At 40.6% G+C, this 57,671-nt stretch carries 51 protein-coding genes, 1 pseudogene and 1 riboswitch; of the genes and pseudogenes, 36 read left to right on the top strand and 16 right to left on the bottom strand.

Annotated features, from left to right (window positions below):
• The first annotated feature begins 66 nt into the window (after positions 1-66).
• The 13 genes from WD019_RS14210 to gltP all read left to right on the top strand — a co-directional run bounded on the left by WD019_RS14210 (position 67) and on the right by gltP (position 15,065).
• Complete coding sequence (locus WD019_RS14210) at positions 67-957, top strand: amidase domain-containing protein (protein WP_425711922.1); 891 nt, start codon at positions 67-69, stop codon at positions 955-957.
• A 92-nt stretch (positions 958-1,049) separates the two neighbouring features.
• Positions 1,050-1,523, top strand: a complete 474-nt coding sequence (trmL, locus tag WD019_RS14205) for a tRNA (uridine(34)/cytosine(34)/5-carboxymethylaminomethyluridine(34)-2'-O)-methyltransferase TrmL (protein WP_425711921.1) — start codon at positions 1,050-1,052, stop codon at positions 1,521-1,523.
• 355 nt (positions 1,524-1,878) lie between these two features.
• On the top strand, positions 1,879-3,774 hold the full coding sequence (locus tag WD019_RS14200; protein WP_026677206.1) for a PrkA family serine protein kinase: 1,896 nt from the start codon (positions 1,879-1,881) through the stop codon (positions 3,772-3,774).
• Between the two features lie 228 nt (positions 3,775-4,002).
• Positions 4,003-4,560: a signal peptidase I gene (gene lepB / locus WD019_RS14195; protein WP_026677205.1), complete on the top strand. Its 558-nt coding sequence runs from the start codon at positions 4,003-4,005 to the stop codon at positions 4,558-4,560.
• Between the two features lie 54 nt (positions 4,561-4,614).
• Entirely contained in the window at positions 4,615-4,782 is a 168-nt protein-coding gene (locus WD019_RS14190; RefSeq protein WP_169729201.1) for a hypothetical protein, read from the top strand.
• A 207-nt stretch (positions 4,783-4,989) separates the two neighbouring features.
• On the top strand, positions 4,990-6,156 hold the full coding sequence (gene yhbH, locus WD019_RS14185; protein WP_026677204.1) for a sporulation protein YhbH: 1,167 nt from the start codon (positions 4,990-4,992) through the stop codon (positions 6,154-6,156).
• A 94-nt stretch (positions 6,157-6,250) separates the two neighbouring features.
• The gene (locus WD019_RS14180) at positions 6,251-7,099 is read left to right on the top strand and encodes a ComEC/Rec2 family competence protein (protein ID WP_425711920.1); all 849 of its coding nucleotides are present in this window, start codon (positions 6,251-6,253) and stop codon (positions 7,097-7,099) included.
• A gap of 83 nt (positions 7,100-7,182) precedes the next feature.
• Complete coding sequence (locus WD019_RS14175; protein WP_425711919.1) at positions 7,183-7,836, top strand: HAD family hydrolase; 654 nt, start codon at positions 7,183-7,185, stop codon at positions 7,834-7,836.
• A gap of 73 nt (positions 7,837-7,909) precedes the next feature.
• Positions 7,910-9,460, top strand: a complete 1,551-nt coding sequence (locus WD019_RS14170) for a bifunctional GNAT family N-acetyltransferase/carbon-nitrogen hydrolase family protein (RefSeq protein WP_026677202.1) — start codon at positions 7,910-7,912, stop codon at positions 9,458-9,460.
• A gap of 191 nt (positions 9,461-9,651) precedes the next feature.
• On the top strand, positions 9,652-11,400 hold the full coding sequence (locus WD019_RS14165; protein WP_425711918.1) for a phospho-sugar mutase: 1,749 nt from the start codon (positions 9,652-9,654) through the stop codon (positions 11,398-11,400).
• Positions 11,401-11,571: 171 nt separating this feature from the next.
• Positions 11,572-12,939 (top strand): hemolysin family protein, encoded by a 1,368-nt coding sequence (locus WD019_RS14160; RefSeq protein ID WP_425711917.1) that lies wholly within the window; start codon positions 11,572-11,574, stop codon positions 12,937-12,939.
• Between the two features lie 134 nt (positions 12,940-13,073).
• Positions 13,074-13,346: a DUF2642 domain-containing protein gene (locus WD019_RS14155; protein ID WP_154657927.1), complete on the top strand. Its 273-nt coding sequence runs from the start codon at positions 13,074-13,076 to the stop codon at positions 13,344-13,346.
• 453 nt (positions 13,347-13,799) lie between these two features.
• Positions 13,800-15,065, top strand: coding sequence for a glutamate/aspartate:proton symporter GltP (gene gltP / locus WD019_RS14150; protein WP_026677199.1), 1,266 nt, complete (start codon positions 13,800-13,802; stop codon positions 15,063-15,065).
• A gap of 40 nt (positions 15,066-15,105) precedes the next feature.
• Here the strand turns inward: gltP and WD019_RS14145 are convergent, their stop codons facing one another.
• The gene (locus WD019_RS14145; protein WP_026677198.1) at positions 15,106-15,597 is read right to left on the bottom strand and encodes a GNAT family N-acetyltransferase; all 492 of its coding nucleotides are present in this window, start codon (positions 15,595-15,597) and stop codon (positions 15,106-15,108) included.
• 124 nt (positions 15,598-15,721) lie between these two features.
• Between WD019_RS14145 and WD019_RS14140 the strand changes: the two genes are divergently transcribed.
• The 9 genes from WD019_RS14140 (at position 15,722) to WD019_RS14100 (ending at position 24,599) form a co-directional block, all read left to right on the top strand.
• Positions 15,722-17,134, top strand: coding sequence for a SpoVR family protein (locus WD019_RS14140; RefSeq protein ID WP_425711916.1), 1,413 nt, complete (start codon positions 15,722-15,724; stop codon positions 17,132-17,134).
• 114 nt (positions 17,135-17,248) lie between these two features.
• Positions 17,249-17,626, top strand: coding sequence for a GntR family transcriptional regulator (locus tag WD019_RS14135; protein ID WP_026677196.1), 378 nt, complete (start codon positions 17,249-17,251; stop codon positions 17,624-17,626).
• A 19-nt stretch (positions 17,627-17,645) separates the two neighbouring features.
• On the top strand, positions 17,646-18,737 hold the full coding sequence (locus tag WD019_RS14130) for a DUF1648 domain-containing protein (protein WP_425711915.1): 1,092 nt from the start codon (positions 17,646-17,648) through the stop codon (positions 18,735-18,737).
• A 16-nt stretch (positions 18,738-18,753) separates the two neighbouring features.
• Positions 18,754-19,539, top strand: a complete 786-nt coding sequence (locus WD019_RS14125; protein ID WP_425711914.1) for a YhfC family intramembrane metalloprotease — start codon at positions 18,754-18,756, stop codon at positions 19,537-19,539.
• Between the two features lie 142 nt (positions 19,540-19,681).
• Positions 19,682-20,614, top strand: a complete 933-nt coding sequence (locus WD019_RS14120) for an ATP-binding cassette domain-containing protein (protein ID WP_425711913.1) — start codon at positions 19,682-19,684, stop codon at positions 20,612-20,614.
• Positions 20,615-21,778, top strand: a complete 1,164-nt coding sequence (locus WD019_RS14115; protein WP_425711912.1) for an ABC transporter permease — start codon at positions 20,615-20,617, stop codon at positions 21,776-21,778. It abuts the gene before it with no gap.
• Entirely contained in the window at positions 21,759-22,856 is a 1,098-nt protein-coding gene (locus tag WD019_RS14110; RefSeq protein ID WP_425711911.1) for an ABC transporter permease, read from the top strand. Before WD019_RS14115 ends, WD019_RS14110 begins: the two co-directional genes overlap by 20 nt.
• 26 nt (positions 22,857-22,882) lie before the next feature.
• Complete coding sequence (locus tag WD019_RS14105; RefSeq protein WP_035350421.1) at positions 22,883-23,983, top strand: sensor histidine kinase; 1,101 nt, start codon at positions 22,883-22,885, stop codon at positions 23,981-23,983.
• On the top strand, positions 23,955-24,599 hold the full coding sequence (locus WD019_RS14100) for a response regulator transcription factor (protein WP_425711910.1): 645 nt from the start codon (positions 23,955-23,957) through the stop codon (positions 24,597-24,599). The genes WD019_RS14105 and WD019_RS14100 overlap by 29 nt, the downstream gene beginning before the upstream one ends.
• Positions 24,600-24,675: 76 nt before the next feature.
• On the opposite strand, the gene WD019_RS14095 is transcribed toward WD019_RS14100, so the two are convergent.
• Both WD019_RS14095 and WD019_RS14090 read right to left on the bottom strand, forming a co-directional pair.
• Positions 24,676-25,602 carry a manganese-dependent inorganic pyrophosphatase gene (locus WD019_RS14095; RefSeq protein WP_026677186.1) on the bottom strand — a complete coding sequence of 309 codons (927 nt, stop codon included), beginning with the start codon at positions 25,600-25,602 and terminating at the stop codon, positions 24,676-24,678.
• A 125-nt stretch (positions 25,603-25,727) separates the two neighbouring features.
• Positions 25,728-27,155, bottom strand: a complete 1,428-nt coding sequence (locus WD019_RS14090; protein WP_051291389.1) for a sigma-54 interaction domain-containing protein — start codon at positions 27,153-27,155, stop codon at positions 25,728-25,730.
• A gap of 221 nt (positions 27,156-27,376) precedes the next feature.
• On the opposite strand from WD019_RS14090, the gene WD019_RS14085 reads away from it, so the two are divergent.
• Positions 27,377-28,585, top strand: a complete 1,209-nt coding sequence (locus tag WD019_RS14085) for an ornithine--oxo-acid transaminase (RefSeq protein ID WP_407636381.1) — start codon at positions 27,377-27,379, stop codon at positions 28,583-28,585.
• Between the two features lie 42 nt (positions 28,586-28,627).
• On the opposite strand, the gene WD019_RS14080 is transcribed toward WD019_RS14085, so the two are convergent.
• The gene (locus WD019_RS14080; protein ID WP_425711909.1) at positions 28,628-28,984 is read right to left on the bottom strand and encodes a DMT family transporter; all 357 of its coding nucleotides are present in this window, start codon (positions 28,982-28,984) and stop codon (positions 28,628-28,630) included.
• Positions 28,985-29,128: 144 nt separating this feature from the next.
• Here WD019_RS14080 and WD019_RS14075 point away from each other — a divergent pair, with 144 nt between their 5' ends.
• A complete protein-coding gene (locus tag WD019_RS14075) occupies positions 29,129-30,475 on the top strand; it encodes a D-serine ammonia-lyase (RefSeq protein ID WP_425711908.1) in 1,347 nt (448 codons plus the stop codon).
• A gap of 348 nt (positions 30,476-30,823) precedes the next feature.
• Here WD019_RS14075 and WD019_RS14070 read toward each other — a convergent pair whose 3' ends face one another.
• On the bottom strand, positions 30,824-32,821 hold the full coding sequence (locus WD019_RS14070; protein ID WP_425711907.1) for a YhgE/Pip family protein: 1,998 nt from the start codon (positions 32,819-32,821) through the stop codon (positions 30,824-30,826).
• Positions 32,822-32,944: 123 nt separating this feature from the next.
• Positions 32,945-33,146, top strand: a riboswitch (FMN riboswitch).
• Positions 33,147-33,267: 121 nt separating this feature from the next.
• Between WD019_RS14070 and ribD the strand changes: the two are divergent.
• The 4 genes and pseudogenes from ribD (at position 33,268) to ribH (ending at position 36,735) form a co-directional block, all read left to right on the top strand.
• Positions 33,268-34,376 (top strand): annotated as a pseudogene (gene ribD, locus WD019_RS14065) (bifunctional diaminohydroxyphosphoribosylaminopyrimidine deaminase/5-amino-6-(5-phosphoribosylamino)uracil reductase RibD).
• A complete protein-coding gene (gene ribE, locus WD019_RS14060) occupies positions 34,361-35,011 on the top strand; it encodes a riboflavin synthase (protein ID WP_425711906.1) in 651 nt (216 codons plus the stop codon). Before ribD ends, ribE begins: the two are co-directional and overlap by 16 nt.
• A gap of 36 nt (positions 35,012-35,047) precedes the next feature.
• Complete coding sequence (locus tag WD019_RS14055) at positions 35,048-36,241, top strand: bifunctional 3,4-dihydroxy-2-butanone-4-phosphate synthase/GTP cyclohydrolase II (protein ID WP_425711905.1); 1,194 nt, start codon at positions 35,048-35,050, stop codon at positions 36,239-36,241.
• Between the two features lie 26 nt (positions 36,242-36,267).
• Positions 36,268-36,735 (top strand): 6,7-dimethyl-8-ribityllumazine synthase, encoded by a 468-nt coding sequence (ribH, locus tag WD019_RS14050; RefSeq protein ID WP_026677177.1) that lies wholly within the window; start codon positions 36,268-36,270, stop codon positions 36,733-36,735.
• A 159-nt stretch (positions 36,736-36,894) separates the two neighbouring features.
• Here ribH and WD019_RS14045 read toward each other — a convergent pair whose 3' ends face one another.
• Both WD019_RS14045 and WD019_RS14040 read right to left on the bottom strand, forming a co-directional pair.
• Entirely contained in the window at positions 36,895-38,514 is a 1,620-nt protein-coding gene (locus tag WD019_RS14045; protein WP_425711904.1) for an MFS transporter, read from the bottom strand.
• Positions 38,515-38,653: 139 nt separating this feature from the next.
• On the bottom strand, positions 38,654-39,082 hold the full coding sequence (locus tag WD019_RS14040) for a MarR family winged helix-turn-helix transcriptional regulator (protein ID WP_425711903.1): 429 nt from the start codon (positions 39,080-39,082) through the stop codon (positions 38,654-38,656).
• Between the two features lie 412 nt (positions 39,083-39,494).
• Between WD019_RS14040 and WD019_RS14035 the strand changes: the two genes are divergently transcribed.
• Entirely contained in the window at positions 39,495-41,249 is a 1,755-nt protein-coding gene (locus WD019_RS14035; protein WP_425711902.1) for an ABC transporter ATP-binding protein, read from the top strand.
• Positions 41,250-41,251: 2 nt separating this feature from the next.
• Entirely contained in the window at positions 41,252-43,273 is a 2,022-nt protein-coding gene (locus tag WD019_RS14030) for an ABC transporter ATP-binding protein (protein WP_425711901.1), read from the top strand.
• A gap of 24 nt (positions 43,274-43,297) precedes the next feature.
• Here the strand turns inward: WD019_RS14030 and WD019_RS14025 are convergent, their stop codons facing one another.
• Entirely contained in the window at positions 43,298-43,636 is a 339-nt protein-coding gene (locus WD019_RS14025; RefSeq protein WP_425711900.1) for a hypothetical protein, read from the bottom strand.
• Positions 43,637-43,806: 170 nt separating this feature from the next.
• Here WD019_RS14025 and WD019_RS14020 point away from each other — a divergent pair, with 170 nt between their 5' ends.
• On the top strand, positions 43,807-44,004 hold the full coding sequence (locus WD019_RS14020) for an alpha/beta-type small acid-soluble spore protein (RefSeq protein WP_035350398.1): 198 nt from the start codon (positions 43,807-43,809) through the stop codon (positions 44,002-44,004).
• Positions 44,005-44,071: 67 nt separating this feature from the next.
• Complete coding sequence (locus WD019_RS14015; protein ID WP_026677170.1) at positions 44,072-44,332, top strand: hypothetical protein; 261 nt, start codon at positions 44,072-44,074, stop codon at positions 44,330-44,332.
• A 36-nt stretch (positions 44,333-44,368) separates the two neighbouring features.
• Here WD019_RS14015 and WD019_RS14010 read toward each other — a convergent pair whose 3' ends face one another.
• From WD019_RS14010 to WD019_RS13975, 8 genes are all read right to left on the bottom strand, one after another.
• Positions 44,369-45,022, bottom strand: a complete 654-nt coding sequence (locus tag WD019_RS14010; protein WP_425711899.1) for an amino acid ABC transporter permease — start codon at positions 45,020-45,022, stop codon at positions 44,369-44,371.
• On the bottom strand, positions 45,015-45,782 hold the full coding sequence (locus WD019_RS14005; protein WP_425711925.1) for a transporter substrate-binding domain-containing protein: 768 nt from the start codon (positions 45,780-45,782) through the stop codon (positions 45,015-45,017). The genes WD019_RS14010 and WD019_RS14005 overlap by 8 nt, the downstream gene beginning before the upstream one ends.
• Positions 45,783-45,948: 166 nt before the next feature.
• The gene (locus WD019_RS14000) at positions 45,949-47,046 is read right to left on the bottom strand and encodes an ABC transporter ATP-binding protein (RefSeq protein WP_425711898.1); all 1,098 of its coding nucleotides are present in this window, start codon (positions 47,044-47,046) and stop codon (positions 45,949-45,951) included.
• A gap of 121 nt (positions 47,047-47,167) precedes the next feature.
• Entirely contained in the window at positions 47,168-48,058 is an 891-nt protein-coding gene (locus WD019_RS13995; protein ID WP_425711897.1) for a PucR family transcriptional regulator, read from the bottom strand.
• Positions 48,059-48,099: 41 nt separating this feature from the next.
• The gene (locus tag WD019_RS13990) at positions 48,100-49,275 is read right to left on the bottom strand and encodes a YheC/YheD family protein (protein ID WP_425711896.1); all 1,176 of its coding nucleotides are present in this window, start codon (positions 49,273-49,275) and stop codon (positions 48,100-48,102) included.
• Positions 49,272-50,645 (bottom strand): YheC/YheD family protein, encoded by a 1,374-nt coding sequence (locus WD019_RS13985; RefSeq protein WP_425711895.1) that lies wholly within the window; start codon positions 50,643-50,645, stop codon positions 49,272-49,274. The genes WD019_RS13990 and WD019_RS13985 overlap by 4 nt, the downstream gene beginning before the upstream one ends.
• The gene (locus WD019_RS13980; RefSeq protein WP_425711894.1) at positions 50,623-51,711 is read right to left on the bottom strand and encodes a YheC/YheD family protein; all 1,089 of its coding nucleotides are present in this window, start codon (positions 51,709-51,711) and stop codon (positions 50,623-50,625) included. Before WD019_RS13980 ends, WD019_RS13985 begins: the two co-directional genes overlap by 23 nt.
• A gap of 20 nt (positions 51,712-51,731) precedes the next feature.
• The gene (locus tag WD019_RS13975; RefSeq protein ID WP_425711893.1) at positions 51,732-53,114 is read right to left on the bottom strand and encodes a YheC/YheD family protein; all 1,383 of its coding nucleotides are present in this window, start codon (positions 53,112-53,114) and stop codon (positions 51,732-51,734) included.
• A 105-nt stretch (positions 53,115-53,219) separates the two neighbouring features.
• Here WD019_RS13975 and WD019_RS13970 point away from each other — a divergent pair, with 105 nt between their 5' ends.
• From WD019_RS13970 to WD019_RS13955, 4 genes are all read left to right on the top strand, one after another.
• The gene (locus tag WD019_RS13970) at positions 53,220-54,356 is read left to right on the top strand and encodes a DUF445 domain-containing protein (RefSeq protein WP_425711892.1); all 1,137 of its coding nucleotides are present in this window, start codon (positions 53,220-53,222) and stop codon (positions 54,354-54,356) included.
• Positions 54,357-54,393: 37 nt separating this feature from the next.
• Complete coding sequence (locus tag WD019_RS13965; protein ID WP_026677161.1) at positions 54,394-54,750, top strand: YlbF family regulator; 357 nt, start codon at positions 54,394-54,396, stop codon at positions 54,748-54,750.
• 109 nt (positions 54,751-54,859) lie between these two features.
• On the top strand, positions 54,860-55,708 hold the full coding sequence (locus WD019_RS13960; protein ID WP_026677160.1) for a Cof-type HAD-IIB family hydrolase: 849 nt from the start codon (positions 54,860-54,862) through the stop codon (positions 55,706-55,708).
• Between the two features lie 164 nt (positions 55,709-55,872).
• Complete coding sequence (locus WD019_RS13955; RefSeq protein WP_026677159.1) at positions 55,873-57,357, top strand: aldehyde dehydrogenase family protein; 1,485 nt, start codon at positions 55,873-55,875, stop codon at positions 57,355-57,357.
• Positions 57,358-57,671 lie beyond the last annotated feature (314 nt).

Raw genomic sequence — 57,671 nt, 5'->3', positions numbered from 1 at the left:
GTTCTTTTTTTATTGCCCGTTTACATATGTTTGTATTATGACCAATGATAGACGGGGGAATTTACTATGTGGTTTGATGATTTGAAAGAGTACATCCAAAGACAAACGGAATGGATGGTTCATACCGATACACCGCATGAAGGCTATTTACAAGAAGGAGAGCGGGAAAGTTTTTTGCGGAAAAAGCTAATGCTTGAAGAACGGAAAGCGAATATTGTAAACAATAACGTTCAGGCAAGGGTATTAAGGGAACAAACAATCGAAAAAACGAAACAGATCGATTATTTAGTCCATTACAGTTATTTAATTCGGCAAGGTTTTGATTTTTATATTGAAGAGCAATTGCAAGAGAGAAGGGCAACTTTTATAGATGATGTAATGGTGTCAGATGAGATGATAACGCCTGAAGGAAAGCCGTCAGAAACGGTTAAAATTGATCGGGAAATAGATCCTGCCTTTAACCGGAAATTCGAATATAATCGGCTGGAGGCTGTTAAGTACGCTGAGCGATGGTGGAATACATTTAATCCTGCATATAAAGCATTTGATGTCGATTGTACGAATTATATTTCCCAATGCTTGTATGCTGGAGGAATTCCCATGACCGATCATACGATTCGAACAAAAGGATGGTGGTTTCGGCAAAACAACTGGAGTTTTAGCTGGACGGTCGCTAATGCGTTTCGCTGGCATTTAAGCGGATCCAGGTCAGGCTTAAGGGCGCAAGAAGTTTCTTCAGCCCATCAATTAATGCCCGGAGATGTGATTTGTTATGATTTTGAAGGGAATGGCCGCTGGGACCATACGACGATTGTAGTAGGAAAAGACAGTGTCGGTGAACCGCTTGTCAACGCCCATACGACAAACAGCCGGATGAGATATTGGGGATATGAGGATTCAACGGCTTATACGGAAAATATTAAATATAAGTTTTTCCGCATTGTTTCATCTTCTTAAGAAGACAAACATTCTTCCAGGCTATATCTTTTAAAAAAGTGTTATAATGTTTGGTAAGAAGAGAAATAAGGAAACATTAGAGGTGAGCTTTTTTGGCTTTACATGTTGTACTTTACCAACCACAAATTCCAGCTAATACAGGAAATATTGCGAGAACTTGTGCCGGAACTGGAACATCATTACATTTAATCAGGCCGCTCGGCTTTTCAACGGATGATAAACAATTAAAGCGGGCAGGCTTAGATTATTGGGAGCACGTAGATATCCATTACTATGACTCATTGGAGGACTTTTTCACTGCCTATCCAGAAGGCCAATTTTTTTATATAACAAAATTTGGTACAAACACGTACAGTGATTTTAATTATTCTGATCCTGAGCTTGACTATTTTTTTGTTTTTGGAAAAGAGACGACGGGGTTGCCTGAAGAACTGCGTCTTGCAAATGAAGAGCGATGTTTGCGCATACCAATGAACGAAAATATTCGCTCATTAAATTTATCCAATACGGCTGCGATTTTAATTTATGAAGCACTAAGGCAGCAAAATTTTCCTGAATTAATCTAAAAGTTAAAAACCGAAGTGGATCTTTCGAGATCAACTTCGGTTTTTGTATGTAGCGTGTATTATTTTGTTCCAGGGCGGTCGTTGTACCCCGCGGTAAAAATAGCCGTTAAAAACGCTAACATGACAATTAAAATGAGGATAAAGCTCATCGTTACTCCTCCTTTAAAAATAGTATGGCCATCTCTAGCTTAATTATAGTCGAAAAAAAGGACGCTGTGAATGGAGGATTAACAATTCTCTATTTTTTGAATTTATTCCAAGGAAAAATCGTAAAGACATCGAATGATTAAGGACATCCTCGCATAAAGTAGATTAACACATTGGTGAACCACCAATATTACGCAAGGGGGTACTTATGGATATTTTACGCAAAATCCAAATGCACCGTGAAGAGGAAAGACGTCTAGCCTGGGAAGGTACCTTCGCAGAATACCTTGAGATTTTAAAAGAACGTCCTTATGTTGCCCAATCCGCTCATTCCAGAGTCTATAATATGTTAAAAGATGCCGGAATTGAGGAAGAAAATGGCCAGAAAGTGTATAAATTTTTCAGCAATGAGATTTTTGGGCTAGAGGACGCCATTGAGCGTCTCGTTGAGGAATATTTTCATCCTGCTGCGAAAAGGCTTGATGTCAGGAAACGTATTTTATTGCTAATGGGTCCAGTATCCGGGGGAAAATCAACGATTGTCACGCTTTTGAAAAGAGGGTTGGAACAATATACGAAAACGGAAAAGGGCGCCGTTTATGCCATTAAAGGCTGCCCGATGCATGAAGATCCGCTTCATTTAATTCCTCATCATTTGCGGGAAGATTTTTATAAAGAATACGGAATTCGAATCGAAGGAAGCCTATCGCCATTAAATACAATGCGATTAGAGCAAGAATATGATAATCGGATCGAAGACGTGTTAGTCGAACGAATTTTCTTTTCCGAAGATAAGCGGACAGGGATCGGTACATTTAGCCCATCTGATCCGAAATCGCAAGATATTGCCGATTTAACAGGCAGTATTGACTTTTCGACAATCGCGGAGTACGGGTCAGAATCGGATCCGCGGGCGTATCGGTTTGATGGCGAATTAAACAAGGCGAACCGCGGAATGATGGAATTCCAGGAGATGTTGAAATGCGACGAGAAATTTTTATGGCATTTATTATCCCTTACGCAAGAAGGTAACTTTAAGGCGGGACGTTTTGCGCTCATTAGCGCGGATGAATTAATCGTTGCCCATACCAATGAAGCAGAGTATCGTTCGTTCATTGCTAATAAGAAAAATGAAGCTCTTCATTCAAGAATTATCGTCATGGCCATTCCGTATAATTTACGTGTTTCAGAAGAAGAACGCATTTACGAAAAAATGATTAAAGCCAGTGATATGGCCCACGTTCATATCGCTCCGCATGCTTTAAGAGTGGCGGCTATATTTTCGGTTATGACCCGTTTGAAAGACTCAAAGAAGCAAGGCATGGACCTTGTGAAGAAAATGCGCTTATATGATGGCGAAATTGTTGAAGGATACAATCATGCCGATCTTGAAGAATTAAAGAAAGAATTCCCGGATGAAGGAATGAGCGGAATTGATCCCCGCTACGTCATCAATCGAATTTCGTCCGCTATTATTCGTAAAGAAATACCATCGATCAACGCACTCGATGTTCTTCGCTCATTAAAAGACGGTTTAGACCATCATGCATCGATTACAAAGGAAGATAAAGAACGATATATTAATTTTATTTCTATTGCCCGCAAGGAATACGATGAAATTGCGAAAAAAGAAGTTCAAAAAGCATTTGTGTATTCGTATGAAGAGTCTGCAAAAACATTGATGGATAACTATCTGGACAATGTGGAAGCATATTGCAATAAAAACAAGCTGCGCGACCCGTTAACAGGAGAAGAAATGAGCCCGGATGAAAAACTTATGCGCTCCATAGAAGAGCAAATCGGTATTTCGGAAAATGCGAAAAAAGCGTTCAGGGAAGAAATTCTCATCCGCATTTCCGCCTATGCGAGAAAAGGGAAGAAGTTCGATTATAATTCGCATGAACGGCTCCGCGAAGCAATTCAAAAAAAATTGTTTGCTGATTTAAAAGACGTTGTAAAAATCACAACATCAACGAAAACACCGGATGAAGCCCAATTGAAAAAAGTAAACGAAGTTATCGCGAGGCTTGTGGATGAGCATGGCTACACGACGACCTCAGCTAATGAGCTGTTACGTTATGTAGGAAGCCTGCTTAATCGATAAATTAGAAAAGCGCAACCTTTTAGGTTGCGCTTTTTACATGATAGAGGGATATTTCCAGATCATGTGATAATGTTAGAAGCCTTTTTGAAAGTGCCCAAACTTGTATTTTTTCTTTAAATAATGGTACAGTGATAGTATATTTGCGTGTTTAAAAATGTATAAAACCTACAATAATGAAAATGAACAAAACAATTCAATTGGGTTTCCTGTTTGAAAGGAAAGTGAGCTATGGGAGAGAAGAAAAAAAGCAGCAGTTTATGGGATTGGATCAAAGCGATCGCTGTTGCCCTTGTGATTGCGTTTTTAATTAAAAGTTTTTTATTTCAGCAATATATCGTTTATGGGGAGTCCATGATGCCAACGATTCAGGACGGCAATCGGTTAATTATAAATAAAATCAGTTACGATATTAGTAAGCCTGAACGGTTTGACGTCATCGTTTTCCATGCCACCCCGAAGGAAGATTATATTAAGCGGATCATCGGCCTCCCCGGTGACCATATTGCATATAAAAATGACCAGCTTTATGTAAACGGCAAAAAAATAGCTGAACCTTATCTCGATAAATATAAGAAAGAAGCGGCTCCAGGAAAACTTACTGAAGATTTTACGCTGGAAGAAGTCACAGGACAGAAAGTCGTTCCACAAGGAAAATTGTTCGTAATGGGTGATAATCGCCAAAAAAGTGAAGACAGCCGGATTATCGGTTTTGTCGATATGAAACAAGTTGTTGGAGAAGTTAACTTACGGTTTTGGCCATTTCACGAAATGCAAGTCATGAAATAAGGTTTCAACTCGCCAATTATAGGGTATTCTTTTTTCAAAAGAGGTGATGCTCTTATGGCAAAGAAAGATCAATATGTAGAAAAACCGGAAAACAGTTCTATGACGCCTGATTTTGAAGAGATGAAAGAACATGGAAAAGTGATGGACCATATGTCAACAAATAAAGAACTGGAAAAACAGGGGAAAACACCGGATCCAGTTCAACATGACAAAGAGAAATAAGCGAAATATGAAGAAGCCCTTTTTCTTAAGAAAAAGGGCTTTTTACTTTTAAAATATTACTAAATTTAATTAGCAATTCTCCTCATATCTAGCATAGGATAAAGTAACCAACCCTTTTGCTAAACGGTTAAAGGGGTTGAGAAATGACATAACGAAAAAACTTTCAAATAGAGTAACATACACGACTAAATTAGAGGGGGGAAAACGATGAGTGAGCAAGCAAAAAATAACTTTGTAGTCTCCCAAGAAAACTGGTCCCTCCACCGAAAAGGTTACCAGGATCATCAAAGGCATATGGAAAAAGTACAGGAAGCCATCAAAAATAACTTACCGGATCTTATTAGTGAAGAAAATATTATTTTATCCAATGGACGCGACGTCATTAAAATTCCTATCCGTTCATTAGACGAATACAAAATTCGCTATAACTATGACAAAAACAAACATGTAGGCCAGGGTGATGGTGACAGCCAAGTGGGAGATGTCGTTGCACGTGATTCAAGTTCATCTCAAGCAGGTTCAGGTAAAGGGAAAGGCCAGCCGGGCGATAAACCGGGAACCGATTATACTGAAGCGGAAGTTTCCATTGCGGAGCTGGAGGAATTCCTCTTTAAAGAGCTGGAGTTGCCCAACTTAAAACAAAAAGAACCGGATGATAATTTCATTGAAAAAATTGAATTTAACGATATTCGAAAAACAGGATTAATGGGAAATGTTGATAAAAAGCGTACCATTTTAACTGCGTTCAAACGAAATGCACTTGAAGGAAGGCCAGGAATCAGCCCTATTTATAATGATGACCTTCGCTTTAAAACATGGAATGAAGTGATTAAACCAGAATCCAAAGCTGTTGTGCTTGCGATGATGGATACTTCCGGATCAATGGGCATTTGGGAAAAGTATATGGCCAGAAGCTTCTTTTTCTGGATGACGCGCTTTTTGCGATCGAAATATGAAACAGTTGAAATTGAATTTATTGCCCACCATACGGAAGCGAAAGTTGTATCAGAGGAAGACTTCTTTTCAAAAGGGGAAAGTGGGGGAACAATTTGTTCATCCGCATATCGAAAGGCTTTAGAACTGATTGAAACCAAATATAATCCCGTCCGTTATAATATTTATCCTTTCCATTTTTCAGATGGCGATAATTTAACAAGCGATAACGCCAGATGTGTAAAGCTCGTGAAAGAAATAATGGAGTACTCCAATATGTTTGGTTACGGAGAAGTTAATGCTTACAATCGCCATTCCACATTAATGAGCGTTTATAAAAACATCAATGATCCGAAGTTTTATTATTATATTTTAAAAGAAAAAGCCGATGTTTATCATTCCTTGAAAAGCTTTTTTAAAAAAGAAGAAGCGGTTGTCTAGCGTTCATCAAATCCGATATCCAGTACTGGATATCGGATTTAATTTTTGCAAAATGACATACACTAATAGCCTAATCGAAGAGAGGAGTATCGTGTTGAAACGTCCTATCATTTTTTTCATCATTTCATTTTATTTGTTAATCATTTTACCGCAACCGGTTCACGGCGCATGGTTTGAACCGTTGAAAATTCATGTGATCGATGTCGGTCAGGCTGATTGCATTCTTGTCCAAAGCCCAAATGGGAAAACGATGCTCGTTGATTCTGGGGATGAAAAAGACGGGGAGGAAATCATTCGTTATTTGCAAAAAGAAGGGGTAAAAAAAATCGATGTACTTGTCGCCACACATCCCCATCATGATCATATTGGATCGATGGCGGCCGTCATTCGCGCCTTTCCTGTAACCAAAATTTATATGCCAAACCTTCCGTATGATACCGACTATTACCATGAACTTTTTAGAGCGATTAATGAAAAAAACATTCCCGTTGAACGAGCAAAGGCGGGAGTGAATTTTCGATTAGGCTTTTCCGTTAAAGTGGACATGCTCGGGCCAAAATCATCTTATTACCGCTACATTAACGATTATTCGGCCGTCATAAAAATCACTCACGGAAAAAATTCATTTTTATTAATGGCAGATGCGGGAATAGATGCGGAAAAAGAACTCATTCAGTCGAAGAAGAAGCTCCGTGCTGATGTAATAAAAATCGGGCATCATGGCGCAAATACGGGAACGACGGAAGCGTTTTTAAAGTCCGTCCATGCCAAAACAGCCATTATTTCAGTTGGCAAAAACAATCCTTATCATTTTCCTTCCAAAAGAGTCCTTCACCGGCTAATGAATCAAGGAATGACGGTCTATCGTACAGATCAGCTGGGTGCAGTAATCGCCATTAGCGACGGAAAAACGATTACGTTTAAAACAAACGGGTTTCGATAAAGGCCTTCGTATCGACAAAGTCACCGCTTGATAATTTCTACTCCTCATTGCAAAATAGAGGAAATGGTAAAGGGGTGGAAAAGATGATCAAAGCACTTGTTTTTGATTTTGACGGTTTAATCGTAGATACTGAAACAAAAATTTTTCAAGCCATTGAAGAAATTTTCGAACAGCATAATTGCAAGCTTCCGCTCGAATTGTGGCAAACTTGCATTGGAACGAAAGATTCTTTTGATCCATTTGACTATTTAGAAGGGCAAATCATGCGATCCGTTGATCGGGATGATCTTCGCATAAAGCATCGGACGAGGGCTCTTGAGTTATTGGAAAATGAACAACCTCTTCCAGGGGTTGAGGATTATTTAAAGGCGGCAAAAGAACTTGGGTTAAAAATTGCACTTGCATCAAGCTCTACGAGGAAATGGGTTACCGAACACTTAACGAAGCTAAATTTAATTTCGTATTTCGAGTGTATCAAAACGGCGGATGATGTCGAGAACGTTAAGCCTGATCCGGCCCTTTATCTTGAAGCGGTAAAATGTCTCGGCGTCAAGCCGGAAGAGGCAATTGCCTTTGAAGATTCTGCTAATGGCTCTCTGGCCGCAAAACGTGCAGGGCTTTATTGTGTAGTTATCCCAAATGAAATAACGAAAGGATTAGCATTTGGCGATGTGGATCACCAAATGGAATCGATGGCGGAAATGCAGCTCAATGAGTTGATCGAAAAGTTTTCCTGATGCTTTGTTAACGGTTTAATCCTACTGCTATTAGGGTAAAAAACATTAATCAGTAAAGTAGGAAGTGAAATAAATGAGTGAACTAGACGTATCAAAATTTGAAAAAAAAGTGGAGTTGCGAAACATTAAACGAGAAGACATTGATGAAATATTAGAGCTGCAAAAGCTTTGTTTTCCAAATATGGATCCATGGAAGAGGGAGCAGCTAGAAAGTCATCTCCGCATATTCCCTGAAGGGCAATTTTGCGTCACATTTGAAGGAAAAATCATCGGCAGCTGTTCAAGTTTAATTGTCAATTTTGATGAATATGATGATCAGCATACATGGGATGAAATTACGGATGAAGGCTATATTACGAATCACAATCCTGAAGGGTACAATTTATACGGAATTGAAGTGATGGTCCACCCGGATTTCCGCCGAATGAAAATTGGGAAACGGCTGTATGAAGCACGGAAAGAATTGGCCGAAGAACTTAATTTAAAAAGCATCATTATCGGGGGCCGGATTCCAAATTACCATAAATACGCGAAAGAAATGACACCGAGAGAATATGTAAAAGAAGTGGTCAGGCACAATATTTATGATCCGGTCTTAACGTTTCAATTAATGAATGGCTTTACTGTGATGCGTATCAATCGGCATTACTTACCTGATGACAAACAATCTAATACGTATGCCACCTTGATGGAATGGAACAATATCGATTATCATCCGAGCAACACAAAACGCCATTTTAAAACGAGCGAACCGGTACGAATTACAACTATTCAATACATGATGAAGACGATCGAATCATTTGAAGATTTCGCAACCCAGGTGGAATATTATGCAGACGTCGCCTCCGATCAAGGCTCTGATTTCGCCGTGTTTCCGGAACTATTAACGACCCAGCTAATGTCTTTCGTTGAAGAAAAGAGTCCGAGTCAGGCGATTCGAAAACTGGCGGAATTTACAGAGCAATACATTGAATTGTTTACGACACTTGCGGTCCGTTATAATGTCAATATTATCGGAGGTTCCCATTTCGTTGAAGAAGAAGGCAATATTTACAATGTAGCTTATCTTTTCCGCCGTGACGGTACAATTGAAAAACAATATAAACTTCACATTACACCAAATGAAAGGAAATGGTGGGGGATTACACCTGGAAATGAAGTAAATGTGTTTGACACGGATTGCGGAAAAATCGCCATTCTCATTTGTTATGATATTGAGTTCCCTGAGCTTGCCCGAATTGTCACCAATCAAGGGGCAAATATTATTTTCACTCCGTTCTGTACAGAGGATCGCCAGGGCTATTTACGAGTGAGGTATTGTTCTCAAGCCCGTGCGGTAGAAAATGAGGTTTATACTGTTATTTCAGGTACAGTAGGGAACTTGACCCAGGTAGAAAATATGGATATTCAATATGCTCAATCCGGCATTTTCACGCCATCTGATTTTGCATTTCCCCGCGATGGCATTGTCGGCGAATGCCATCCGAACATCGAAACAGTTGTTGTCGGTGATGTTGATCTCGAAATACTTCGTCGGCAACGAAAAACAGGAAGTGTGAGACCCCTTCGAGATCGCCGAACGGATCTTTATGAAGTTATTCAAAAAAAGAAAAGCATGCCTTAAAGACGACAGGATAAAGGTCCTGTCGTTTTGATTTCGATATTTTCCGGGAAATAGCGACATGGATTGTTACATTTTATTAGTAATTGTCGACTTAATCTTTTCATAAAAAGGGAACATAGGCAGGGAATAATCGCTAACTGACAGAATAAATAAAAATAGGCCATCATGAATTGTGAAAGCGAGGTATGTAAATGGATTGGAAAACAACATATGAAAAATGGATCAATGACTCTCAATTGGAGCCGAAACTACGTTTAGAGTTAGAACAAATAGAAGGAAATTCTGCTATATTAGAAGATTGTTTTTATAAAAATTTAGAATTTGGAACAGGCGGCATGAGAGGGGAAATTGGACCGGGAACAAACCGCATGAATATTTATACGATCCGAAAAGCGTCCGCAGGATTTGCCGAGTACATAAAAGAACAGGGAGAAAAGGCCGCAAATCGAGGGATCGTCATTGCTTATGACTCGCGGCACTATTCACCCGAATTTGCAATGGAGGCAGCGAAAACGCTCGCCTCAAAAGGTGTTCATACATATGTATTTAATGGATTACGTCCCACACCGGAGCTTTCATTTGCGGTCCGGTATTTAAAAGCTTTTGGCGGCATTGTAATTACAGCAAGCCACAACCCTCCGGAATATAATGGTTACAAAGTTTACGGTCCGGATGGGGGACAACTCCCTCCAAAAGAAGCCAATCATGTAATTCAAAAGGTAAATGAAATTGAAAATGAACTGGCGATTGTTGTTCAATCTGAAGAAGAATATAAAAATGCAGGTCTCATTCAAATGGTTGGTGAAGAAATTGACAAAGCTTATATAGACCAGTTAAAGACGATCATTGTAAATCCAAGAGTCATTAACGAGATGAATGATTTGAAAATTGTATTTACGCCATTGCACGGGACGGCTAAATCGCCAGTAGAGGAAGGATTAAAGGCTATCGGTTTTACGAATGTTACGATAGTTAAAGAACAGGCGGAGCCGGATCCAGATTTCTCAACTGTAAAATCTCCAAATCCGGAAGAACACGCTGCATTTGAATGGGCTATTCGTTATGGAAAAAAGGCAGATGCAGACATTCTTCTCGCGACAGACCCCGATGCTGACAGGGTAGGAGTGGCTGTGAAAAATTTGCAAGGAGAATATGTTGTTTTAACTGGAAATCAAACTGGAGCGCTGATGCTGGAGTATCTATTGTCTCAAAAAGCAAAGCAAGGAAAACTTAACAAAAAAGGGGTCGTCTTAAAAACGATTGTAACCTCGGAATTTGGCCGGGCAATTGCTGATCATTATGGTTTGACAACAATAGATACATTAACAGGCTTTAAATTTATTGGTGAAAAAATAAAAGAATTTGAAAAAACAGGAGAGCATATTTTTCAATTCGGCTACGAAGAAAGCTATGGCTATTTAGTTGGTGATTTTGTCCGTGATAAAGATGCTGTTCAAGCATGTCTTCTCGCTGCAGAAATGGCCGCTTATTATAAATTGCAAGGGAAAAATCTATATGAGGGCCTCCTTGAGCTTTATGGAAAATACGGATGTTATTTGGAAGGGCTAGAGTCGATGACCTTAAAAGGAAAAGCAGGAGCAGAACAAATCGATCAAATTATGTCAAGTTTCCGTTCTGAACCACCGCTTAAAGTCGCCGGGAAAACTGTTCTTTATGTTGAAGATTACAAAGAAAGGATCAAGACATTGCTTCAGACGAAAAAAGAAGAAGAAATTCAGCTGCCGGCATCTAATGTACTGAAATATATGCTGGACGACCAATCATGGTTCTGTTTACGTCCATCAGGTACAGAGCCAAAAGTAAAATTTTATTTTGGAGTTTGCACTTCTTCCCTTAAGGAAAGCGAAAAGTCATTAGAATCCTTAAAAGCTGAAGTGATGGAAATGGTTGAAGAACGAATAAATTCAACTGCAAAATAATCGAAAATGCAGCCATCCAACCCGGAGGCTGCGTTTTTAGTTCTAAAAAATTGACGATGTGTTCATTTATTCTGTAAAATTAATATAATGTGTTTCATTCATTATAAGACATTACAGGAGGTGTCAACTTTATTCCTTTAACGAAGACCTTAAAGGAGTAAAGCAGTCTATTTGGACATATTTAGTTTATTCTTAGTCGCATTTCTGATTCTTTTAACCGCTTTTTTCGTAGCGGCGGAATTTGCCATTGTAAAGGTAAGGAGAACGAGAATTGATCAACTTATAGAGGAGGGAAACGGGAAAGCCCTATCCGTCCGGAAAGTTCTTTCTAACTTAGATGGTTATTTATCAGCAATTCAACTAGGAATTACGATGACTTCGTTAGTTCTTGGCTGGTTAGGTGAAGACACGGTTGATCATTTGCTTCACCCATTATTTAACTATTTGAACTTGAACGAAACAGTTTCTTCAACTCTTTCGTTTATACTTGCATTCTCAACAATTACATTTTTACATGTTGTGTTAGGAGAGCTCGCGCCGAAAACAATTGCGATCCACAAAGCGGAACAAATAAGCCTCATGCTCGCTAAGCCGCTTATTTTCTTCAATAAAGTAATGTATCCTTTTATTTGGTTGTTAAACGGGAGCGCCCGTTTAGTGACCAGGGTTTTTGGCTTAAAAGCGGCACCTGAGCACGAAATGGCTCATACGGAAGAAGAACTCAGACTGATCTTGTCCGAAAGCTTTAAAAGCGGAGAAATCAATCAATCTGAATACCGTTATGTAAACAAAGTGTTTGAATTTGATGACCGCATCGCGAAAGAAATTATGGTGCCAAGAGCGGAAATGACATGTCTATATTTAAATAAATCGTTTGAAGAAAATCTTGAAATTATTACGTCCGAGAAATATACCCGCTACCCAGTTGTTGAGGAAGATAAAGACCATATTATCGGGATGGTCAATGTCAAAGAAATCTTTTATGACTTGATGGCAGGGGTGAAAAAGCCATTTAAAAGCTATTTGCGCCCGTTGCTTAGTGTCATTGAAACCATGCCGATTCAGGAAATGCTTGTTAAATTGCAAAAAGAACAAGCCCATATGGCTGTCTTGATGGACGAATATGGCGGGACGGCAGGGATTGTCACGGTAGAGGATATATTAGAGGAAATCGTCGGCGAGATCCGCGATGAGTTTGACACTGATGAAACACCTATGATTTTAAAAGTAGGGCCAAAACAAACCATTCTTGATGGCAAAGTTCTAATTTCCGAAGTCAATGATCTATACGGAATTGAAATTGATGATTCGGATTTAGATACGATCGGTGGATGGATTTTATCTCAAAATCCTGAGGTAAAAGAAGGAGAAATTATTTCGTTTGCCGGCCTCCAATTCGAAGTGCTTGAAATCGATGGGCATCAGGTGAAAAGAATTCAAGTTCATAAAGAAGAGCAAAGTAAGGAGAGTTTGGACATTTATACTCCGGAAGTCAAAGGTGATTCTCTTGTCAGAATGGAAAAAGAGCAGACGTTTTAGGTTTAAGAAGCTAGTAAGTCTAGCTTCTTTTTTTGATTTTATAAAAATATCAGCGTTTGAACCAGACTGTTTGTCCCTTTCAAAGTACTGTGAACATGCATTAACTATTAGTACCATCGGTTTGGTGAAAATCGATGAAGAAAGGAGCAAATAGTATGGGTTTTTTTGGCGGAGGCTGCGGATGCGGCGGAGTAGGCGGCAACGCGTTTGGCCATTGCGATACATTTAGACGCGAAGCCAGAAGATTAATTAACGAGCGTGTCCAGGTCGATACAGAGAGACAAGTATTTCGTGGAAGATTAGTGATGGTCGGCAGGGACATTATCATTGTTCAAATTCGGGTAAACGGTTGTAATGAACGTGCGATCATTCGTATTTGTGAAATCATTGCTCTTTTCCCGATTTAAAGAACGTAGACAGTGAAAAGCCCTTCCATTTCGTTGGAGGGCTGTTTTTTCTCTATAGCATAAATAAATCTTTAGCCAACGATAAAGGCCGCATCATGTAACAAACAAAGTGGGAATGGTTAATATCACCCCGATTTTGCAGCAATAGTTCCAAGTTTTTCAAACGGCTTCGGTCTATTAAGGCTAATTTATCGTACCATGTTATCATCATGCTTTTTATATAAATTTTAAAAAAACTCATTTTAAATTCTGTATTATCAGAAAATAACAAATTTATTTTGATGAAAATGAAGAAAATTGTCGATTTTAATTGTAATTTAGGGGAAAATAAGCATTTTATTTTGCTTTTAAAAGTGGTAATATGAAATTTTTGTCTTTGACAACCTTTTTACTAAAATACTAAAATAATAGTATAGTTCAACTAGAATAGCAATTTTTGTGAGAGGTGATTGAATGAAAAGAATAGGACTTGCTTGGCAAATCTTAATCGGGCTTATATTGGGGATTATCGTTGGGGCAATATTCTTCGAAAATCCTAAAGTGGCTACTTACTTACAACCGATTGGCGATATATTTCTCCGTTTAATTAAAATGATCGTAATTCCGATCGTTATTTCAAGTATCATTGTCGGTGTTGCCGGTGTCGGTGATATAAAGAAGTTGGGTAAATTAGGCGGAAAAACAATTATTTATTTTGAAATTATCACAACGTTTGCAATTATAATCGGATTGTTATTGGCAAATATATTCCATCCAGGAACTGGCGTGGATATGAAAACGCTTCAGAAGACGGATATTTCGTCCTATGTTGAAACAGAAAAAAGCGTTCAGCACCATAGCATGATTGATACGTTTGTCAATATCGTCCCTAGCAATCTGTTTGATTCACTTGCAAAAGGTGATATGCTTCCTATCATTTTCTTCTCCGTTATTTTCGGTTTAGGTGTAGCAGCGGTCGGAGAAAGAGGGAAGCCGGTATTGAAGTTCTTCCAGGGTACGGCTGACGCGATGTTTTATGTAACTAACCTGGTGATGAAGTTCGCTCCATTTGGCGTATTTGCGTTAATTGGCGTAACGGTTTCTAAGTTCGGGTTATCATCGCTCGTTCCATTAAGTAAACTGGTGATATTAGTATATGCTGCAATGATTTTCTTTATTGTTATTGTTCTCGGTTTCGTAGCAAAACTTGCCGGGGTAAACATTTTCCATTTCTTGCGTGTTTTAAAGGACGAGCTTATTTTAGCGTATTCAACGTCAAGTTCAGAAACAGTTCTTCCGAAAATTATGGAGAAAATGGAGAAGTTCGGATGTCCGAAAGCGATTACTTCGTTCGTTATCCCGACAGGATATTCGTTCAACCTTGATGGTTCAACACTTTATCAAGCAATCGCCGCGTTATTTATCGCGCAAATGTATGGCATCCATTTATCGATTCCTACACAAATCACGTTAGTGCTCGTTCTTATGGTTACGTCAAAAGGGATTGCAGGTGTGCCGGGCGTATCGTTCGTCGTGCTTCTTGCAACGCTTGGATCAGTAGGAATACCTGCTGAAGGCCTGGCATTTATTGCCGGGATCGATCGTATATTGGATATGATGAGAACAGTCGTTAACGTGGTCGGCAACTCTTTGGCAGCCGTCGTTATGTCGAAATGGGAAAAACAATACGATGCAGCTAAAGGTGAGCAATACCTTCAAGAAATTAAACAAGCCTCTTAATATGAAAAAAGCTCGCGCATAAAGCGTTGAGCTTTTTTCATTATTTAAGCAACAGCTGATAAAAAGAAACATCTTGCCACTGGCCAAATTTATATCCGACTTCTTTAAAACGGCCGACGAATTCGAATCCCATTCGTTGATGCAGGCCGGCGCTTCTTCCCGTGTCATCCGAAATCCCGGCAATGATTGTATGGTGGCCGATTTCACGGGCCCGTTTAATAATATCTGATAAGAGCAGTTTTCCCACACCTTTTCCTTGTTGGTTATTCGCGATATAAATCGAAACTTCGACGGAATTCGAATAGGCCGGTTTTGAACGAAATGGTGATAAACAGCAATAACCAATGACCTCTCCATTGTTTTCTGCGACGATTAACGGATATTTGCCCCCATAATGGGAAAACCATTCCTTCCGTTCTTTTAAGCTCTTAGGATCCAGGTCAAATGTCGCATTTGAATGGACGATGAAGTAATTATAGATCTTTAAAATTGCGGGAACATCTTCTTCTTTGCCTTCTCTTAAAGTAATCATATGCATCTTTCTCCTTATAAAAGTGATATAGTTGCATTTTACAAAAAATTTTGTTTTTTGGGGAGAAGTAAATCTCATTAATTCTACACCTTGTTCATAAATTGAATAAAGGGAGGGGAAATGAATGGATTGGGATCTACAAAATAAAGAACTGGAAAAGGCGATTGCCGAAATTACTGAAATCGCAGTAGGGTTTGGGCTTGATTTTTACCCGATGCGTTATGAAATATGCCCTGCCGATATCATTTATACTTTTGGGGCCTATGGAATGCCGACACGGTTTTCTCATTGGAGCTTTGGAAAACAATTTCATAAAATGAAGCTTCAATATGACCTCGGATTAAGCAAAATATACGAACTCGTCATTAACTCCAACCCATGCTATGCGTTTTTGCTTGATACCAATTCGCTGATTCAAAACAAGCTGATTATTGCGCACGTTTTGGCTCACTGTGACTTTTTTAAAAACAACGTACGCTTCTCCAATACGAGACGGGATATGGTTGAAAGCATGACGGCAACGGCAGAACGGATTTCCCACTATGAATTGATTCACGGGAAAAAAGAAGTTGAGAAGTTCCTTGATGCGGTTTTAGCGATCCAGGAGCATATTGATCCGTCGATTTTAAGGAAAAAATTGAATTATGTTCTAGAGGAAGAAGAAGAGGAAGTTTCGGTAAAAAAAGAAACGCCTTATGATGATCTCTGGGACATTGATAAACCGATGAAAGAAGAAAAGCCTAAGAAAAAGAAAAAGTCGTTTCCTCCTCATCCTGAAAAAGATTTATTGCTGTTTATCGAGGAGTACAGCCGTGAATTGGAAGAATGGCAGCGCGATATTCTGTCGATGATGAGAGAAGAAATGCTTTATTTTTGGCCGCAGCTTGAAACGAAAATCATGAATGAAGGCTGGGCATCTTACTGGCATGCGCGCATTCTGCGGGAAATGGATTTAACGGCGGATGAAACGATTGAATTTGCGAAACTAAACGCGGGCGTCGTCCAACCTTCGCGTACGAGTATTAATCCTTATTATCTCGGGCTTAAAATTTTTGAAGACATAGAGGAGCGCTACAACAATCCTAATGAAGAATTAAAAAAACAAGGGGTTAATCCGGGAAGTGGTAGGGAGAAAATATTTGAGGTCAGGGAAATTGAGTCCGATACTTCCTTTATTCGTAATTATTTAACGAAAGACTTGTGCAAGAGAGAAGATATGTATGTTTTCCAAAAGCAGGGCAAGGATTATAAAATTACGGATAAAGATTGGGAGGAAGTTCGCGACCAGCTGATAAATATGCGAATTAACGGCGGCTTTCCGTATATTACCGTAAATGATGGAGACTATTTAAAAAACGGAGAACTTTATCTTAAACATTGGTATGAAGGAATCGAGCTTGATATTAAATATTTGGAAAAAGTACTGCCGTATATTTGCCAGCTCTGGGGCAGACCGGTTCATTTGGAGACGATCATTGAGGAAAAAGACGTTCTCTTTACGTATGACGGAAAGAGCGTGCATCGGAAATATTTGTAGGTTCAGAGGGTGTTCCAAAACACGTTGGAACACCCTTGATATTTTTTTGCATTTTCTATTCATTTGTTATATTATATATATAACAGTTATAACTAAGTGAAGAAGGGAAAAACAATGATTATCGATCTCGATTTACAGTCGGAGATACCGATTTATACTCAGCTCGTCCAAACGATTAAGAAAGGGATTGCCTTGAAAGAACTTGTCCCCGGGGAAGCATTGCCCTCCGTCCGGTCGCTTGCTGCCGACCTGGGGATTAACCTCCATACGGTGAATAAAGCTTACCAATTATTAAAGCAGGAAGGATACGTTTTTATTCACCGGCAAAAAGGGGTGGTCATTAATCCAGAAGGAGTGCCGAAAGCGGATGAGGTTTATGTAGAGAAGTTAAAAGGTGACCTTGAACCGCTTATCGTCGATGCCATTTGCCGGGATATGGATGAGGAACGATTTATCCAGTTATGCAGGGAACAATTTAAGAAATTTAGATAAAAAAGGTGGGAAGAGGAAGATGGAAGCTTTGGGGTGGATGATTTTTTTTATTACATTTTTGCCCATTGCAGTGTTGATTATTTTTATACCGTATTTGACAAGGAAGACGGAAAGCTTTGGAGTGTCCATACCGGAGGAAGTCTACCAACTTCGTGAACTTGCGGGACTGAGAAAGAAGTACGCCTATGTTACGGGGCTGTTCGCGCTCGTTATAAGCATTGTTCTTTTATTAATAGGTGCACGAAAACAAGAGCTGCTTTTTCCCGGCATGATTACTCTTTTTTTAATCGGTTCTTTCCTCATTTATTATGTCTTTCATCTTCATATGAAAAAAATGAAGGCGGAGAAAAAGTGGGATCAATCACGACCGCAAAAATTGGTCATTGATTCGAAATTTCGAAGTCAAAAATTAGCTGTTTCAAGTGCATGGTTTCTAGTACCTTTCATGATTTCACTTGCAACTTTGTTTATGAGCATGACCTTTTATAAGCAAATACCGGAAAAAATGCCGCTTAAATATGACTTTAGCGGGCATGTGACAAGCTGGGGACATAAATCTTATCGAACTGTCTTAATGCTGCCAGCCATTCAATTTTATTTAACCATTTTATTTACTTACTTGAATTCGACCATTGTAAAAGCAAAGCAACAAATTAATCCGGCTGACCCAGAGACCTCCATCAAGCAAAACTTGATATTTCGCTGGAGATGGTCCTTCTTTAATTTTGTAACAGGAACGGTTATCGTCCTTCTATTTTTCTTGATACAATTATCGTTTATTGTAACAATCAATCCTATCGTATTGATCATTGTACCAATCGTTGCTGTCTGCGGAATTTTACTCGCTGCTATTATTCTTTCGTTCACCACGGGACAAGGAGGCAGTCGCGTGAAAATTTCGAAAGGACAGGAAAATAGGAGTATAAACCGGGAAGATGATCGCCATTGGAAGTTAGGAATATTTTATTTTAACCCGGATGACCCGGCCGTTTGGATGGAGAAACGGTTCGGAATCGGATGGACATTAAATTTTGCGAGACCGCTAAGCTGGCTGATTCTTTTTATGATTCTCGTTCCCGCTATTATCATCCCGTTATTTTTATCATCATAAAGGAGGAAACTTACGTATGATACCAAACAGTGTACTGAGCGGCATCGTTTTTCAAATGGCGATCGCTCTCTTACTACCCATTATTTTAATCATTGTTTTCAAAAAGAAAAAGATGCTATCCTGGAAGTCGTTCGGTGTGGGGGTGCTTGTCTTTATCCTATTCTCGCAAATTCTCGAAAAAATTCTTCATTACATAGTGCTTGCCCCGAGTGGAACGGAGTTAAAATGGACGGCAAATCCGTATTGTTTTGCTCTTTACGGAGGGCTTGCTGCTGGTGTTTTTGAAGAGATGGGGCGGTTTCTCGCCTTTAAATGGCTATTAAAGAAGAACCGGGAATATAAAGACGGATTGTCACTCGGTTTAGGTCATGGCGGAATCGAAGCGATACTGATCGGCGTGCTTGGCGGTGTCAACTCATTAATTATGGCATCGCTTATTAATTCAGGGAAGCTGGATAAATTGTTAGGTGGCGGGTATTCACAGGAACACATTAACCTTATAAAGGATCAATTTATCCATCAGGGATTTTCGATGTTTGCGGCAGGAGGAATTGAACGAATGTTTGCGATTGCCCTGCAATTGGCGTTTTCCCTGCTTGTTTTGTACGGGATTAGAAAGAGTCAGTTCAAGTTTGTCATCTATGCCATTCTCGTTCATGCCGGAATTGATTTCCTGGCCGCATTTTATCAAGCGGGATTAATCAAAAGTATTTGGCCGATCGAAGGATTTCTGGCGGTTATCGCCGTGTTTGCTATCCTATTTATTGTTAAAATGAAGCCTGAATTCGAAAAAATTAATTGAATTAAAAAGATGGTGCTTCACCATCTTTTTTTTATGACAAATTCTATGTGACATTTGTCATGTTCAGTTTAGCGGAAATTCACTATTAGAAAGAAAAGGAAATTGGTAAGATAAAACCAGAAACTAGAGGGAGGAAATAGAAATGATAATTGAGGTTTCAAACCTGGTAAAACGGTACAAAGACTTTTTGGCACTTGATCATATGACGCTGGCGGTTAAAGAGGGCGAAGTATTCGGTTTACTCGGGCCGAATGGGGCAGGGAAATCGACACTCGTTCATACGATGCTCGGCTTAACGAAGTATGACAGTGGGGAAATCAAACTTCTAGGGAAATCAATAAAACAACATGAATTAGAGATTAAGGAAGATATAGGACTCGTTCCACAGGACATCGCACTTTATGAAGAGTTAACGGCTGATGAAAATGTTACATTATTTGGGAAACTTTACGGATTAAAAGGCGAAGATCTAAAAAATGGCGTGAAAGAGGCATTGGAGTTTGTCGGTTTGTATGATATGAAAGATAAGCAGCCAGGAAAATTTTCTGGAGGAATGAAGCGACGCCTTAACATTGCCTGTGCAATTGTTCATAAGCCGAAATTAATCATTATGGATGAGCCGACAGTCGGGATTGATCCGCAATCGAGAAATTACATTTTAGAATCGGTTAAAAAGCTAAATGAAATGGGCAGCACGATTATTTATATCTCCCATTACATGGAAGAGGTTGCAGCCATTTGTACAAATATCGCAATTGTCGATAAAGGGCGGATTATCGCACAAGGCACTAAGAATGAGCTTGCCAAACTAATTATTAATGAGCATGTTGTCGTCATTACAATGGAAGCGCCGAACTATGCGGTGATTGAGAAATTAAAAGAGCTTCCGGTTGTTAAAGAAGTTACGGCAGAAAATGAGACATTGCGGATTGTGACAGAGTCGCCGCAAATGAATGAGATATTGGAACTTTTTATTCAAGAAGGGGTAAAAGTCACTAACGTTGCAACTACGACTCCAACGCTTGAAGATGTCTTCTTGACATTAACGGGCAGAGCCTTGAGGGAGGAAGCGTAGATGAAAAATATTTTAACTGTTGCGCATTATGAACTGCTCCGAATTATTCGTGATCGAAAGAGCTTTATTCTATTGCTCGCCTTTCCGCTTCTCCTAACCCTCATTTTAGGAACGGCATTAGGGAAAGTGGGGGCAGGACAGGACCGGACGACGGAAAAACTTCATATTAAAGCGGCCATTATAGACAAAGACCATGGACCGATGGCCAAACAGCTCGTTTCCTTTTTTGAAAGCAAAGAGTTGAAAAAGATCGTGAAAATCCGTGCGTTTTCCTCTGAAGATAAAGCGAGAAAAGCGCTAAGAGAAGAGGAAATCGGTGCGGTTGTCATCATCACAAAAGGATTTTCTCAGGATGTGCAGACAAATCAAAAGCACTCTCTTGAAATCATTGACAACCATGCGTTTGACGGGACGGTTGTGCATGAAATCGTCAATAGTTATGTGAGCGGCGTAAATAGTTATCAGGCGGCAAGAACAATATCGGCTAAATTTGCCCCTTCTTACCCTGAAAGTATGATTGATAACCATACGCTTAGCATTCAGGGCAAGAAACCGACTTCGATGGACTATTATGCGATAACGATGATGATCATGATTTTGATGTACAGCACGGTTTTTGGAAGAGAAACGGTTCGCCAGGAAATTTATTCAACGATCGGAATGAGAATGAAATCATTGCCGATTAAGCCCTTTGACCATTTCATCGGTAAAGCGGTGGCGGGGGTAGTTACAGTTTTCTTGCAAATTGCCGTACTTCTTATCGTTTTCCGTTATGTATATCATGTCAACCTGGGATCCCATCTTCCGTTTATTTTAGGAGTCAGTTTCCTTTTTGCCTTTACGATGATTCTGATTGCGATGGCGTTATCACTCATTCTTAATCCGGATGCGGCGGATCATATACTTGACTTAGCCATTCCTGTCGTCACATTTATCGCCGGTGGCTTTTTCAGGATTCCATTTTTTGAAACGAATCCGATAATGATGAAAATACAAATGTTGCTTCCAAATGTATTGACACAGAAAATGATTTTCCAAAAAATTTACGGCGGACAAACGGATATCCAAACGAATTTTATATTTCTGATTGGAATACTTATTCTTGCGTTTATTCTCGTCTTAGTAGGTTTAAGGAGGTATCAACATGGTCATCTTTCAAAATAATATAAAGCGGCTATTACGGAATAAAGGAGCGCTTTTGGCGATTACGATCATTCCACTTATCTTTATGGCGCTGATTCTGGCTTCAACAGACACGCAAAAACTGAAAGTCGGCTTGATTGATCAAGACAAATCCCCTTTTACGAAACAGTTCGCGGAAAATTTAAAGAAAAAGGCTGATTTTGTCAGCGTTAATGAGAAAAACTATCGAAACCAGCTGATTTCAGGATATGCTGAATATGTGATCATTCTTCCAAAAGGATTCACAGACAGCCTCATCAAGGGGAAGCCGATCAGTGTGAAAAGTTATCAGGTTAAGGAAAGCAATGTTTCCGCCGGGGTTAAAGCATATGTTGATTCGTATTTTCGTAATAGCGAGCTGATAAGTAAAGCTGCTGGTGGGGATTCCGATCAATTTTATAAAGGTATGAAGGAATACGAAAAAGGAAATCTTCAAGTGAAAGAGAAAAGTATAGGGAAGGATAACCGCCAAAATGTCGTCAGCGCCCTGGGCTTTGTCGTCTATAGCTTGTTTTTGATGATTAATGTTTCATCCCGGTTAATCTTGCAAGATAAAGACAAGAAATTGTATCATCGTTTCTTTACAACACCACTCAAACTAAGAAGCTACAATATCCAGCATATTCTAAGTTATATCTTTATTTCTCTTATGCAAATTATATGTTTACTTGCAATAATGATCTTTATCTTTCATGCAGATCTGGGACCTTCCATCTTTAATGTGTTTATCGTATTATTTGTGTTTTCTATCGTTTCGATTTCTATCGGCATTTTAATCAGTTCGCAGGCGAAAAATTCAAAACAGGCACAGGCAATTGCGATCTTAATCAGTACTCCGTTTGCGATGCTTGGCGGCTGCTTTTGGCCGATTGACATTATGCCCGATGTGTTGCAAAAGATTGCGGAGTTTATCCCCATCTCATGGGGACTAAAGGCACTGAAAAAATTAGTGTACGGAAACAGCTTAAGCCATGTCATGTTAGAATTAAGTATACTGGCAGGATTTGCGATAATCTTTTTCTTGCTTTCCTCGTGGAAAAAGGAGGATATTGCGAAATAAAAAGGTGCCTGTAAAAGGTGATTGGAATGGAAATTATCATTTATCGCGCTTTATTGCTTGCGTTAGTCGCTTTTTGTTTGATCTTTAAAGGAATACCGACATCTATTGAGATGGGATTCTACCTCCTTCTATTTATTTTAGAAGTTCTGAAAGCAAAATATATAAAAGGCAAAATGATTATATTTGCTGAAATTGTAGCGATTGCAGGGGCTGTCTATATCGAGCCGTTATTTACGGCAGCCCTTGGCTTTTTTGTGTTCGAAATTGTAGAGAGCAAACGATACGCACTGTTAATCGGGACTGTCGTTCCCGCTTTTTTTCTCTTAAAAAATGAAGGGCTCCTTTTTTACTTTTTTTATATTATTGTATGTGTGTTTGTTTCTTATTTAATTGTAACATTGAAGGAAAAAGATGCTCATTTCAAAGTCATATCCGATAAGGAACGAAGGTATATTTATGAATTAGAAAGCACGAAGCAGCAGCTGCTCCGCTCCAGCCAGGAACTTGTCCATATGACGGAGCTACGGGAGCGCAACCGGATCGCAAGCGAAATTCACGATTCGATAGGGCATAAGATCGCAGGAATCTACATGCAGCTTCAAGCCGCCTATAAGGTAAAAGAGAAAAATGAAGAAAAGGCGAATGCCTTGTTTGAAAAAACGATTGGCGATTTATCGACAACGCTAGAGGTGATCAGGGAGACGGTGCATAATATTAAACCGAAAGAAGCTGTCGGTATTGAACAAATTGAACGCATCATCCAATCGTTTACGTTTTGTGACGTATCATTTACCCATAAAGGGGATATGACGATACTTTCTCCAACACATTGGGAAGTCATTACAACGAACATTAAAGAAGCACTTACCAATGCCTTTAAGTATTCGAATGCTTCCTTAATCGAGATCGACCTTACGACAAACGATCACTTTGCCCGGCTTTATATTAAAGACAACGGCGTTGGTGCAGCTCAAATCGTAGATGGCTTAGGAATGCGGGGAATGAAAGAACGTGTGAAGATGCTAGGAGGAAGTTTGTCCGCCAGCGGCGAAAATGGGTTTATGATGGTCTGCATTCTTCCAATTGAAAAGAAAGAGGGTGATATATTTGCGCATTCTAATCGTTGATGATGATGCGTTAATCAGGGACAGCTTACGGCTCATTTTAGATTTGGAAGAGGGGATGGACGTTGTCGGTACGGCTGCGGACGGAGAAGAAGCCCTGGCGTTTTGCAAAAACGAGCAGCCTGATATTGTATTAATGGATATTCGCATGCCGAATATGGACGGCGTCGTTTGCACGAAAAAAATAAAGGAATCGTGGCCCGCGACGAAGGTAATTATATTAACGACATTTAAAGATGACGACTATATTAAAGAAGCGCTCAAAAATGGGGCCGCAGGCTATATTTTAAAAAACCAGTCGAGTGAGGCGATTGTCGAAACCGTCAAAACGGTCTACAAGGGAAGCATGGTATTGCATCCTGAAGTCGCTTCGAAATTGTCATGCATGCTGACAGATACAAAACCGAAGAAGAATGTTCATGTCGAGTTAACAAGCAGAGAACTGGATGTGTTAAAGCTTGTCGCAGAGGGACTGTCCAACAAGGAAATTGCAAAAGAGCTTTATCTTAGCGAGGGCACGGTAAGGAACTACATTACGAGGATGCTTGAAAAGCTAGAGTTGCGCGGCAGAACACAGCTTGCCATTTATTATTTGAATTATGGAGCAGAAAAAGGGTGAAAAGGAAAATTTGGGGCTTTTACTTTATTGAAAAAGCCGGAGGTCATTTTACTAGACCTCCGGCTTTTGAATGGTTTTAGGAAATCGCATCTGTTAATACAGGAACAATTTGCTTCTTGCGTGAAACAACGCCTTTTAATAGAGCGGAATTATCTTCTAATTGAACATTGAACGCTTTCTCAACCGCATCCTGGGCACTGCCGAGAGCAATAGCTGTGGAGTCGCTGTTTAAAATGTCTGTGACAACGAATAAAAATAGATCAAGGTTTTTCTTTTCAATGACATCGGAAAGGGCTTTTTCCACTTCAGCCTTGCGTGAAAGAACATCGTTCAAATCAACGGCGTTTACTTGAGCGATTTCAACTTTATGCTCGCCCATTTGAAACTCTTTTGCATCAAGTGAGATCAGCTCATTAACGGATTTGTCAGCCAGATTCGCTCCGGCTTTTAACATCTCTAAACCATAGCTTTCGATTTCCACTCCGGCAATCGCCGCTAATTCACGTGCTGCAGCAACATCTTGCTCCGTACAAGTTGGCGATTTGAAAAGGAGAGAATCCGAAATAATCGCGGATAACATTAAGCCGGCAATATTTTTTTCGATTGCGACACCATGTTCTTTATATAATTTATTTAAAATTGTTGCCGTACATCCGACAGGTTCAGCACGGTAATATAGAGGATCGCTTGTTTCAAAGTTTGCGATTCGGTGGTGGTCGATGACTTCGAGAACACGGACTTGGTCGATATCATCCGCACTTTGTTGGCGCTCGTTATGATCCACTAAAATAACTTCTTTCGCTTCATTAGAAACGGATTCTACTAAACGTGGCGCTTCCGCTTGGAAATAGTCTAAAGCGTATTGCGTTTCGCCGTTTACCGCGCCTAAACGTACAGGTTCGGCTTCCATCCCTAATTTGTTTTTTAGATCTGCATAAGCGATAGCAGAACAAATCGTATCTGTATCCGGATTTTTATGTCCAAAAATAAGTACTTTGCTCATTCTTTTCTCTTATCCTTTCTATTCAATAATAATCAACATTCTTCATTCTTATTTTAAATGACAAGGCGATAGATAGCAAAGCATAATAAAAGTGATCTGGTTGAAAATAAGACTTTTTTGCCCTGTTATTGCTTCGTTTCTGAGATTTGAAATTTCCGCAGGCGGTATTGCAAACTTTGCCGGCTAATCCCAAGCGCTTTCGCTGTCCGCGAAATGTTGTAATGATGAACTTTCAAGGCTTGTTGAATATAGTATTTTTCAACTTCCTCCATTTTCTCTTTTAATTGTTTAATCGATTGTTCCTCATCTTCATGAACGATATCGGACAAGGAGGAATGGAGGGGTGCTTCCCCTTTGTGAAGCCACCTGTGACGGAGGTGGACAGGGAGATGGGCGTACTGAATATATTCTTCATTCACTACCAGGTTCATTGCACCTTCGATAATATGCTGGAGTTCCCGTACATTCCCGGGCCAATTGTACTCAAGAAAAGCGTCGTATACTTCACTGTCCAGTCCCTTTACATCCATTTGAAACAGGTGATTGTACTTATCAATGAAGTGTTGGATAAGAACAGGTATATCTTCTTTTCTTTCACGCAATGGCGGAATGAACAGCGACACAACACTGAGCCGATAATAAAGATCTTTCCGCAATCGGTCATTTGCGATCGCATCGACCGGATCTTCGTTCATCGTTGCAATAATCCGGACATCAATTGCACGGTCGACGGTATCACCGACACGGCGAATCGTTTTTTCTTGGAGAGCCCGGAGCAATTTCGCCTGTAAATAAGGGCTAAGTGAATTGATCTCATCCAATAGTAGTGTGCCGCCTTCCGCCTGCTCAAATAGGCCGGGACGATCGGTGCTACCTGTGAATGCCCCTTTTTTCGTGCCGAACAATAAGCTCTCGATTAATGTTTCTGGCAAAGCGGCGCAGTTTTGCGAAATAAAAGGTTTTAACGCGCGGTCGCTGCCGTTGTGAATACTCTGGGCAAATAGTTCTTTCCCTGTTCCTGTTTCACCAATGATAAGGACCGAAGAAAAGGTTCGTGTCGCCCGTCTAGCCCGTTCAATCACTTCAGAAAACGTTTCGCTTTTTCCAATGATATTATCAAACGTAAAACGGGTTCCGTCTTTATGAAGCGCTTTGTCGTGAATAAGGCGGGCAAGCTTTGTAATATCTTTCGCGATTTCCATTGCCCCGATGACTTGTCCGTTAGTAATGATCGGGAACGTATTGTTCACCGTTGTAATTTCCTGTCCTTTATTATTAAAATAGGATTGTTTTTCGTTCCGTTTGCTTTCACCTGTTTGCAATGCTTTTACGAGCGTACTGTATTGGTTTTCCTGAAACATGAAAACATCAAGCACATTTTTGCCGAGGACATCCTCACGTTCCATATCCTCGATTTCCGTCATTTTTTTATTGTAAATGATCGTTTTTCCATAGGCGTCGATCACGTGAACTCCGGCGTCAATTTCTTCAATGATTTTTTCATAAATCAAATTTAGCTTGCGTAAAGCATCTAATTCTTCCTGGTTACTCATTTCGTTAGTCCTTTCTAAAAGCGACTTTTAAAAAAATTTTACGTCATATTAAACAATAGTGCAAACAAAATTTGCGTTAGTTTGTGCAAAATTAGAAAACAATATGCCAAAAATATTTGCACAGAAAATTAATAATCTGTTGAAATCACGCATCGTTAATAGTTGGCATGGAACTTGCATTATATCTTTAGTGGAATGAAAATTTTTGACGGGAGGAATTTATGATGTCAACGATAGAGAAACAACATACCCAATCGATTATCGAACAAACAGAAAAATATGGTGCAAAAAACTATCATCCACTTCCAATAGTTATTTCAAAAGCAGAAGGAGTCTGGGTAGAAGACCCTGAAGGCAACAAATATATGGATATGCTGAGCGCTTATTCAGCTGTGAACCAGGGGCATAGACATCCAAAAATTATTCAAGCATTAAAAGACCAGGCGGATAAAGTAACCTTAACGTCTCGTGCGTTTCACAGCGATAACTTAGGTGATTTTTATGAAAAAGTATCAAAATTAACGAAGAAAGATATGATTCTTCCAATGAACACGGGGGCTGAAGCGGTTGAAACAGCGCTTAAAGCCGCTCGCCGTTGGGGTTATGATGTCAAAGGTATCCAAGAGAATCAAGCTGAAATTATTGCATGTGAAGGGAACTTTCACGGACGTACATTAGGAGCTGTATCACTATCATCTGATCCGGAATACAAACGCGGTTTTGGTCCTTTAGTTCCTGGCATTAAACTTGTGCCATATGGTGATCTTGAAGCACTAAAAAACGCTATTACTCCGAATACGGCAGCTTTCTTAATCGAGCCGATTCAAGGTGAAGCTGGAATTAATATTCCGCCTGCAGGCTTCTTGAAGGATGCCTTTGAAGTATGTAAAGAAAATAACGTATTGTTTATCGCAGACGAAATTCAAGCAGGACTCGGGCGTTCTGGAAAAACATTTGCCTGCGATTGGGATAACGTTCATCCGGATATGTACATTTTAGGAAAAGCACTTGGCGGTGGCGTATTCCCGATTTCTTGTGTAGCGGCAAATAAAGAAGTGTTAGGCGTATTTAACCCTGGTTCACACGGTTCTACTTTCGGAGGCAATCCGCTTGCTTGTGCGGTTTCCGTTGCGGCTTTGGAAGTATTAGAAGAAGAAAAATTAGCTGAACGTTCATTGGAGTTAGGCGAGTATTTCAAGGAGAAATTAAAAGAATTGACTCACCCGGCAATTAAAGAAGTTCGTGGAAAAGGCTTATTTATCGGTGTTGAATTAAATGAAGACGCCCGTCCTTACTGTGAGCAATTAAAAGAAAAAGGCCTATTATGTAAAGAAACACATGATACAGTCATTCGTTTCGCTCCACCGCTCATCATTTCAAAAGAAGAGCTTGATTGGGCCATTGAAAAAATTCAAAGCGTTTTGTCATAAATGGTTTAGGCGGAAGTCCTGATACGGGCTTCCGCTTGATTTTTATTTGCTTTTCTCCACTTTTGTTCCGCTAGCCCCGTGGGCATTTCCGCTTATGTTTAAGGTGACCACTCCAATAAGAATAAGAAGAATCGCGAAGATTTTAACGAAACTGATGCTTTCTTGAAAGTACAAAAACCCGAATGCCGTAATGAGAACGATGCCCATTCCCGACCAGATGGCATAAGCGACGGATATTTCAATCGTTTTCAATGCGAGTGTTAACACACTTAAGCTTGAAAGATAAAAAACGATCATGGAAGCACTCGGTATGGGCTTCGTTAATCCGTTTGAGAGTTTCATACTAATCGTTCCCGCCACTTCAAAAAGAATGGCTAAACATAGATAGATCCAATGCATTCTTATCTCCTCCCTAAATTTGAAAAGCCCCTATACAACCATATGACGTTAATCGAACAAAGTAAATACTTATGCTGAAAAAATTGGCAAATATGACATGTGAATTGGCATAATGAAATAAAAGGTGAAAAGGAGGAGAGGTAAATGGAGACACATATTGTCCATGGGAAAACATTGAATGAATGGAAAAATGATCATCCGGAACTAAATCATATCATGTCAACAAAGGAGGTTTTCTGGCTAAATCCGAAGTATGGCTATCCTGATGGAGGGCCCGCCGTTAATGAAGGGGAAATGAAAGAAGCGGAGGAACGGTTAAAACGGTTCGCTCCATACATAGCAGAGGCTTTTCCGGAAACGAGAGAAACGGATGGGATCATTGAGTCTCCTCTTCAGCCAATCCCTAAAATGAAACGGCAAATCGAGCAAATGTATGAGGTCAAAATAGAAGGGGATTTATGGTTGAAATGTGACAGCCATCTGCCGATATCCGGTTCGATTAAAGCGAGGGGCGGTATTTATGAGGTTTTAAAACATGCGGAACATTTAGCGATTGAACACGGTCTTCTCAGGCTGGATGATAACTACTCGGCCATAGCGACCGATCGATTCCGGCGCTTCTTTTCCAATTATTCGATCGCCGTTGGATCAACAGGTAACTTGGGGTTAAGCATCGGTATCATTAGTGCCAAATTAGGCTTTCATGTGACCGTCCATATGTCGGCTGATGCGAAACAGTGGAAAAAAGATTTATTGCGAAGTAAAGGCGTAACGGTAGTGGAATATGAAGAGGATTACAGCAAGGCGGTCGCGGAAGGAAGAAAGCAGGCGGAAAAAGATCCGAACTGTTACTTTATCGATGATGAAAACTCAAAAGACCTTTTCCTCGGTTATTCCGTGGCGGCGCCCCGACTAAAACGGCAGCTTAACGAATTAAAAGTGACGGTAGATAAAGATCATCCATTGTTTGTCTATCTTCCTTGCGGAGTAGGGGGAGGACCCGGCGGAATTGCTTACGGTTTAAAACAAATGTATGGCGGGCATGTTCACTGTTTTTTTGCTGAGCCAACCCACTCTCCTTGTATGCTGCTCGGGCTAATGACAGGGCTTTATGACCATGTTTCTGTGCAAGATTTCGGGATAGATAACCGAACAGATGCGGATGGTCTTGCGGTAGGGAGACCATCAGGATTTGTTTGCCGGACTGTCCGACATTTATTGAGAGGCATTTATACAGTAAATGATAATCAATTGTATAAGTTGTTAAGCACATTAATTGATGCAGAACAAATTCCATTAGAGCCTTCCGCATTGGCAGGAGCCTACGGGCCGATTCAGCTATTTAAGAACAGCGAAGGGCAACGATATGTTGCAGAAAATGATTTGCAAACGAAAATGAGGAATGCAACCCATATCGTTTGGGCAACCGGCGGAAGCATGGTACCGCCAGAGGTTATGGAGGAGTACGCCAGAATAGGAAGAAGCCTATAAAATCAGGTGAAAATGAAAATAAAATAGTGAGTATAAAAAAGCTGAAATTGAAGATGATATATAGTGAAGAGGGACACCACCTTCTTCACATGAGAAAAAAGGAATACTGGATATGCACTTTTAAGGAGATGGTTCTCTTGCGCTATCTAAAGATGTTAGCCTAAATGAACTACTTTGAAAGAGGTGTTTATCAAAGACAATATCCGAAATACCCCAGACATATTGTTTTTGTAACAGTATCTCCCTTTCTTCTCACTTAAGAAGGGTTCTATTTTCGAATAGAGCCCTTCTTTTTTGCTTGGGCCAATCACTGCTCGGCTGCCTGGTTATAAAAGAAGGAAGCCGAAATTAAGCTTCCTTCTTTCGATATATTTTTTTAAAGCTATACGAAAAGAAAACAATAAGCAAGAAAAGAGAGACAATAAAATAAACAGATAAAATAGCAGCCTGTTGCCACATCGCAGAAAAGTCACTGGTGAACATGACATCCCGAAATCCGGCCACCGCATAGCTCATTGGCAAAAAGCGATGAAGCGGTTGAAGGGCTGGAGCAATCAACTCAACGGGATATGAACCGCCGCTAGTCGTTAATTGCAAAATGAGCACGATGAGTGCAATAAACCTTCCGGGATTTCCGAGAGCTGTTGCAAGAAACATAATCAAGCTTGAAAAAGAAATGCTCGCGATAAAGCTAAACAATAAAAATAATGGCGTGCTTGCCACCTTCATATGAAAAGCGAGCAATAAAAATGAAGCGGATATTAATGATTGGCCTAATAAAACGACAAACAAGACAGAATACTTGCCTAAAAACCATTGAAGCCCGGAGGCAGGGCGGGAAGCCGGATCTTTTAATGAATAAACGGTCGTTAACATTAAAGGGCCGACAAAAAGCCCGAGGGATAGAAAATAAGGGGTAAAGCCCGCACCGTAAGTAATCCCTTTCGTTAATTCCTGACGTTTAATTTTAACCGGTGCCGCAAACATGGCGTTGCGGGCATTATTAGCACCCTTTACTTTTCCGACTGCATTCGATAAATCCCCTAATCCTTTTGATAGGTTTTTTGAACCGTCCAACAGCTTCTTTTCTCCAGTAGCCAACAATGTGACCGATTGAATTAACGTTTGCCATCCTTTTGCTGCTTGTGACGTCCCTTCCGAAATTTTCTTCGCGCCTCTTTTTAAGGCAATACTTCCACTTGCTGCTTTTCTAAACTGATTTAAATAAGTATTGAATTGGGCAGATACAGTCGGCTGAACGGAAGAAAATAACGTTTCGTGTTTTGTTTTAAATGTTTGGAGCCTTGACGCCATGGTTGAAAGCTCGTTTTCGATAGATGTGAACTCGGCAGCAGTCATAGAATTGGCAAGATTCTGGCTAAGAGTAAGCAAGGCTTGGAAATTTGGGTCATTTGTAACTTCCGGATGCATGGCAGCATATTGTTTTAAATCTGATTGCAGCCGAGCGGTTGTATATTTCATTTGATTCATTTGATTTCTTGATTGATTTACTATAGAGGTAACTCGATCCATTCGATTCGTAATCTCTGTAAGACCAGCCCGCAATTTTGGATAGTTTTGATCGATAAATTGGGCTAAATTCCTTGCATCAGCTGATATTGTATCGAGTTTCCGTTCAAATTGAACCAGTCCATTACTCAGCTCAGACGTTTTTTGATAAAGCAAAGATGCACCCGAAGCCAATTGGTTGATTGAAGATTGCTGTCTTATTAACCCGCTTAACAGTTGATTGGACTTGGTATAGAGATTGTCCAATCCGCTACTAAGATGATTTGCCCCTTTGCTTGCCTTATCAATAGCGTTAGAAATGTTGCCAAATTGTTTAAATAAAACATCCGTATAATGTTTTGTAATATTTTCTGAAATGGTTTCTCTTAATTTTTCAGAAGCGGTGTCCGTTATTTTTGTTGAGACAAAGTTATAGCCCGTATTCGGGATATATTCAATCGTTGCTCGCTTTGGCTTGTTTTGGATGACACTGATGACATCCTTTGAAAAATCTTTCGGTATTTGAATCATCGCGTAATAGCGATTTTTTCTTAGACCATAAGTTCCATTTTGCTTAGAGACAAACTTCCATTTTACGTTTTTGTCTTTCCGTAATTCACCAACAATATCATCCCCTGCTGAAATCGTCTCTCCTTTATAGCGAATCGGCTGATCCAGATTGACTACTGCTACAGGGAGCTGTTTAATCTTTCCATAAGGGTCCCAAAAGGCCCAAACAAACAAACCGGAATAAAGAGTAGGGATAAGGATCACGGCAATGATTGAGAGCAAAAGCATTTTATTTCGAACAATGGCAAGCCATTCAGCGTGTATCATCGTTTCATCTCCTGACAAAAAACATCGTTATTAATATCACCTTGAAGGATAAAAATATGAATTCGTTTGTTTTATTGAAAAAATAAGGCTATAATGAAAACGTGGTGTATAACTAAATATTGTATTTTCCTTCGGGGTCGGGTGAAATTCCCAACCGGCGGTGATGAAGCAACGCTTCTTAGCCCGTGACCCATTCTAGAAGCTAGATGTGAGAAGTGAGACGTTAGATTTTTCCAGCTTCCAATCTCTAATCTCCAATCTCTAGAATGGTGGATTCGGTGAAATTCCGGAGCCGACAGTATAGTCTGGATGGGAGAAGGAACGAGAGAGCTTTTAACTTTTAAAAAATTGAAATGTTAAAGGTTTATTTTGTTATTGTTAAGTAACCCCGGGAGTAGTTGTTCTTCCGGGGTTGTTATTTTTATTTAGTGAAAGAAGGTGAGTAAATGAGAGATGAAACGTTTATGGAGCTAGCGCTCAAGCTGGCGGAAAGTGCGAAGGGACAAACAAGTCCGAATCCGTTGGTTGGGGCAATTGTTGTGAAAGATGGCCAGGTTGTCGGTATGGGGGCCCATTTAAAGGCGGGAGAACCTCATGCTGAAGTCCATGCTTTAACTATGGCAGGAGACAAGGCGAAAGGAGCAACAATCTATGTAACACTGGAACCGTGCAGTCATTTCGGGAAAACCCCTCCATGTGCCGATTTAGTCATTGAACGGGGAATAAAACGCGCAGTCATTGCAACGACCGACCCAAACCCGCTCGTTAGCGGCAAAGGCATTCAAAGACTGAAAGAAGCTGGCATCCAGGTTGACTTCGGTTTAATGAAGGACCGTGCGGACGAATTAAATGCAGTATTTTACCACTTTATAAAAACGAAAAAACCGTTTGTCACATTAAAAACAGCTACAAGCCTTGATGGAAAAACAGCCACGTCAACGGGTGAAAGCCAATGGATTACGTCAGAAGCGGCCAGGCTGGATGTCCATCGTTATAGGCATGAGCATGATGCGATATTAGTTGGCATTGGAACGGTTTTAAAAGACAATCCCTCTCTCACCACTCGACTCCCAAACGGCGGAAAAAACCCAATCCGTATTATTTTAGATACCCATTTACTTACCCCGATTGATAGCAATATGATTTGCGACGGGAAGGCACCAACCTGGATTGTGACAGGAAATGAGGTCAAGCCCGAAGCGAAACACCCATACGAAGAAAAAGGCATTACAATTTTGTCAATGAATAAAAAAACGATCGACATTTCGGATGTATTGAAAATGCTTGGGAAGCGAGGAATCACTTCCATATTTGTTGAAGGAGGCGCAACGGTAAACGGAAGCTTTCTTCAGTCCGGCGAAGTAGATCAAGTGATCACATATGTCGCTCCTCTTTTAATTGGCGGGCAAAATGCGCCTACTTCTTTTTCCGGTGAAGGCTTTCGCGAATTAGAAAAAGCGCTCCATTTAAAAATTAAGTCGGTTGAACAAATCGGTCCTGATATTAAAATTATATCGGTTCCGGAAAGGGAGTAACGCCATGTTTACAGGAATAGTTGAAGAAATCGGGTCCATTCGTTCCATTCAAAAAGGACATGAAACCATCGTTCTTACAATTGAAGCAAAAGCCATTTTAACAGATGTCAGGCTTGGAGACAGCATTGCTGTAAATGGTGTTTGTTTAACCGTTACCTCTTTTACCGGCAATCAATTTACAGTTGACGTTATGCCTGAAACGTATCGGCATACGGGTTTAAAAGAATTAACGAGCCGCTCAAAGGTAAATTTGGAACGGGCGATGGCAGCGGGCGGAAGGTTTGGCGGGCATTTTGTAACCGGGCATGTTGATGGTGTCGGTGAGATTGTCTCGAAAAAGCCAGAACAAAATGCCATCTATTATCAAATTAAATTGCCGGAAGAGTTGGCAAAATATTGTATGGTGAAAGGTTCCGTCGCTATCGATGGGACAAGTTTAACGATTTTTGAAGTGAATGACGATACGGTTACGGTCTCGCTTATTCCCCATACCGTTTCACATACGATTCTTGGCGAAAAAGGAAAAGGAGATCGTGTCAATATAGAATGTGACATGCTTGGTAAATATGTCGAAAACTTTTTAACAGCAAGGCAATCGAAAAAAGAAACGAAAAGCCTTCTTACTGAAGCGTTTTTACAAGAACATGGGTTTTAGGGGTCGTACTACTAGATAAGACAGGAGGGATTGTTGATGTTTAACACAATTGAAGAAGCAATAGCCGATTTAAAAGCCGGAAAAATGGTCATTGTTGTCGATGATGAGGATCGGGAAAATGAAGGGGATTTCGTAGCGATTGCTGAAAAAGCGACACCTGAAGTCATCAATTTTATGGTGACCCATGGGCGGGGGCTTGTTTGTAGCCCGGTGTCAGCAGAAATCGCCGGGAAGCTTGATCTTACGCCAATGGTTGCGCAAAACACTGATACACTTGGAACGGCATTTACCATTAGTATTGATCATATCACGACAACAACTGGAATTTCCGCTCATGAACGGGCAAAGACGGTAAAGGCAATTGTTGATGAACGTTCGAAAGGAAGCGATTTTAAACGGCCGGGACATATTTTCCCGCTTATTGCTAAAGACGGAGGAGTGCTTCGCAGGGCTGGCCATACTGAAGCGGCAGTTGATCTGGCACTTCTTGCAGGGGCGAAACCGGCAGGAGTCATTTGTGAAATTATGAAAGAGGACGGAACGATGGCCCGTGTCCCTGAACTGGAAAAATTAGCAAAAGAGTACGGATTAAAGCTCATTACAATTAAAGATTTGATCGAATATCGGCGCCATCGCGAAAAATTGGTAAAAAAAGAAGTGGAAATTACATTGCCAACAGAATTCGGAGAGTTTCGGGCGGTTGGTTTTTCAAATAGTCTTGATCAAAAAGAGCATGTCGCTCTTGTAAAGGGTGAAATCGATCCGGAAAAACCGATCCTCGTTCGAGTTCATTCAGAATGTTTGACAGGAGACGTATTTGGTTCGAATCGTTGCGATTGCGGGCCTCAGCTCCACGCTGCACTCTCGCAAATTGAAAAAGAAGGAAATGGGGTTCTTCTTTATATGCGCCAGGAAGGAAGGGGGATTGGCCTCCTCAATAAAATGAAGGCGTACAAGCTGCAAGAGCAAGGCTATGATACGGTCGAAGCAAACGAACAGCTTGGCTTTGCGCCTGATTTAAGAGATTATGGCATCGGGGCGCAAATTTTAAAAGAGCTGGGCATTAAAAAAATGCGCTTACTAACAAACAACCCTCGAAAAATAACGGGTTTAAGCGGATATGATTTGGAAGTCGTTGAACGTGTTCCAATACAAATGCCAACGAAGAAAGAAAATGAAAATTACTTAAAAACGAAAAAAAGCAAACTTGGACATATGTTGCACTTTTAATCGAAAGTATAATGGAGGGAAATAAGATGAAAAACGTATTTGAAGGAAATTTAGTTGGAACAGGGTTGAAAATTGGCATTGTCGTTGGACGGTTTAACGAGTTTATTACCGGAAAACTATTAAGCGGAGCAGAAGATGCATTGAAACGACATGGAGTAGCTGAAGAAGATGTTGATGTAGCCTGGGTACCGGGAGCTTTTGAAATTCCTCTTATTGCTAAGAAAATGGCGGAATCTAAGAAATATGATGCGGTTATCGCACTCGGCACTGTCATCCGCGGGTCTACTCCGCATTTTGATTATGTATGCAACGAAGCGGCCAAAGGCATAGCATCGATTTCGTTAAATACAGGTATTCCAGTCATGTTCGGCGTCCTTACGACAGAATCAATCGAACAAGCAATTGAACGAGCCGGAACAAAAGCCGGTAACAAAGGATGGGAAGCAGCTGCAGCCGCGATCGAAATGGCGAACTTAAGCCGTCAATTCCAATAAGACAAAAAAGAGTGATCGATTCATCGATCACTCTTTTTACGTCTATCTATCCGCCAAATCAGGCACTCTATCCGCCAAATCAGGCACTCTATCCGCCAAATCAGGCACTCTATCCGCCAAATCAGGCACTCTATCCGCCAAATCAGGCAGGCAATCTTTTTAGCTCATTTTCTTTTCTTCAATCGGAGCAGGTAAGCCAAGTGGTGTTTCTTTTTTCACAAGTTTCCGGTGTTCTCCTGCTGCCGTTTTAACGATAGAAGCTAGCAACATAATCATCCCCAATATAAGCAATATTGTAAAGATTTCATGATAAGCACCGAGAACAGCCGATTTTTTTGCGTTAGCGATAACGGTATAAAGCGCAAGACCTTTTGCCTCCGTTAACGTATGCCCGCTGTTCAAGAAATGATGAACCAAGTTCGAGAGCTCCAGGTTCACTTCAAGGTCTGCCTTACTTACATGACCTCTAATTAGTTCGTAATGGATGGCGTTTTCTCTGTAGATAAACCAGCCGAGAATGGATGCGCCGATTGCCCCGACATAGTTGCGAATCCCGTGAAGAGAAACGGAGCGGTGAGAGGCGTGATGAAGATCACCTGCAAGCGCCGTTCCGAGCGCCCCTGAGACAAGGGTCATACTAATTCCTATCCCTAAACCGGCCATTTGCACATTGAGCCACATTAAAGAAGCTTCCGGCTCAACATGTCTCCATTTCATGCTTACAAATATAATAAGCAGTGACCCGATCATACCAAGCACCCCGGGCCCGATGACATCGTATAAAAAAGTACAAAGAATCGCGGAAACAACAACTCCTAAAAAGAAACAGAAATAAAAGTATGAAAAATCATGGAAAGTAATGTTTTTAATGCTGCGTAAAAATCCGTTGATTCCGGCGAGCGTTACAACTAGAGAAACGTGGCCAGCGACAGCCATGATCGTACCCGAAAGCGTTTTTGGGCTTTTTAACGCGCGAAATGGGACTAACGGATTTTTCGCCTGCCAGTCGTTATAAATAAATAATACCATCACAATCGTAGCTGCCAGGAAGAACGGCCAGACGAATATAGAATCAAAGCCTTTGTTTTGTAAATTGACGACCGGAAAGGCAAGAACAACTGTGAGAAGAACTAATAAAAATACTCCCGTTTTGTCAATGGCACTCTCCTGTTGTTTTTCGTCCGGCTTTTGTTTCGGCAAAATAATAGATCCGACAATCAAACAAAGAACCGAAGCAAAAATATTAATCATGTACGGCCAGCGCCAATCGTCCGTGCTTAATGATAGCGTTCCAAAAAATGCACCGACGGCGGAAGCCCCGAATAAACCGGTAATGACGAAAAATAAAAATAAATGCCGCACCCGGTTTGGGAATGAAACTAATTTTACAGGAAGAATAGTTAAAAACAACATCCCTGCGGCCAATCCTTGAATCGTCCTGCCGAAAATGAGCGGCATTAATCCTGAAGATAGACAGTCGATAATCGTTCCACACATAAAAATAAAGACGAGCGGAAGATACGTTTTCCTAACGCCATATTTTCGCGACAGGGCTCTTCCAAGCGGAACACCAAGGGCGAATGCAAGATTAGAAAGACCCGAAGGAATCAACATATCATTCGTGCTTAACTGAAACCTATTTTGAATGATCATTTGATTAACCGTATACGTTAAATTTAAAAAGTATTGAGGCCCGATAGAAAAAATCGTTAAAATCGAAATGATAAAGTATTTAGGAATACTTTTTTTGCTTTGATTAGATAGCGTTTGAGCGCTCATTTGAAAACCTCCTTTATTGCATCCAACAACTTGCATAATACAAGTTGTTGGATGCAATAAAGAACATTATACAACTTTTTGTAAATAAAGCAATAAAAAATGAGATTGCTGCCGATCAATTAATGGCAACAACCCTTGTTTATCTGCTCCATTTTTTAAAATCCTGATTTAAACGAATCAAATTAGCTTCCAAAATCTCTAATTCTTCATTTGACCAGTCTTGAAGGACTTCTTTATATACGGCGTAGCGCGCTTTTTGGACTTTACGCAAAATGGCCTGTCCTTCTGCAGTTATCTCAACAAGACTGATGCGCCCATTTTGTGGATCGGGGAATCGATGGATAAACTGTTTAGCTTCAAGGCTGGCGACTTGTCTGCTTGCAGTAGAAAGATTAAGCATTAATTTATCGGCAAGGACATTAATGGCTAAAGGGCTATGGTTGTTTAGTTCACTTAAAAGAAGGTATTCAGAACGATCCAATTCCCCAAGCCGGGGGCTATACGCAGTTGTAAGCCTTACTAACAATGCAATTTCGTGCTCAATGATATGGAGTGACTCCTCTTTCATTTGCACACCTCCATTTTAGATGTAATGTTGCCATAATGATTAATATACCGTATTCATGAACCTTAACCAAGTATATTAGAGGTTAATGTTAAAAAAAGAAAATTGACCTATTGACACAATTGTTAGAACAGTGGTAGTATTAGCACTACTGATATACTACAAATTTATGGAAAGGATGGTAGTCATGGTATTATTAGCATATTTGTCCAATATGGATATGACCGTTCATTTTCAACTTCATACTGTGACTTGCCATTCGTCGGTTTAGAGGGATTTTTACGCCTTTTTTTACATAGTAACTTGCGCAGGTCACTTTTTTCCATTCGTGACCGCGCTTTTTTTGTGTTTTTTAAAAGCATGCCCGGCGAGTGGTATGCTTTTTTATTTTTTTCATACCGGGAGGAGAGGGAATATGTTTACAGTTTTGGTTAAGTTAGGTTGGTTTTTTAAACAATATTGGAAGCGATATACGATCGCCATTCTTTTATTGCTTATCGTTAATGTCCTTGAAGTGATTCCGCCAAAGCTTATCGGGATTGCGATTGATGATATAAATCTAGGGCGTCTGACAGCAGAGAAGCTTATGCAAACGCTAGCTGTTTTTCTTACCGTTCTTATTAGTAATTATGTGCTTACGTATATTTGGTCTTATCAGTTGTTTGGCGGGGCATTTGTCGTCGAGCGAATCTTGCGTTCCAGGTTTATGCGCCACTTAATCAAAATGACACCAACGTTTTTTGAAAAAAATCGTACCGGGGACTTAATGGCAAGGGCTACGAATGATTTAAAAGCCGTATCAGTTACAGCAGGGTTTGGCATTTTGACACTCGTTGACTCAAGCATGTATATGTTAACGATTCTAGTGACCATGGGATTTCTTATTAGCTGGAAACTGACGGCGGCCGCCATTCTGCCACTTCCAGTGATCGCTTTAGTTATCCAAAAGTATGGGAAAAAGGTGCATCAACGGTTTACAATTGCCCAGGATGCATTTGGCCATTTAAATGACCAGGTGTTAGAAAGTATTTCCGGCGTTCGTGTCATCAGGGCATATGTACAGGAAGAAGCGGACGTAAAACGGTTCGATGCGCTGACTGAAGATGTTTATGAAAAAAATATTGCGGTATCGAAAATCGATGCTCTATTTGAGCCGACCATTAAAATTCTTGTCGGGATCAGTTACATTATCGGTCTCGGTTATGGTGCCTATCTTGTCTTTCATAAAACGATTACGCTAGGAGAACTTGTATCATTTAACGTTTATCTTGGAATGCTGATTTGGCCAATGATTGCGGTTGGCGAACTGATCAATGTGATGCAAAGAGGAAACGCTTCCCTTGACCGCGTGAACGAGACACTTTCCTACGAGCCGGATGTAAAAAATGGCGAAGAGCTCATTTCGGTTGAAGTACCGGAAACGATTTGCTTTGATCACGTCCATTTCCGTTATCCATCATCAAAAACGGACAATTTAAGCGATGTGTCGGTTACGGTGAAACGCGGAGAAACACTTGGCATCGTCGGCCGGACGGGGAGCGGAAAAACAACCTTTATAAAACAACTTCTGAGGGAGTACCCGTTAGGCAAAGGTGAAATCACAATTTCAGGCGTATCGCTTGACTCCATTGCGATAGAAGATATTCAAGGTTGGATCGGCTACGTTCCGCAAGATACCATTTTGTTTTCAAAAACGCTTCGCGAAAATATTTTATTTGGTAAAAGTGAAGGATCTATTGAGGCGCTCAATCACGTTCTTGAGATGGCTTCTTTTAGCAAAGATGTTCACACGCTTCCGGAAGGGCTGAATACGCTTGTCGGCGAAAAAGGAGTCGCACTTTCCGGCGGGCAAAAGCAGCGTGTTTCGATCGCCCGTGCTTTGTTTATCGATCCTGAAATTTTACTTTTGGATGATGCTTTATCTGCTGTAGATGCGAAAACCGAAGCGGCCATTATTAACAATATCCGCACAGAGCGTGCAGGAAAAACGACATTCATCACCACTCACCGACTATCTGCGGTAGAACATGCTGATTGGATCATTGTCCTCGATGAAGGTCGAATTATTGAAGAAGGAACCCATGAGCAATTGCTCAAAAAAGACGGCTGGTATAAAGAACAATATGACCGTCAGCAAATTGAAGGAAATTTAAACGAAACGGCGGTGTGAAAATGAGTGTAGGAAAACGATTATTTCAATATGCGCTTCTTTTTAAGAAAAACATTTTTATCGGGCTATTGATGCTCGCTCTTGCAGTCGCCGCCGATTTGGCCGGCCCATTTGTCGCAAAACGAATGATTGATTCCAACATTCTCGGAATTGAAAAAACGTGGTTTGAAACAATGAATCATGGGGGCGACACTGTCGAATATCAAAATAAATGGTATAAAAGGAAAGACCATTTTGCAGCCGGGGAGAAGCGTGGAAGCGAAGCGCGCATCTTGCAAATTAATCGTGACTATTACTTTATTGCAGGACCAATTTCTTTTGATGGAGAACGAAAAGTAAAAGATGGAAACGTTGTTATTACAAATAAAGGCAAGTCCGAAACGTATAATGCAAGTAAACTTTCACGTAAAGAATTGTTCGCTTTTTATGCACCGGAAATTTTCGGTGTGCTAAAACTTTTAGGCATTTACTTTGGATTGCTCGTTCTAGCCTGTTTCTTTCAATACGGACAACGTTACATGCTGCAAGTTTCCGCAAATTTGGTCATTAAAAAAATTCGCCAGGATGTGTTCAGGCAAATTCAGCGTGTGCCGATTACGTATTTCGACAATCAGCCTGCGGGAAAAATCGTTTCACGAGTGACAAACGATACAGAAGCGATCAAAGAATTATTCGTTAATGTTTTGGCGAATTTTTTTACAGGAATGATTACGATTGCAGGTATTTTGATTGCGTTATTTATATTGGATGTCCGATTGGCAACTGTCTGCCTTGTCATCATTCCAATTTTAATCATCTGGGTGAAAGTGTACCGGAAATTCGCTTCCAAATATAATCATATGATTCGTTCACGTTTAAGTGACATAAACGGTATGATCAATGAATCGATTCAAGGGATGACGATCATTCAGGCATTCAGACGGCAAAAGGAAACGACAGAAGAGTTTGAGAAGCTTAACAACGAATATTGCACATACCAGAACAAAATGTTAAGCCTTAATTCTTTAACAAATCATAATCTAGTCAATGTCCTGCGAAATCTTTCGTTTGTTGCTGTTATCTGGTATTTTGGCGGCGCATCGCTTGGCGCGGGCACAGCCATTTCTCTCGGTGTTTTATATGCATTCGTCGATTATTTAAACCGGCTTTTTCAACCGATTAGCGGGATTGCTAACCAATTGGCTCAACTTGAACAATCACTCGTATCAGCGGAGCGGGTATTCGTCCTTTTAGATGAACCGGGAGTGGATGTTGCGAAAGAGCCCATTCAAAGGTACAGAGGAAATGTTGTTTTCGAGAATGTTTCTTTTAGCTACGACGAAGGAGAAAACGTGCTAAAAAATATTTCAATTGAAGCAAAGCAAGGGGAAACAGTGGCGTTAGTCGGTCATACCGGATCTGGAAAAAGCTCGATAATGAATCTCCTTTTCCGTTTTTACGATGTGAAAGAAGGGAGAATATTGATTGATGGTGTTGATATAATGAAAATGTCCAAACAAACGCTTCGCCAGCATATGGGCATCGTCCTTCAGGATCCGTTTTTATTTACAGGAACGATCTACTCTAATGTCAGCCTTGACGACCCATCTATTTCAAGAGAAAGAGCAGAGAAAGCACTCAAAGATGTAGGGGCATGGGACTTTATTAATAGCTTGCCTAACGGATTGGATGAGGCGGTCATTGAAAAAGGCAGCACCTTGTCTTCCGGACAGAGGCAGCTCATTTCCTTTGCAAGGGCGCTGGCGTTTGATCCGGCAATCCTTATTCTTGACGAAGCAACCGCGAACATTGATACGGAGACCGAAGCGATCATTCAAGAAGCCCTCAATGTGGTAAAACGCGGACGAACAACTTTCATCATTGCCCATCGTCTGTCAACGATAAAAAATGCCGATCAAATTCTTGTCCTTGACCATGGAGAAATTGTTGAACAAGGCAACCATGATACGTTAATGGAAAAAGAAGGACGATATTATCAAATGTACCAACTTCAACAAGGAAAAACAAAAAAAGCTGTTGGTTAAATTGCAAATGGGCTGATGATTTCATCAGCCCATTTTATTAATGGCATATGTTCCTCGCTGCGTTTTAAAAGTCACTAAGTCTGAATCAAGTTGAATGCCTTCAATGCCGTCAATTGGAATTTCGTATAAAACCGTTGGCAACTTAACCGGCTTTTCGCTTTCCATGCTGTATGCCTTGCCGTGTATGAGAAGAATATGATCTCCTAAATAATCATCTTGCGCATCACGCTGTTCAAATGTAGCTTTATCAAGTTGAATGTTGATTTGATCCAAATCTCCATTTTCCTCTTTTTGAATCGAAATTTGGCTTCCTGCCCACTCATTTAGTTGATCCTTTAATTCAATGATTTCCGTTTGACTCATTGCGATCACCTCTCTACCAATTTTCCCTTAAAACTAAAGAATAAACGCAAATCCATTGAATTTTCTTTGCTTTTATTAAACATGACTTGTTCTTATCAAAAATTGGTAAAAAGTACGCGTATATAGTTGCTTAAATGATGCAAAATATGTTTCAAGAGGAGGTGAACAACATGCCAAACAACAACCAACTTTTAGTACCTGGAGTAGAACAAGCTCTTGATCAAATGAAAAACGAAATCGCAAGTGAATTTGGTGTTCAATTAGGTGCTGACACGACTTCTCGCGCTAACGGATCTGTTGGAGGAGAAATCACAAAACGTCTTGTAGCTATGGCTCAACAACAACTTGGTGGTGGAGCAGCTCGATAACTCTATATTCATGGCTGTAAGGGGTGGAGAAATCCATCCCTTTAAAGGTAAAAGAGGTGGTATACAAATGAGCCTATGTCCCGTATGCAACCAATTACATACTATTCCCTTTTATTGTCCCGATTGCGGTAATGAAGCCGAAGATCAGGGAAAACTAAGCGATTATTACGATGACTACAGTCCCTATATTGATATTGATGGTTTAAAGTTAGAGAACGGATTTCCGGCAGATCACGAAAATCATCAGTGCCCTCACCTTTATTATTGCTCTACCTGCAGACAAGAACTCGTCAACTTTATTTCAGAATGGCCACAGCAGTTAACATAGGAAAGCTCCATTTCATGAAACATAGAAATGGAGCTTTTATTTTTTTAATTGAAGCTTTCGTTCTAGCCAATATCGCGTCCAGTCGAGTAAAGTTGTAAGTGCCCAATAAATGAGTGCAGCTTCCAGTAAAATAGGCAATACAATTAAGCTAGATGCACTGCGCTGATCGGCCACTAACGTCAATTCTGGTACGGTAATGGCTGAAGCAAGTGAAGATGATTTTACAATATCGATTAATGAATTCCAAATGGACGGAATCGCAACCCGCCAGGCCTGTGGCAATATAATTTCTTTTAACGTTTGGACATAATTCATGCCGAGAGAATAGGAAGCTTCCCATTGCCCTTTTGATATCGATTGGATAGCCCCACGATACGATTCTGCAATATAAGCGCTAAAATGTAAAATAAGTCCGATTAAAGCCGCCTGCCATCCTTCCAAACGAACAATAAATGTAAAGCCATTATAAAAAATTAGCAGTTGAATAAGGAGCGGTGTTCCCCGAAAAAAAGAAATATAAAGTTTAGCGATACCGGAAAGTATTTTGCTTTTGGACATGCGGAATAAGGCAATAACAAGCCCAAAAAGAAGGGAACCGAAAATGGAAACAAGGCTTAAAATAATCGTAAGTTTGGCTCCCTCCAGCAAGAACGGGAGGGAACCAGTCATTTCTGTCCACGTATTATTCACTTACGTCTGCTCCAAAATATTTTTTGGAAATTTTCGCAAGCGTGCCGTCTTTTTTCATGTCGGCAAGTGCCTTGTTCACTTTCTTCACCAATTGCTCATTTCCTTTTCGAAAGGCAAATCCCATCACTTGTTTGTTGAACGGCTTTCCAACTGCTTTTACTTTATAATCGGTTTTCTTTAATTCAGATAAAATGAACAGTTTATCATTCATTGCCGCATCAATGCGGTTCACATTAAGGTCGGATAGCACCTGCGCAATTCCTTTGTAATATTTAACGTTGGCGCCGGCCTTCTCTGCAGCCTGAGCATAATTGCTTCCTTGAGTCGTTCCAACCGTTTTTCCTTTTAAATCATTAAAGCTTTTAATGTCGTTATTGTTTTGATTGACAATCACCCTTCCGCCAGAAACGGTATAAGGAGTAGAAAAGTCGTACTTTTGCTTTCGTTTTTCATCAATTGATACCTGGTTGGCTACCATGTCAAAACGTTTGCTGTCTAATGAAGAAAACATGTTAGCCCATGGTGTCGGAACAAATTTTGCTTTCATATGAAGCCGTTTAGCAACTTCTTTCGCCACATCGACATCATACCCGACAATATCATTTGTTTTTTTGTCTCGATACGAGAATGGGGGATATGTAGCTTCAGTTCCAATCGTTAATTCTTTAGCTGAACCGCCTTTATTTGTGTCCGTTCCACACGCGGATAATATTCCAACAATGAGAACGGATACGAAAAGAAAAGAGAATATACGTTTAATGATGTTTAACCTCCTGTAGTTTGAATAAAATCCCATCAATCTTATCGGAATTCTTAAGTAATTGTAATCAGCGAATTCCAGATTGTCAATCATAAAAACATTTTTCCCCAAATAGATAAACAATACAAAAAAACTCGTCAATTTTTTGACGAGTTTTTTGAAACCATTATTTAATCCTTTCTTCCGTATCTACATCAAAGAAATGGGCTTTATTCATGTCAAAGGCGAGGGTGAGGCTTTGGCCATTTTGAATGTCACTTCTAGAATCAACGCGGGCGATAAACTCTTGTCCGCCCAGGGTAGAATAAAGATATGTTTCTGCCCCCATTAATTCGGCAACGTCGATCGTCGCATTTACTTTTGTACCTGGCGACGATTCAATAAATAATGGTTCATCATGAACGTCTTCCGGACGAATGCCAAGAATGACTTCCTTATTTAAATAGCCCTGGTCACGCAGTACTTTCATTTTTCCTTCAGGAACGGTAATTTTCACTTGATCGATAACGATGAATCCATCGACCAGTTTCCCGTGCAAGAAGTTCATCGCCGGGCTGCCGATAAATCCGGCGACAAATACGTTTTCAGGTGTATCATATACTTCTTTTGGCGTTCCAACTTGCTGTATCCGCCCGTCTTTCATAACAACGATGCGGGTAGCCATCGTCATTGCCTCGGTTTGGTCATGGGTGACGTAAATGGTTGTCGTTTGTAATCGTTGGTGAAGCTTTGCAATTTCCGTACGCATTTGTCCGCGAAGTTTCGCATCGAGATTGGACAAAGGCTCGTCCATTAAGAACACCTTTGCATCACGAACGATCGCACGGCCTAAAGCAACGCGTTGGCGCTGCCCGCCAGAGAGAGCCTTCGGTTTGCGGTCTAAATATTGTTCAAGGCCAAGAATGCGGGCGGCTTCTTTTACACGGCGATCAATTTCATCTTTTTTAAATTTGCGTAGTTTTAACCCGAATGCCATATTGTCATACACGTTCATATGCGGATAAAGGGCATAGTTTTGGAAAACCATTGCAATATCGCGGTCTTTCGGGGCAACATCGTTAACGACACGATCCCCAATGATAAGGTCTCCTTCTGTAATATCCTCAAGGCCTGCTATCATGCGCAATGTGGTCGACTTCCCGCAGCCTGACGGTCCAACGAATACGATAAATTCCTTATCTTCAATATCAAGATTGAAATCATGAACTGCGGTTACTTTATTATCATATCGTTTAACAATATTTTTCAATTTAATTTCCGCCATTTGTCACGCCTCCTTGAATTTTCTGAACATTCATATTGTTAGTGTATAGGTTGAAATGGCTTTCGTAAATTGGAAACGTGACCAAACTTTCTTCAGCCTTTTGTGCAATGTGCAAAAAAACTTAAGGTTTAGTTGTATTTTCAATTTCTAAAAAAAGAATCGCATGGTAAACTGCAAGCGCATTGACAAACTGTTTGACGTCGATGCCGGTTTTTTCTATGAATTTGTCCACACGGTATTGAAGGCTGTTGCGATGAATGTACAATTTTTTCGCCGCAAGACTACTATTCATATTACACTCCAGGAAAACTTTAATGCTATGAAGCAACTCGCTGTCTTCTTTTAAAGTAGGATCAAGTAAATCACGAATAAACCGCTTTACCTCTTTCGTCGCTGTGCTTAAAAGCAAGTAAGGAAGAAGATCGGCTTCCCTGTAAAACATCTGCGGAGGCAAAAAAGGCTGGACGGTAAGAAACATATCCCGTTCAACTTTATACGTTTCGCCTGCTAATGAATAATTGTCCTGCCATTTGCCGAAAAAAAGATCGAGATCGGTGTAAAAATCGCTTGTAATGACATCTTTAATTTGTTCATACGGTATTTCTTCTTCGGATGTATAAAAAGATTCGATAATGACTCCGTTTTTGTTCGTTTCAAATAAAACGACAACATTGGAAGGAAATAGACCGGAAATCGCTTCGAGAAAGGCATCCCGGTCATTTAAAGGCGTTTTGCAAAAAAAATGGAGGAAACGAAATGGTTCCACTTTATGGCGAATGGAAACACAGCCAGACAAAATTTCTTTCCATTGAAGCTGCTCTGGCGTCAATGTTGATATCGATGCATCGGCGATAAATAACGTTTCAAGCAATGCTTTCTCCTGCCTGGAAAGCTTCGATTTATGAATGCCAAAACGTTTGCCGTCGTTATGAATAAACCATTGATAGTTTTCCGGTTCATTTGAAGAAAATACGAAAGAAGAGCCGTAATGCTTTTTCAGTTTTTCTAGCATTCTTTCAAACTCCTTTACAATCGATACAACTATTATAACATCTAATATTCATTGAATTTTGACAAATAGAAGAAGGTTGCAACTAAATTGCAAAGCATCTTTTGATCAATGTCTCTTTCATCAAATTTCATCGGCTTGCTATTCGCTTCAAAGATCCATAAACTGCCGTTTACATCACGGCCGATGTCCATCGAAAATTCACGAAGGGCGGGGTAGGCTTGTTCTAACGTTTTGGCAGCCTCCATAGAAAGTGAGGTAAGTTTTTTTTCATCAATCGGCTTATCAAGAGTAGCTTTTGAGAGAATGCTTCCGCCTTTAGGGACATGAGTTGTAATGCCTGAGACAGGAGCGCAGCGAATGCCGAATCCCGTCATAAGCCACTCGGTCGAGACACGCTGTATAAGCACGCGGAAATCATACATTCTGCTGTTTTGCTTATTTAGGTTGATTTTGTTTTGTGCAATATAGCGCTGTTTTTTTAAAAGCGGGGAAAGATATGACGACAGTAGATGTTCGCTTGAAAAGGTTAAACGTCTAATTGAAGACTGGAATTGAAAGGCGTTATTTTTCTTTTCAACAGTGAAAATATCGTCACCTTTATGCCCGTCAACCGGTTTTACATAAACTGCATCGTACTCCTTTAGCATTTCGGAAATCGTTTCGACAGAGTTTGCGGATCGCGTATCAGGAAGAAATTCACGCAATTTCTTGTTTTGGTAGAGAATTCGAAACACATCATTTTTATTAAAAAAGTGGGGATTAAATAATGGAATATTTTTTTGTGCAATTGCTTGAAGGGCATATTGACTACTCGTTAACTGTTCATCTTCACGGATTGGAATTCGGTTATAGACAACGTCCGGGTAAGGAAATTGAGATTTGATCCATTTTTTTTGTGCGATTGAATAAAAGAAACCATGAATTTCTTCGTTCTTCATGCCTTCAGGTGTAAAAACATACAGAAATCCACCTTGTTCTTGAAGCAAGCGGCTTATTTTGCGATAGCGGGTTGGATTACCGATAAACGGATAGCCTGTTCGTTTTGTCGTTAATAACCCGATGATTGGTCCTACTTTATTTTCTTTTGTCCGTAGTAGAAATGGTTGTACGGAAGAAGAGGGGAGAAAAAGGGGAAGCGGTCTTTCGTTGCCTCCCCATAAAAGTCCTTCTCGGCTTGCCCCAAATGTTCTCATTTTTTCATCAAAGAAAATGTTCACGAACGTACCACATCTTTTCTTCTTGCGATCGATTGTTTCATAAGATAGATGGCGAACTTAAGGGGAAGCGTTCGTGAAAGCAGATCATGCGAACGCAAGCTCGGATGAGAGAAAATAGAGCGCCCTGGTTTAGAATTGGCTTCAAAAAGCCAGACCCTTCCTTCTGTATCAATGCCAAGGTCAAAGCCGATTTCGCCGATTATGCCCGAAATCACCTGATCGATGCTTTCACTAATTTCAAGAGCAGCCTCCTTTAACCGATTTAACATCTCACTTGTTTTTCCCATTTCATGAATAATTTCTTGAATGGTTTTTACTTCACCTCCATTGGCAATATGGGTCGTCACACTTCCTGAACCTGCAATCTTCGCCGCCATCGCACTAACGACCCATTTTCCATTTTCGTCTTTGTTTGTGTGGATGCGGAAGTCTATCGCTTTATCATTCCATTTCAATAAATTTATTCCTTGTTGGACGAGAATGGACTTCAACTTCCCTGAAGGGTACTGCCTGAGCAAAAGCCGGTTCAAGCTCGAATAACGTCTCAGGCGGTTTTGGTCCGCTAAACGGAACCGGCAATAATAGCTCTCTCCCCGTTTTAAAATTTGTTGAATGCCTTGCCCGAGGCTTCCTTTCGCGGGCTTTAAATATAGGTTTGAATGGCGTGCGAGCATATCTTCGATTTGAGAGGAGTCAGGATCAAGATATGTTTCTGGCAAATAATGACTGACCTTTGGATCAGTTAATAAACTATGATGAATTTCCCATTTGTTAAAAAAGGACGGATTGAAAATAGGAATATGAAAATCTCTTTCAAAACGATTCATGGCGGATTTTAAACTTTCAAGATTTTCCGTCTTTCGATTCGGCAGCCGGTTATAAATGACAGAAGGAATCGGCACTTTTCGCTCGATCCAGCCTTTGGAAGTATAAAAAAGTCCATTGATCGTCGACTCTTCCCAATTGATATGATGAGGGCCAAACATAAAATAATAAGCGCCTACTTTTCGTTCCACTGAAAGCAATTTTGCAAACAGCATTGATCTATCACCGACAGGACGGAGTTTATTATCCGTAAAGCCGGCAGTAAAAATGCCAATGAGCGGGCCGATATAAAGAAAATTTCCCTGTTGAAATAAATGGACTGGACCTTCGTGAGGGATCAAAAGCGTATCCCATAGATCTTCTGATAGAAGAAATTCTTCCTTTTTATCTGGATGAGGCGCCATTTTGCATACAACTGTTTTACAACCGAGAACTAGAAACTGTGGAAATTCCCGTTTAATCACCCATTCCCTAAAATAGGATTCCGGGACATAAAAGGTTCCATTTTCTAGTTTCTCTTTTTTAATGGGTAATGGTTGTGACACGATGATCCACTTCCTTTTTCTTTTTGAGATACTGGTAAAATCGCAAAGGAGCCTCCCAGAGTTGTGGCATGACCTGAGGGTTTGTCTTTACGATAACTTTATGGCCCGGTTTAGAGTTCACCTCAAGCAACCAGACCTTTCCTTGTAGATCAATTCCAAAGTCGACACCCAGCTCAAAAAGGGAGCCGAATCGTTCTTCTAACAGGCCGGGTAAATAGCGGACGGCCTCTTGCAATTGCCACTCAATGTCCGCTTTTTGCTGATCGGTGTAGCGCTTCATAAATAGTTCATAGACCATTACAGAGCCTCTTGCGGCCAGGTTTGAAACAATTCCGCCGGGTTTCCCGCACCGGATTCCTCGCCCTCGTTCAACCCATCTGCCTTCTTCATTTTTTTGCAGAAGAATGCGAACATCAAACGGCTCATGTGCTGGCGTTTGAAGGTTTAGAAAAGGCTGGGCAATCATACGGTTAGAAAGTAAGATGGAAGATAATTCTTTTATGAGTGTATGTTCGGAAATGGCTTTTTTGCTTGTATGTTTTCGGTATTGTTTTATAAGGATAAAATCTTCCTTTTTCTTTTCGATCACGTGTATCCCCTGGCCGCAAGACCCTGAAACCGGCTTGAGCAAAACAGCCTTATGCTCATTTAAAAATCGCAGGATGGAAGCTGGATGAGACGTAGAAATCGTGGGAATGAGCTTATCGATAAAAGCAGAATGAGCAAACAGCAGTTGATAGACCGCCCATTTTCCCGGAAGGCCGTGCCCGAGGAACGTGATGCCGGGACGCTTTTTAAGCTGTTGAACGATGGGCCGAAACGTCTGAAGATCACTTTCAGTTTGATAAAAACAGCGGTCATAGATAAAGGACGGCAGAGGCGATGTTCCCTGAACCCAGCCTTTGTCCTTTGAATACCGAAAGCCATCTACCGTTCCATTAGATAAATCGGCGCCTTGAGGAGTAAACAGAAGTACAGAAATGCCCATGTTAACTGAACATTTCCCGATTCCGTTATAATAGGTTTCTTCCTGGCCGGGATAAAACATCATAATACCAAGTGTCACGTTAGTATCACCTCGGGTTTTTAAAGATGCGAAAAGCGTGCGAGATATAAACTGTATTGAACGATAGTAGAGGCGGAAGGGCGGATGGTGTTGGGACGGGAAGGCAAATCCATGTTTTTCGAAGGCTTCGAATTAACCTCCAATATCCATGGTTCCATGTTTTGGTCAAGTGCCAGGTCAACGCCAAGTTCACCGTATAATCCATCCATTTCCCGGCTCAGCAGAGTCACCGTTTCTATACTTAATTCATAAATAAAGCGTAGCAATTGCCGGGCTTTTGTGACATCCATACAGCGCGCGAGCACCTCATCTATTTTTTTTTGCTCGCCGCCTCGTGCCAGATTTGAAATAAACTTTTCTTTTTCTGATACTCTTGCGACAGCTGATGTGACCTGCCATTCTCCTTTATCATTGCGATGGCAAAGAATCCTGAAGTCAAATGGGCGGCCATCATAGGTTAAGAGTTCCAGCCCTTGTTGAATAATGAAATTTCGCTTTTGAATCCGATTTTTTAAGTTTTGGACGAGTGAAGAGTAGGAAGAGAATTGATGGCGCTGTTCGCCATTTAACGTTGAATAATCAAGCTCATACCATTCATTCGTTTTTTTAACTCTGAAAATCTTTCGTCCCTGGCTGCCATGAATCGGTTTTAAAAACAGGCATTCATGTTTGGCGAGAAGGAATTCAAGCGTTGCCTTGTCTTCAAGCAGGACTGTTTCTGGCAAATAAGGTTTGAGTTCTTCATAGGGCGACAGCTTCTCGTAAACTTCCCATTTATTCAAAAAATGGTCGTTAAAAAAAGGGATGGATTCATCACGGCAACGCTGGAAAAACAGCAAGCTTTTTTGCGCATTTTCCGCTGATCTTGTTGGTATTCTATTGTGCACGACATCAGGAAAAGGCAACGGCTTTTGAACCCATTGTTCATGCTCGTTAACATATCCGTTAATAAAATCAGAACCGATATCTTCAAGGGAAAAAACATAAAGAAAGATGCAGTGTTTTTTACAATAAAGGGCCAGTTCTTTGCAATAATCGGTAAGGTTGCCGAAAATGGCTTCACCTTCTTTGTAGACCGTTGTTAAAACGGCAAGGATTGGCCCGAGTCGAAGCTGCTTTGATTGCTTCATCCAACCGACTTGCAGACGTAATTGTGGGAAAGGGATCCGCAGTTCTTTCCATAAGGCCTCATTCAATCCAATGGTGTTCTCGTCAAGAGAATCAGAGGCTATAAGTTGAACTTTCCCTTCTGTTTTTCCAAATAAAATAAAGATGCTCTCTTTTTTGTCTACTTCTAATCGGTCAATAGTTGAAGGGTGAAGCAAAACCTCTCGTTTGTGAATAGGTTGATGAATAACTTGAATTGTAAAACATTCTTTCGTATCCATGGCCGTTCCTTTCATAAGCTGCTCATCTCGTTCATTTGATTAGGCAAGTGCGGATATCGTATACTATGAAAGCAATATAAAATATGTGAAAAACTCAATTCTTTTTATAGAGGTAAGAACATGAATAGTTGGTTAACCATTATTTTTATGATTGTCATCGGTGCGGTCATTGGCGGCGTTACGAATTTAATCGCCATTAAAATGTTATTCAGGCCGTACAATACCCTTTATATCGGGAAGTTCCGTGTTCCGTTTACGCCGGGCCTTATTCCGAAACGAAAGTCACAGCTTGCCGTTCAGCTTGGAGAAACGGTGATGAAGCATCTTTTGACTGCTGAAGGGGTTCAGTCCAAGGTAAATGATCCTGTTTTTAAAGATGAATTAAAGACTTGGATCGGCAAAGAAATTGACAGGTTTTTAACGAGTGACATCACGATTCAGCATATTTTGCAAACGAAATTTCACATTCAAAATGCGGAAGAGACCATTAAGGAAAAAGCGGGGCTTTATTTGGAGAAGGAACTTTCTTCCTGTCTTACATCCGTTAAAGAACAATCGGTGGAAGAATTTTTGCCTAAAAGAATACAAGAGAAAATCGAAGCGAAACTCCCAGAGCTGACAAACATGCTTTTTGAAAAAGGGATTGATTATCTGGAAAGCTATGAAGGAAAACGGATGTTGGAGGACGGAATTAACACCTTTTTAAAGGATAAAGGCATGCTTTTGAACATGGTTTCGATGTTTTTTGAAAGCAGTACGCTTGTGGACAAAATTCGCCCCGAATTCGTCAAGCTGTTAAGACGTGATGAAACGAAACAAATGCTTGAGCAAATTTTATTGAAAGAGTGGCAGGCCATTAAAAAGACGAAGCTGGAAAATTTGGATGAACATCTTGAGCTTGAAAAAATCGCAGAACCGATTAAAGATGCGCTTCTGTCGCGCTTGCCCATACAAGAGTTGTTCTATACGCCTTTAAAAGACCTAACGAAAAACTACCGGGAAGGCATTAGCGAACGCTTCGTTCCGCAATCCATTGAGCTCGCCACCCAATTGATTAACAATCATTTAGAAGTTATTTTTGAGAAACTTCAACTTGCGCGCATTATAGAGGAACAGGTAGAAGCATTCTCTCTTCAGCGGTTAGAGGAAATCATCATCTCGATCGCAAATAGCGAGCTGAAGATGATTACGTTTCTTGGCGCCCTTCTCGGAGGGGTTATCGGTTTCGTTCAGGGCGTTATTGTGATATTTTTGTAATTGAATGATCGCAAATAAAAATTAAGGGAGTTTTACAATGCCGAATCTATATGATCTTGCGTACGATCTTGAAAAAGCACTCCGCGACAGCAGTGAGTTTCAGACGTTAAAAGCCTGCTATGATGAGGTGGACAACGATCCAAATGCTAAACGCGCATTTGATGATTTTCGCGAGTTGCAAATGAACTTGCAGCAAAAACAAGTTGCCGGACAGCAAGTAAGCCCGGAAGAAATCGAAAGGGCACAACAGCTGTTCCAAAACGTTCAACAACATGAAGTCATTACAAAATTAATGGAAACCGAACAGCGTATGAGCTTAATGATCGCGGACTTAAACCGGATCATTACGAAACCGCTTGAAGAGCTTTACGGACCGATGATCGATAAAGAATAACCAAACTCCTCTGTTCTATAAAGAGCAGGGGAGTTTTTGTTCTAATTCCTCCCTTTTTAACATATGGTGATAAAGGAATACTACTTTATATGGGAAGAGGGGGATCGCCTTGGTTTACAAACTGCTTGCCCTTGACATCGATGGAACCTTGTTAAGAAGCAATTTTCGCCTTGACAGGGAGACCAAGGACGCAATTGAATATGTGAAGAAGAAAGGGGTATATGTGACACTTGCTGCGGGCCGGAACTTTCCATCAACGAAAAAGGTCGCTAAAGCCCTTAAGTTAAATAGTTATTTAATTAGCCATAACGGTGGTTTTATCGCTTCCGATATTGATAAACCTCTGTATGAATCGAGAATATCGGAGCAGGATACGTATGAAATCGTTCAGCTCTTAGAAAATTATGAATGCCACATCCGTCTCGTCCATGAGCGATATTCGGTTGGCAACCAGGTGAAGCAAAAAAATCAACTTGTTGCGAAATTAACGCTTGGGACCGGGGATCCGTTATTTTATCCAGTAACGTTTACAGAAGATTTAGGTGACCACGTTCTAAAGCATTCCGTCGCACCGCCGAAAATTGATGTTCAATTTTTGGATGAAAAAGAACGGAAATCGGCGTATCAACATTTGAAAACACAATTTCCGGAGTTTGAAATCACCTCATCAGCTTATTGCAATTTTGAAATCACCCCTCCGAAAGTAACGAAAGCAAGCGGATTGATCCTATTAGGAAGCAAGCTGGGCATCGCACCTCAAGAAATGGTCGCTGTTGGTGACTCATATAGCGATAAGGAAATGATTGAGCTTGCCGGACTCGGGGTGGCGATGGGAAATAGCCCGGAAGAAGTAAAAAGGAGTGCAAAGTGGATCACCCGGACAAATGATCAACTCGGCGTCTCCTATATGATTAAAGAAGTCTTCAGAAAACAGCTGCGTGTTAGCATGTTTCAGTAAAAGCTCCTTCCTGGGAGCTTTTTATGTTGCTTAAATTTGTCGAATTAAATCGAAAATTTTTCAATTTGATTACAAATGTAAATATACCGTAGAAATGAAAGGGTTTCCAAGGGAGGGGGTCGAATGTATGTAATGTAAGAACCAATATTGTAAGGAGGATTCAAATGGAAAAAACAGTTAGTCTCAATTTGTTACCGAAAGTTGCAGAATTTTTAAATGGCACGAAGAAGCATTTCATTAATGGTGAATGGGTAGCTTCTCAATCGGGAAAAACATTTGAAACATTAAATCCTTCAACTGGAGAAGTTCTTGCTGTCGTTGCGGAGGGCGGCAAAGAAGACATTGACAGAGCGGTTAAAGCTGCCCGCAAGGCATTTGAAACTGGCTATTGGTCAAAAATGAGTGCATCAAAGCGTGGGCAATTGATTTATAAGCTTGCTGATTTAATGGAAGAACATAAAGATGAACTTGCACAGCTTGACACACTCGACAACGGGAAACCGATCAATGAAACGAAAAATGCGGACGTTCCGCTTGCGATTGACCATTTCCGTTATTATGCAGGATGGGCAACTAAGATTGTCGGACAAACGATTCCGGTCGCCGGAAACTTCTTTAACTATACTCGTCATGAGCCTGTTGGCGTTGTTGGCCAAATCATTCCGTGGAACTTCCCGCTTCTTATGGCAGCGTGGAAACTTGGGGCGGCGCTTGCAACAGGATGTACGGTCGTGTTGAAACCTGCCGAACAAACACCTCTTTCGGCATTATACCTGGCGCAATTGGCGCAGGAAGCAGGATTCCCGGAAGGCGTCATTAACGTTGTTACGGGTGCGGGTGAAACAGGAGCGGCATTAGTTGACCATCCGGATGTGAACAAAATTGCGTTTACCGGTTCAACAGAAGTCGGCAAACTCATTATGGAAAATGCCTCCAAAACGTTAAAACGGGTTACCCTTGAACTTGGTGGCAAGTCTCCGAACATCATTTTGCCGGATGCAGATATGTCCCGCGCCATTCCAGGGGCATTAAGCGGCATTATGTTCAATCAGGGACAAGTTTGTTGTGCGGGATCCCGCCTATTTATCCAGAAAAAAGCGTTCGACAATGTCGTGGCTGATCTTGTGTCACATGCAAAAAGCATTAAGCAAGGTCCTGGCCTTGATCCTGAAACGAATATGGGACCTCTCGTATCCGAAGAGCAGCATAACCGTGTCTTAAGCTATATTGAAAAAGGAAAAGACGAAGGGGCTGAACTTCTAACCGGCGGTTCTGTGCCGTTTGAAAAAGGCTATTTCGTTGAACCAACCATTTTCGCTGATGTCAATGACGAAATGACGATCGCGAAAGAAGAAATTTTCGGTCCAGTCGTTGCGGCAATGCCGTTTGAAGAGTTGGATGAAGTGATTGACCGCGCCAATCGATCCGATTATGGCCTGGCCGCAGGACTCTGGACGGAAAATATTAAAAATGCCCACTATGTCGCCAACCGCTTAAAAGCCGGTACGGTATGGGTGAACTGCTACAACGCATTTGATGCCGCTTCTCCATTTGGAGGTTACAAACAATCCGGCATCGGCCGTGAAATGGGATCTTATGCGCTGAATAACTATACTGAAGTGAAGAGTGTCTGGATTAACTTAAAATAGGAGATAAACAATAGTGCAAGCCTTTTGATCCGAAGGCGTGCCTTAGGGGGTACAATAAAAGAACGGAATAGAAGAAGCCCGGGCTGTCTGATCCAACAGCCGGGCTTCTTCGTGTTTTTTGAATGTGTAGTAAGCTTGCTTTATTTTTTTACCCGCTTTTATAACCAACCCAGCCCTGTTAAATTTTTATCGGCTTTAAGGCAAATGGTACAAAAGTAGCGAGAATAGCCAATAAATACTAAAAACTCGCGCAAACTGATATGAAAGTTTTTCCCTGCATGATAAATTAATGCAATAGACGTCCATGCCGCCCT

It is taken from the genome of Fictibacillus sp. Mic-4 (genome assembly GCF_049843615.1).
Classification (GTDB): domain Bacteria; phylum Bacillota; class Bacilli; order Bacillales; family Fictibacillaceae; genus Fictibacillus_A; species Fictibacillus_A gelatini.
Note: the sequence above shows the minus strand (reverse complement) of the source record. Positions and strands in the feature narration are given on the sequence as shown.

Coding starts and splice junctions, on each gene's coding strand:
- WD019_RS14210 (WP_425711922.1), top strand. CDS start 67: ATGTGGTTTGATGATTTGAAAGAGTACATCCAAAGACAAACGGAATGG.
- WD019_RS14200 (WP_026677206.1), top strand. CDS start 1,879: ATGGATATTTTACGCAAAATCCAAATGCACCGTGAAGAGGAAAGACGT.
- lepB (WP_026677205.1), top strand. CDS start 4,003: ATGGGAGAGAAGAAAAAAAGCAGCAGTTTATGGGATTGGATCAAAGCG.
- WD019_RS14190 (WP_169729201.1), top strand. CDS start 4,615: ATGGCAAAGAAAGATCAATATGTAGAAAAACCGGAAAACAGTTCTATG.
- yhbH (WP_026677204.1), top strand. CDS start 4,990: ATGAGTGAGCAAGCAAAAAATAACTTTGTAGTCTCCCAAGAAAACTGG.
- WD019_RS14175 (WP_425711919.1), top strand. CDS start 7,183: ATGATCAAAGCACTTGTTTTTGATTTTGACGGTTTAATCGTAGATACT.
- WD019_RS14170 (WP_026677202.1), top strand. CDS start 7,910: ATGAGTGAACTAGACGTATCAAAATTTGAAAAAAAAGTGGAGTTGCGA.
- WD019_RS14165 (WP_425711918.1), top strand. CDS start 9,652: ATGGATTGGAAAACAACATATGAAAAATGGATCAATGACTCTCAATTG.
- WD019_RS14155 (WP_154657927.1), top strand. CDS start 13,074: ATGAAGAAAGGAGCAAATAGTATGGGTTTTTTTGGCGGAGGCTGCGGA.
- gltP (WP_026677199.1), top strand. CDS start 13,800: ATGAAAAGAATAGGACTTGCTTGGCAAATCTTAATCGGGCTTATATTG.
- WD019_RS14145 (WP_026677198.1), bottom strand. CDS start 15,597: ATGATTACTTTAAGAGAAGGCAAAGAAGAAGATGTTCCCGCAATTTTA.
- WD019_RS14140 (WP_425711916.1), top strand. CDS start 15,722: ATGGATTGGGATCTACAAAATAAAGAACTGGAAAAGGCGATTGCCGAA.
- WD019_RS14135 (WP_026677196.1), top strand. CDS start 17,249: ATGATTATCGATCTCGATTTACAGTCGGAGATACCGATTTATACTCAG.
- WD019_RS14130 (WP_425711915.1), top strand. CDS start 17,646: ATGGAAGCTTTGGGGTGGATGATTTTTTTTATTACATTTTTGCCCATT.
- WD019_RS14125 (WP_425711914.1), top strand. CDS start 18,754: ATGATACCAAACAGTGTACTGAGCGGCATCGTTTTTCAAATGGCGATC.
- WD019_RS14120 (WP_425711913.1), top strand. CDS start 19,682: ATGATAATTGAGGTTTCAAACCTGGTAAAACGGTACAAAGACTTTTTG.
- WD019_RS14115 (WP_425711912.1), top strand. CDS start 20,615: ATGAAAAATATTTTAACTGTTGCGCATTATGAACTGCTCCGAATTATT.
- WD019_RS14110 (WP_425711911.1), top strand. CDS start 21,759: ATGGTCATCTTTCAAAATAATATAAAGCGGCTATTACGGAATAAAGGA.
- WD019_RS14105 (WP_035350421.1), top strand. CDS start 22,883: ATGGAAATTATCATTTATCGCGCTTTATTGCTTGCGTTAGTCGCTTTT.
- WD019_RS14095 (WP_026677186.1), bottom strand. CDS start 25,602: ATGAGCAAAGTACTTATTTTTGGACATAAAAATCCGGATACAGATACG.
- WD019_RS14090 (WP_051291389.1), bottom strand. CDS start 27,155: ATGAGTAACCAGGAAGAATTAGATGCTTTACGCAAGCTAAATTTGATT.
- WD019_RS14085 (WP_407636381.1), top strand. CDS start 27,377: ATGATGTCAACGATAGAGAAACAACATACCCAATCGATTATCGAACAA.
- WD019_RS14080 (WP_425711909.1), bottom strand. CDS start 28,984: ATGCATTGGATCTATCTATGTTTAGCCATTCTTTTTGAAGTGGCGGGA.
- WD019_RS14075 (WP_425711908.1), top strand. CDS start 29,129: ATGGAGACACATATTGTCCATGGGAAAACATTGAATGAATGGAAAAAT.
- WD019_RS14070 (WP_425711907.1), bottom strand. CDS start 32,821: ATGATACACGCTGAATGGCTTGCCATTGTTCGAAATAAAATGCTTTTG.
- ribE (WP_425711906.1), top strand. CDS start 34,361: ATGTTTACAGGAATAGTTGAAGAAATCGGGTCCATTCGTTCCATTCAA.
- WD019_RS14055 (WP_425711905.1), top strand. CDS start 35,048: ATGTTTAACACAATTGAAGAAGCAATAGCCGATTTAAAAGCCGGAAAA.
- ribH (WP_026677177.1), top strand. CDS start 36,268: ATGAAAAACGTATTTGAAGGAAATTTAGTTGGAACAGGGTTGAAAATT.
- WD019_RS14045 (WP_425711904.1), bottom strand. CDS start 38,514: ATGAGCGCTCAAACGCTATCTAATCAAAGCAAAAAAAGTATTCCTAAA.
- WD019_RS14040 (WP_425711903.1), bottom strand. CDS start 39,082: ATGAAAGAGGAGTCACTCCATATCATTGAGCACGAAATTGCATTGTTA.
- WD019_RS14035 (WP_425711902.1), top strand. CDS start 39,495: ATGTTTACAGTTTTGGTTAAGTTAGGTTGGTTTTTTAAACAATATTGG.
- WD019_RS14030 (WP_425711901.1), top strand. CDS start 41,252: ATGAGTGTAGGAAAACGATTATTTCAATATGCGCTTCTTTTTAAGAAA.
- WD019_RS14025 (WP_425711900.1), bottom strand. CDS start 43,636: ATGAGTCAAACGGAAATCATTGAATTAAAGGATCAACTAAATGAGTGG.
- WD019_RS14020 (WP_035350398.1), top strand. CDS start 43,807: ATGCCAAACAACAACCAACTTTTAGTACCTGGAGTAGAACAAGCTCTT.
- WD019_RS14015 (WP_026677170.1), top strand. CDS start 44,072: ATGAGCCTATGTCCCGTATGCAACCAATTACATACTATTCCCTTTTAT.
- WD019_RS14000 (WP_425711898.1), bottom strand. CDS start 47,046: ATGGCGGAAATTAAATTGAAAAATATTGTTAAACGATATGATAATAAA.
- WD019_RS13995 (WP_425711897.1), bottom strand. CDS start 48,058: ATGCTAGAAAAACTGAAAAAGCATTACGGCTCTTCTTTCGTATTTTCT.
- WD019_RS13975 (WP_425711893.1), bottom strand. CDS start 53,114: ATGAAAGGAACGGCCATGGATACGAAAGAATGTTTTACAATTCAAGTT.
- WD019_RS13970 (WP_425711892.1), top strand. CDS start 53,220: ATGAATAGTTGGTTAACCATTATTTTTATGATTGTCATCGGTGCGGTC.
- WD019_RS13965 (WP_026677161.1), top strand. CDS start 54,394: ATGCCGAATCTATATGATCTTGCGTACGATCTTGAAAAAGCACTCCGC.
- WD019_RS13955 (WP_026677159.1), top strand. CDS start 55,873: ATGGAAAAAACAGTTAGTCTCAATTTGTTACCGAAAGTTGCAGAATTT.